This window comes from Stenotrophomonas sp. STEN054 (genome assembly GCF_056854535.1).
Genome location: NZ_JBXFWG010000015.1, coordinates 1 through 55,470, shown reverse-complemented (window position 1 = coordinate 55,470; position 55,470 = coordinate 1). Strand labels below are relative to the sequence as shown.

The 55,470-nt window shown below is 67.2% G+C and carries 52 protein-coding genes, 7 tRNA genes and 1 pseudogene (1 of these 60 only partly in view); 26 read left to right on the top strand and 34 right to left on the bottom strand.

The window, feature by feature from the left end; genetic code table 11:
- Positions 1–62 carry the beginning of a sterol desaturase family protein gene (locus AC1VXD_RS08205; protein WP_482991650.1) on the bottom strand. The gene continues 829 nt to the left of window position 1, outside the view, so only the first 62 of its 891 coding nucleotides appear in the window; it begins with the start codon at positions 60–62; the stop codon falls past the left edge of the window.
- Positions 63–381: 319 nt separating this feature from the next.
- Between AC1VXD_RS08205 and imuA the strand changes: the two genes are divergently transcribed.
- From imuA to AC1VXD_RS08185, 4 genes are all read left to right on the top strand, one after another.
- Complete coding sequence (imuA, locus tag AC1VXD_RS08200; RefSeq protein ID WP_482991649.1) at positions 382–1,002, top strand: translesion DNA synthesis-associated protein ImuA; 621 nt, start codon at positions 382–384, stop codon at positions 1,000–1,002.
- A 9-nt stretch (positions 1,003–1,011) separates the two neighbouring features.
- On the top strand, positions 1,012–2,421 hold the full coding sequence (locus tag AC1VXD_RS08195) for a Y-family DNA polymerase (protein ID WP_482991648.1): 1,410 nt from the start codon (positions 1,012–1,014) through the stop codon (positions 2,419–2,421).
- 6 nt (positions 2,422–2,427) lie between these two features.
- Complete coding sequence (locus AC1VXD_RS08190) at positions 2,428–5,538, top strand: error-prone DNA polymerase (protein ID WP_482991647.1); 3,111 nt, start codon at positions 2,428–2,430, stop codon at positions 5,536–5,538.
- Positions 5,539–5,603: 65 nt separating this feature from the next.
- The gene (locus AC1VXD_RS08185) at positions 5,604–6,110 is read left to right on the top strand and encodes a hypothetical protein (protein WP_482991646.1); all 507 of its coding nucleotides are present in this window, start codon (positions 5,604–5,606) and stop codon (positions 6,108–6,110) included.
- 34 nt (positions 6,111–6,144) lie between these two features.
- On the opposite strand, the gene ptsJ is transcribed toward AC1VXD_RS08185, so the two are convergent.
- A complete protein-coding gene (ptsJ, locus tag AC1VXD_RS08180) occupies positions 6,145–7,431 on the bottom strand; it encodes a MocR-like B6 salvage transcription factor PtsJ (protein ID WP_482991645.1) in 1,287 nt (428 codons plus the stop codon).
- A gap of 75 nt (positions 7,432–7,506) precedes the next feature.
- On the opposite strand from ptsJ, the gene AC1VXD_RS08175 reads away from it, so the two are divergent.
- From AC1VXD_RS08175 to AC1VXD_RS08165, 3 genes are read left to right on the top strand one after another with little or no spacing between them, the layout of a single operon-like run.
- On the top strand, positions 7,507–8,280 hold the full coding sequence (locus AC1VXD_RS08175) for a YggS family pyridoxal phosphate-dependent enzyme (protein ID WP_482991644.1): 774 nt from the start codon (positions 7,507–7,509) through the stop codon (positions 8,278–8,280).
- On the top strand, positions 8,277–8,990 hold the full coding sequence (locus AC1VXD_RS08170) for a glutamine amidotransferase (protein ID WP_482991643.1): 714 nt from the start codon (positions 8,277–8,279) through the stop codon (positions 8,988–8,990). The genes AC1VXD_RS08175 and AC1VXD_RS08170 overlap by 4 nt, the downstream gene beginning before the upstream one ends.
- Positions 8,990–9,214: a hypothetical protein gene (locus AC1VXD_RS08165; RefSeq protein ID WP_482991642.1), complete on the top strand. Its 225-nt coding sequence runs from the start codon at positions 8,990–8,992 to the stop codon at positions 9,212–9,214. Before AC1VXD_RS08170 ends, AC1VXD_RS08165 begins: the two co-directional genes overlap by 1 nt.
- 60 nt (positions 9,215–9,274) lie before the next feature.
- On the opposite strand, the gene AC1VXD_RS08160 is transcribed toward AC1VXD_RS08165, so the two are convergent.
- The 6 genes from AC1VXD_RS08160 to AC1VXD_RS08135 all read right to left on the bottom strand — a co-directional run bounded on the left by AC1VXD_RS08160 (position 9,275) and on the right by AC1VXD_RS08135 (position 17,792).
- Positions 9,275–11,563 (bottom strand): Orn/Lys/Arg family decarboxylase, encoded by a 2,289-nt coding sequence (locus AC1VXD_RS08160; RefSeq protein WP_482991641.1) that lies wholly within the window; start codon positions 11,561–11,563, stop codon positions 9,275–9,277.
- A 20-nt stretch (positions 11,564–11,583) separates the two neighbouring features.
- Positions 11,584–12,942, bottom strand: coding sequence for an arginine/agmatine antiporter (gene adiC, locus AC1VXD_RS08155; RefSeq protein WP_482991640.1), 1,359 nt, complete (start codon positions 12,940–12,942; stop codon positions 11,584–11,586).
- Positions 12,943–13,021: 79 nt separating this feature from the next.
- A complete protein-coding gene (locus AC1VXD_RS08150) occupies positions 13,022–14,452 on the bottom strand; it encodes a DcaP family trimeric outer membrane transporter (RefSeq protein WP_482991639.1) in 1,431 nt (476 codons plus the stop codon).
- Positions 14,453–14,966: 514 nt separating this feature from the next.
- Positions 14,967–15,806 carry a thiol:disulfide interchange protein DsbG gene (dsbG, locus tag AC1VXD_RS08145; protein ID WP_482991638.1) on the bottom strand — a complete coding sequence of 280 codons (840 nt, stop codon included), beginning with the start codon at positions 15,804–15,806 and terminating at the stop codon, positions 14,967–14,969.
- Between the two features lie 30 nt (positions 15,807–15,836).
- Complete coding sequence (locus tag AC1VXD_RS08140; protein ID WP_482991637.1) at positions 15,837–16,640, bottom strand: redoxin family protein; 804 nt, start codon at positions 16,638–16,640, stop codon at positions 15,837–15,839.
- Between the two features lie 84 nt (positions 16,641–16,724).
- A complete protein-coding gene (locus AC1VXD_RS08135) occupies positions 16,725–17,792 on the bottom strand; it encodes a GlxA family transcriptional regulator (protein WP_482991636.1) in 1,068 nt (355 codons plus the stop codon).
- Between the two features lie 180 nt (positions 17,793–17,972).
- On the opposite strand from AC1VXD_RS08135, the gene AC1VXD_RS08130 reads away from it, so the two are divergent.
- From AC1VXD_RS08130 to AC1VXD_RS08095, 8 genes are all read left to right on the top strand, one after another.
- A complete protein-coding gene (locus AC1VXD_RS08130; protein WP_482991635.1) occupies positions 17,973–18,371 on the top strand; it encodes a heavy metal-responsive transcriptional regulator in 399 nt (132 codons plus the stop codon).
- Positions 18,368–20,737: a heavy metal translocating P-type ATPase gene (locus AC1VXD_RS08125; protein WP_482991634.1), complete on the top strand. Its 2,370-nt coding sequence runs from the start codon at positions 18,368–18,370 to the stop codon at positions 20,735–20,737. The genes AC1VXD_RS08130 and AC1VXD_RS08125 overlap by 4 nt, the downstream gene beginning before the upstream one ends.
- A gap of 89 nt (positions 20,738–20,826) precedes the next feature.
- Positions 20,827–20,902 (top strand) — tRNA-Ala (locus AC1VXD_RS08120).
- A gap of 55 nt (positions 20,903–20,957) precedes the next feature.
- Positions 20,958–21,033, top strand: a tRNA-Glu gene (locus AC1VXD_RS08115).
- 184 nt (positions 21,034–21,217) lie between these two features.
- Positions 21,218–21,293: transfer RNA gene (locus tag AC1VXD_RS08110), tRNA-Ala, on the top strand.
- A gap of 49 nt (positions 21,294–21,342) precedes the next feature.
- Positions 21,343–21,418: transfer RNA gene (locus AC1VXD_RS08105), tRNA-Glu, on the top strand.
- 47 nt (positions 21,419–21,465) lie between these two features.
- Positions 21,466–21,541 (top strand) — tRNA-Ala (locus tag AC1VXD_RS08100).
- Between the two features lie 46 nt (positions 21,542–21,587).
- Positions 21,588–21,663: transfer RNA gene (locus tag AC1VXD_RS08095), tRNA-Glu, on the top strand.
- A gap of 94 nt (positions 21,664–21,757) precedes the next feature.
- Here AC1VXD_RS08095 and AC1VXD_RS08090 read toward each other — a convergent pair.
- A complete protein-coding gene (locus tag AC1VXD_RS08090) occupies positions 21,758–22,174 on the bottom strand; it encodes a GNAT family N-acetyltransferase (RefSeq protein WP_482991633.1) in 417 nt (138 codons plus the stop codon).
- A gap of 76 nt (positions 22,175–22,250) precedes the next feature.
- Between AC1VXD_RS08090 and AC1VXD_RS08085 the strand changes: the two genes are divergently transcribed.
- Positions 22,251–23,207 carry an SOS response-associated peptidase family protein gene (locus AC1VXD_RS08085; protein ID WP_482991632.1) on the top strand — a complete coding sequence of 319 codons (957 nt, stop codon included), beginning with the start codon at positions 22,251–22,253 and terminating at the stop codon, positions 23,205–23,207.
- 15 nt (positions 23,208–23,222) lie between these two features.
- Here the strand turns inward: AC1VXD_RS08085 and AC1VXD_RS08080 are convergent, their stop codons facing one another.
- The gene (locus AC1VXD_RS08080; RefSeq protein ID WP_482991631.1) at positions 23,223–23,603 is read right to left on the bottom strand and encodes a response regulator; all 381 of its coding nucleotides are present in this window, start codon (positions 23,601–23,603) and stop codon (positions 23,223–23,225) included.
- 136 nt (positions 23,604–23,739) lie between these two features.
- Between AC1VXD_RS08080 and AC1VXD_RS08075 the strand changes: the two genes are divergently transcribed.
- Positions 23,740–23,825, top strand: a tRNA-Leu gene (locus tag AC1VXD_RS08075).
- A 62-nt stretch (positions 23,826–23,887) separates the two neighbouring features.
- Here AC1VXD_RS08075 and AC1VXD_RS08070 read toward each other — a convergent pair.
- The 3 genes from AC1VXD_RS08070 to AC1VXD_RS08060 form a co-directional block, all read right to left on the bottom strand.
- Complete coding sequence (locus tag AC1VXD_RS08070; protein WP_482991630.1) at positions 23,888–25,726, bottom strand: methyl-accepting chemotaxis protein; 1,839 nt, start codon at positions 25,724–25,726, stop codon at positions 23,888–23,890.
- A 272-nt stretch (positions 25,727–25,998) separates the two neighbouring features.
- The gene (locus AC1VXD_RS08065; protein ID WP_482991629.1) at positions 25,999–26,406 is read right to left on the bottom strand and encodes a GNAT family N-acetyltransferase; all 408 of its coding nucleotides are present in this window, start codon (positions 26,404–26,406) and stop codon (positions 25,999–26,001) included.
- A 15-nt stretch (positions 26,407–26,421) separates the two neighbouring features.
- Positions 26,422–26,727, bottom strand: coding sequence for a hypothetical protein (locus AC1VXD_RS08060; protein WP_482991628.1), 306 nt, complete (start codon positions 26,725–26,727; stop codon positions 26,422–26,424).
- Between the two features lie 147 nt (positions 26,728–26,874).
- On the opposite strand from AC1VXD_RS08060, the pseudogene AC1VXD_RS08055 reads away from it, so the two are divergent.
- Positions 26,875–27,653, top strand: a pseudogene (locus AC1VXD_RS08055) (DUF5694 domain-containing protein); the annotation flags it as partial.
- Positions 27,654–27,675: 22 nt separating this feature from the next.
- Here AC1VXD_RS08055 and AC1VXD_RS08050 read toward each other — a convergent pair.
- The 10 genes from AC1VXD_RS08050 to AC1VXD_RS08005 all read right to left on the bottom strand — a co-directional run bounded on the left by AC1VXD_RS08050 (position 27,676) and on the right by AC1VXD_RS08005 (position 37,911).
- Complete coding sequence (locus AC1VXD_RS08050; protein WP_482991627.1) at positions 27,676–27,897, bottom strand: hypothetical protein; 222 nt, start codon at positions 27,895–27,897, stop codon at positions 27,676–27,678.
- Positions 27,898–27,991: 94 nt separating this feature from the next.
- The gene (locus AC1VXD_RS08045) at positions 27,992–30,175 is read right to left on the bottom strand and encodes a PAS domain S-box protein (protein ID WP_482991626.1); all 2,184 of its coding nucleotides are present in this window, start codon (positions 30,173–30,175) and stop codon (positions 27,992–27,994) included.
- A 207-nt stretch (positions 30,176–30,382) separates the two neighbouring features.
- Positions 30,383–32,770: a Tex family protein gene (locus AC1VXD_RS08040; protein ID WP_482991625.1), complete on the bottom strand. Its 2,388-nt coding sequence runs from the start codon at positions 32,768–32,770 to the stop codon at positions 30,383–30,385.
- 190 nt (positions 32,771–32,960) lie between these two features.
- Complete coding sequence (locus AC1VXD_RS08035; RefSeq protein WP_025879252.1) at positions 32,961–33,176, bottom strand: hypothetical protein; 216 nt, start codon at positions 33,174–33,176, stop codon at positions 32,961–32,963.
- An 835-nt stretch (positions 33,177–34,011) separates the two neighbouring features.
- Complete coding sequence (locus AC1VXD_RS08030) at positions 34,012–34,464, bottom strand: hypothetical protein (protein ID WP_406235831.1); 453 nt, start codon at positions 34,462–34,464, stop codon at positions 34,012–34,014.
- Positions 34,461–34,664 (bottom strand): PspC domain-containing protein, encoded by a 204-nt coding sequence (locus AC1VXD_RS08025; protein ID WP_200753493.1) that lies wholly within the window; start codon positions 34,662–34,664, stop codon positions 34,461–34,463. The genes AC1VXD_RS08030 and AC1VXD_RS08025 overlap by 4 nt, the downstream gene beginning before the upstream one ends.
- Before the next feature lie 66 nt (positions 34,665–34,730).
- Positions 34,731–35,099, bottom strand: a complete 369-nt coding sequence (locus AC1VXD_RS08020) for a YfeK family protein (RefSeq protein ID WP_482991624.1) — start codon at positions 35,097–35,099, stop codon at positions 34,731–34,733.
- A 33-nt stretch (positions 35,100–35,132) separates the two neighbouring features.
- Positions 35,133–36,200, bottom strand: a complete 1,068-nt coding sequence (gene phaC, locus AC1VXD_RS08015) for a class III poly(R)-hydroxyalkanoic acid synthase subunit PhaC (RefSeq protein WP_482991623.1) — start codon at positions 36,198–36,200, stop codon at positions 35,133–35,135.
- A gap of 6 nt (positions 36,201–36,206) precedes the next feature.
- Positions 36,207–37,274: a class III poly(R)-hydroxyalkanoic acid synthase subunit PhaE gene (phaE, locus tag AC1VXD_RS08010; protein WP_482991622.1), complete on the bottom strand. Its 1,068-nt coding sequence runs from the start codon at positions 37,272–37,274 to the stop codon at positions 36,207–36,209.
- Positions 37,275–37,296: 22 nt separating this feature from the next.
- Complete coding sequence (locus tag AC1VXD_RS08005) at positions 37,297–37,911, bottom strand: CDP-alcohol phosphatidyltransferase family protein (RefSeq protein WP_482991621.1); 615 nt, start codon at positions 37,909–37,911, stop codon at positions 37,297–37,299.
- A 343-nt stretch (positions 37,912–38,254) separates the two neighbouring features.
- Between AC1VXD_RS08005 and AC1VXD_RS08000 the strand changes: the two genes are divergently transcribed.
- Positions 38,255–38,905 (top strand): class I SAM-dependent methyltransferase, encoded by a 651-nt coding sequence (locus AC1VXD_RS08000; protein WP_482991620.1) that lies wholly within the window; start codon positions 38,255–38,257, stop codon positions 38,903–38,905.
- Positions 38,906–38,970: 65 nt separating this feature from the next.
- Here the strand turns inward: AC1VXD_RS08000 and AC1VXD_RS07995 are convergent, their stop codons facing one another.
- The 3 genes from AC1VXD_RS07995 to ppsR all read right to left on the bottom strand — a co-directional run bounded on the left by AC1VXD_RS07995 (position 38,971) and on the right by ppsR (position 41,029).
- Entirely contained in the window at positions 38,971–39,459 is a 489-nt protein-coding gene (locus AC1VXD_RS07995) for an NUDIX hydrolase (RefSeq protein ID WP_482991619.1), read from the bottom strand.
- 42 nt (positions 39,460–39,501) lie between these two features.
- Positions 39,502–40,014, bottom strand: coding sequence for a DUF1249 domain-containing protein (locus AC1VXD_RS07990; RefSeq protein WP_108769174.1), 513 nt, complete (start codon positions 40,012–40,014; stop codon positions 39,502–39,504).
- A gap of 193 nt (positions 40,015–40,207) precedes the next feature.
- The gene (ppsR, locus tag AC1VXD_RS07985) at positions 40,208–41,029 is read right to left on the bottom strand and encodes a posphoenolpyruvate synthetase regulatory kinase/phosphorylase PpsR (RefSeq protein ID WP_482991618.1); all 822 of its coding nucleotides are present in this window, start codon (positions 41,027–41,029) and stop codon (positions 40,208–40,210) included.
- Positions 41,030–41,172: 143 nt separating this feature from the next.
- On the opposite strand from ppsR, the gene ppsA reads away from it, so the two are divergent.
- Together ppsA and AC1VXD_RS07975 are read left to right on the top strand one after the other, a co-directional pair.
- Entirely contained in the window at positions 41,173–43,551 is a 2,379-nt protein-coding gene (ppsA, locus tag AC1VXD_RS07980; RefSeq protein ID WP_482991617.1) for a phosphoenolpyruvate synthase, read from the top strand.
- A gap of 131 nt (positions 43,552–43,682) precedes the next feature.
- A complete protein-coding gene (locus tag AC1VXD_RS07975) occupies positions 43,683–44,579 on the top strand; it encodes a mechanosensitive ion channel family protein (RefSeq protein WP_482991616.1) in 897 nt (298 codons plus the stop codon).
- Positions 44,580–44,682: 103 nt separating this feature from the next.
- Here AC1VXD_RS07975 and AC1VXD_RS07970 read toward each other — a convergent pair whose 3' ends face one another.
- The 4 genes from AC1VXD_RS07970 to tadA form a co-directional block, all read right to left on the bottom strand.
- Entirely contained in the window at positions 44,683–45,798 is a 1,116-nt protein-coding gene (locus AC1VXD_RS07970; protein ID WP_482991615.1) for an alkene reductase, read from the bottom strand.
- Between the two features lie 226 nt (positions 45,799–46,024).
- Positions 46,025–46,897 carry an EcsC family protein gene (locus tag AC1VXD_RS07965; RefSeq protein WP_482991614.1) on the bottom strand — a complete coding sequence of 291 codons (873 nt, stop codon included), beginning with the start codon at positions 46,895–46,897 and terminating at the stop codon, positions 46,025–46,027.
- Between the two features lie 93 nt (positions 46,898–46,990).
- The gene (gene orn, locus AC1VXD_RS07960; RefSeq protein WP_482991613.1) at positions 46,991–47,563 is read right to left on the bottom strand and encodes an oligoribonuclease; all 573 of its coding nucleotides are present in this window, start codon (positions 47,561–47,563) and stop codon (positions 46,991–46,993) included.
- 75 nt (positions 47,564–47,638) lie between these two features.
- Positions 47,639–48,163, bottom strand: coding sequence for a tRNA adenosine(34) deaminase TadA (gene tadA, locus AC1VXD_RS07955; RefSeq protein WP_482991612.1), 525 nt, complete (start codon positions 48,161–48,163; stop codon positions 47,639–47,641).
- A gap of 118 nt (positions 48,164–48,281) precedes the next feature.
- On the opposite strand from tadA, the gene AC1VXD_RS07950 reads away from it, so the two are divergent.
- Both AC1VXD_RS07950 and AC1VXD_RS07945 read left to right on the top strand, forming a co-directional pair.
- Entirely contained in the window at positions 48,282–48,719 is a 438-nt protein-coding gene (locus tag AC1VXD_RS07950) for an acetyltransferase (protein WP_482991611.1), read from the top strand.
- 63 nt (positions 48,720–48,782) lie between these two features.
- Positions 48,783–48,986, top strand: coding sequence for a hypothetical protein (locus tag AC1VXD_RS07945; RefSeq protein ID WP_482991610.1), 204 nt, complete (start codon positions 48,783–48,785; stop codon positions 48,984–48,986).
- Between the two features lie 30 nt (positions 48,987–49,016).
- Here AC1VXD_RS07945 and AC1VXD_RS07940 read toward each other — a convergent pair whose 3' ends face one another.
- Positions 49,017–49,529 carry a GNAT family N-acetyltransferase gene (locus AC1VXD_RS07940; RefSeq protein WP_482991609.1) on the bottom strand — a complete coding sequence of 171 codons (513 nt, stop codon included), beginning with the start codon at positions 49,527–49,529 and terminating at the stop codon, positions 49,017–49,019.
- Between the two features lie 399 nt (positions 49,530–49,928).
- Between AC1VXD_RS07940 and AC1VXD_RS07935 the strand changes: the two genes are divergently transcribed.
- A complete protein-coding gene (locus tag AC1VXD_RS07935) occupies positions 49,929–50,516 on the top strand; it encodes a hypothetical protein (protein ID WP_482991608.1) in 588 nt (195 codons plus the stop codon).
- The gene (locus tag AC1VXD_RS07930) at positions 50,513–51,820 is read left to right on the top strand and encodes an XVIPCD domain-containing protein (RefSeq protein ID WP_482991607.1); all 1,308 of its coding nucleotides are present in this window, start codon (positions 50,513–50,515) and stop codon (positions 51,818–51,820) included. The genes AC1VXD_RS07935 and AC1VXD_RS07930 overlap by 4 nt, the downstream gene beginning before the upstream one ends.
- A gap of 39 nt (positions 51,821–51,859) precedes the next feature.
- Here the strand turns inward: AC1VXD_RS07930 and AC1VXD_RS07925 are convergent, their stop codons facing one another.
- Together AC1VXD_RS07925 and AC1VXD_RS07920 are read right to left on the bottom strand one after the other, a co-directional pair.
- Positions 51,860–52,864, bottom strand: a complete 1,005-nt coding sequence (locus AC1VXD_RS07925; RefSeq protein WP_482991606.1) for an XVIPCD domain-containing protein — start codon at positions 52,862–52,864, stop codon at positions 51,860–51,862.
- Between the two features lie 57 nt (positions 52,865–52,921).
- On the bottom strand, positions 52,922–53,458 hold the full coding sequence (locus tag AC1VXD_RS07920) for a hypothetical protein (protein ID WP_482991676.1): 537 nt from the start codon (positions 53,456–53,458) through the stop codon (positions 52,922–52,924).
- A 744-nt stretch (positions 53,459–54,202) separates the two neighbouring features.
- Here AC1VXD_RS07920 and AC1VXD_RS07915 point away from each other — a divergent pair.
- The gene (locus AC1VXD_RS07915; RefSeq protein WP_482991605.1) at positions 54,203–54,550 is read left to right on the top strand and encodes a hypothetical protein; all 348 of its coding nucleotides are present in this window, start codon (positions 54,203–54,205) and stop codon (positions 54,548–54,550) included.
- A gap of 32 nt (positions 54,551–54,582) precedes the next feature.
- On the opposite strand, the gene AC1VXD_RS07910 is transcribed toward AC1VXD_RS07915, so the two are convergent.
- Positions 54,583–55,131 (bottom strand): DUF4189 domain-containing protein, encoded by a 549-nt coding sequence (locus AC1VXD_RS07910; RefSeq protein WP_482991604.1) that lies wholly within the window; start codon positions 55,129–55,131, stop codon positions 54,583–54,585.
- Between the last annotated feature and the right edge of the window lie 339 nt (positions 55,132–55,470).

Here is a 55,470-nt window from a genome sequence, read left to right as displayed (position 1 = left end):
GCGGCGGCAACGAAGCCGGACAGGAACAACGGGGCGTACAGGCGGAGAATCCAGCGTTTCATCGGCAGGCCGTGAGCAAGGGGCCTGCAGGGTGGTCGCCATGCCCCCGGCCGGGATTGAACAAACGGCGCAAGGCGCAGGCGGAGGGGGCGGATCCCCTTCGCAGAAAGGGCTCTGACCCCATTCACGATGACCCCATCCACGCATGGCATGGATCTACCGGCCAGCCCGCCAATTTCATTAGTAATTCTACTCACAAGGCGAGTAGCATGTCGGTCTCAGCCCCTGATCCCGGCCCGTCGATACTCGCTCCATGCCAGCCGTTCCCGCCCATTCCTGCCGCTTCCCGCCTGGCCGGCGCCTCCTCTGGAGGACCGGCTGATGGGTGCCGTCGTCGCGCTCGACCGTCTGCTGGACGGCCGCCAGCTGTGGCGTGGCGCGGCGCGCACCGGGCCGGCCAGCGACCACCTGGCCAGTGGCCACCCGGCGCTGGATGCCCGCCTGCCCGGCGGCGGCTGGCCGGCCAGCGGCCTGTGCGAGGTGCTGCAGGACGCCCCCGGGGTGGGGGAGCTGGCCTTGGTCTGGCCGGCGCTGGCCAGGCTGAGCCAGCGCGACCGGCCGATCGTGCTGGTCGCCCCGCCCTATCGCCCGCACGCCCCGGCCTGGGCCGCGGCCGGCCTCGACCTGGCCCAGCTGCAGATCATCCAGGCCGCGCCGAAGCAGGCCCTGTGGGCGGCCGAACAATGCCTGCGCTCGGCGGCCTGTGCCGCGGTGCTGTGCTGGCCGCAGCCGCAGCAGGCCGATGACCGTTCGCTGCGCCGCCTGCAGGTCGCTGCCGACAGCGGCCAGTGCCTGGGCTTCGTGTTCCGCGACGTGCGCGCCGCGCGCAATCCCTCCCCGGCCAGCCTGCGCCTGCAGCTCGACCACGGCCAGGTACGGGTGCTGAAGTGCCGCGGCGGCCTGCCACCGGCGCAACCGCTGCCGCTGGCCCTCGCCCACTGAGGCCGCGCCATGCATTGGGCCTGCCTGTTGTTGCCGCAGCTGGCGCTGGACAGCGTGCTGCGCCTGCAGCCGGACCCGCAGCGGCCGCTGGTGCTGCTGCAGGGCCCGGCGCAGCGCCGCGTGCTGCGTGCGGTCAGTCCGGCGGCGCGCGCGGCCGGCCTGCGCCCGGGCATGCTGCTGTCTGCCGCGCAGGTGCTGGTGCAGGACATGCAGCTGCACGACTACGATCCCAGCGCCGAACAGCACACCCGCCAGCTGCTCGCCAGCTGGGCCTATGCCTACAGCTCGCAGGTCAGCCTCGATTTCCCGCATGCGCTGGTGCTGGAAATCGGCGCCAGCCGTGCCCTGTTCGGTGACTGGCTGAAGATCGAGAAACGCCTGCGCGATGGCCTGCACGAGCTGGGCTTCCGCCACCGCCTGGTGGCCGCACCCACCCCGCATGCCGCACGCGTGCTGGCCAACGTGCACGATGGCCTCGGCGTCGACAGGCTGCAGCTGCCGGCGCTGCTCGCGCAGCTGCCCTTGTCGCGCTGCGGCCTGCCCGCCGAAGCGGTCACCGTGCTCGGCCGCTCCGGCCTGCGCACGCTGGGCGCCGCCCTCGACCTGCCACGCGACAGCCTGGCCCGGCGCTTCGCCCCCGATGTGCTGCAGCAGCTGGACGCGCTGCGTGGCCTGCCAGTGCCGCCACTGCGCTATTACCAGCCCCCGGACCGCTTCGATGCGCGCATCGAATTCGAGTACGAGATCGAATCCAGCCAGGCCCTGTTGTTCCCGCTGCGCCGCCTGCTGCTGGACCTGGCCGCCTTCCTCTGTTCGCGCGATGGCGGCGTGCAGCGCTTCGACCTGTATTTCGAACATGACCTGCTGCCGGCCAGCGTGCTGACCGTCGGCCTGCTGGCACCCGAGCGCGATGCCGCGCTGCTGTTCGAGATCGCCCGCAACCGCATGGAAGCCTTCGCCCTGCCCGCCGGCAGCCGGGCGCTGCGCCTGCAGGCCGAACACCTGCCGCCGTTCGTGCCGGCCGCGCGCGATCTGTTCGACACCCGACCGGCACAGGCGATGCCGTGGACCCAGCTGCGCGAGCGCCTGCGCGCACGCCTCGGCGATGACGCCGTGCAGCCGCTGGCGGTGCAGGCCGACCATCGCCCCGAATGTGCCAGCGGCACCCAGCCGGCGGCCAAGCCCCCGGCGTACTGGCCGCTGCGCCCCGGCTGGCTGCTGGACACGCCGCAACCGCTGCGTGACCCACGCCTGCGCATCGTCGCCGGGCCGGAGCGGATCGAATCGGGCTGGTGGGACCAGGCCGACGCGCGCCGCGATTACTACGTGGTGGAAACCGCCCACGGCCAGCGCGGCTGGGCCTTCCGCCCGCGCAACGATCCGCATGCGCCGTGGATGCTGCACGGCTGGTTCGGTTGAACCGCCATGACCACCATCGCCCCTGCATATGCCGAACTGCACTGCTTGTCGGCCTTCAGTTTCCAACGCGGCGCGTCCACCGCCGATGAGCTGTTCGCGCGCGCCGCCGGCCAGGGTTACCGCGCCCTGGCGATCACCGATGAGTGCTCGCTGGCCGGCATCGTGCGTGCCTGGCAGGCGGCGAAAACGCACGGCGTGGCGCTGGTCATCGGTGCCGAATTCCAGGTCGAGGATGGGCCGAAGATCGTCCTGCTGTGCACCGACCAGAACGCCTATGCCAGCCTGTGCCAGCTGATCACCACCTGCCGGCGGCGCGCGGGCAAGGGCGAGTATCGCTGCGTGCGCGAGGATCTGCACGGCCTGGCCGAGGGCCTGCTGTGCCTGTGGCTGGACCGCCAGCCCGATGCCAGCCACCTGCAGCTGCTGCGCAGCGGCTTCAACGACCGCCTGTGGCTGGCGGTGGAACTGCACCACGAACACGACGACGTGCGCCGCCTGCAGCAGCTGCAGGCCTTCGGTGAACGCCACGCGTTGCCGCTGGTGGCCTGCGGTGACGTGCACATGCATGTGCGCCGCCGCCGCGCCCTGCAGGACACGCTGACCGCGATCCGCCACCGCTGCAGCGTGGCCGAAGCCGGTTGGCGCCTGTTCCCCAACGGCGAGCGCCACCTGCGCCCGCGCAGCGCGCTCGCCCAGCTGTATCCCCCCGGGTTGCTGGCCGAGACCCTGTGCATCGCCGAACGCTGCCACTTCACCCTGGACCAGCTGCAGTACACCTATCCACGCGAGCTGGTGCCCGACGGGCAGACCCCGGACAGCTGGCTGCGCGCACTGGTGGAAGAAGGCATTCCCGAGCGCTGGCCCAGAGGCATCCAGCCGGCGCAGCGCGCGCAGATCGAACACGAGCTGGCGTTGATCGCCAAGAAGAACTACGCCTCCTACTTCCTCACCGTGCAGGACATCGTGCGCTTCGCCCGCAGCCAGCAGATCCTCTGCCAGGGGCGTGGCTCGGCGGCCAATTCGGCGGTGTGCTTCGTGCTCGGCGTCACAGAGATCGACCCGGCGCGCAGCAACCTGCTGTTCGAGCGTTTCATTTCCGATGAGCGCGACGAGCCACCGGATATCGACATCGATTTCGAGCACGAGCGTCGCGAGGAAGTGCTGCAGTACGTGTTCAACCGCTACGGCCGCGAGCGCGCCGCGCTCACCGCCGTGGCGATCAGCTACCGCGGCCGCAGCGCGATCCGTGATGTCGCCCGCGCGCTCGGCCTGCCGATGGACCAGGTCAATGAGCTGGGTGCGGCGATGGACCACTGGGGCGGCAACATCCCGCTGCCGGACACCCTGCGCGAACGCGGCTTCGATCCGGACACGCCGCTGATGCGGCGCCTGCTGTCACTCACCGAAGAGCTGATCGACTTTCCCCGCCACCTGTCGCAGCACCCGGGTGGTTTCGTGATTTCCGAACACCCGCTGTCCACCCTGGTCCCGGTGGAGAACGCAGCCATGGCCGGGCGCACCGTCATCCAGTGGGACAAGGACGACCTCGATGCCACCGGCCTGATGAAGGTCGACTGCCTGGCGCTGGGCATGCTCACCGCCATCCGCAAGTGCCTGGCCATGCTGCAGCAGCACGGCCTGCACGAAGGGCGCATGGATGCGATTCCAGACGAGGATGGCCCGACCTACGACATGATCTGCGCCGCCGAAACCATTGGCGTGTTCCAGATCGAATCGCGCGCGCAGATGGCGATGCTGCCACGCATGCAGCCGCGCACCTTCTACGACCTGGTGATCGAAGTGGCGATCGTGCGCCCGGGTCCGATCCAGGGCGACATGGTGCACCCCTACCTGGAGCGCCGGCGGATCCTGCGCGAACAGGGCCCCGAGGCACTGAACGATCCGGACAACCCGCTCTATCCACCCCAGCTGGAGCGCGTGTTCGCGCGCACCCTGGGCGTGCCGCTGTTCCAGGAACAGGTGATGCAGCTGGCGGTAGATGCCGCCGGCTACAGTGCCGGCGAAGCCGATGCACTGCGTCGCTCGATGGCCGCGTGGAAACGCCATGGCGGGCTGGAGCCACATCGCGAGAAGCTGTTGACCGGCATGCTCGACCGCGGCTACAGCCTGGAATTCGGCGAACGCCTGTTCGAGCAGATCAAGGGCTTCGGCAGCTATGGCTTTCCCGAGAGCCATGCCGCCAGCTTCGCCCTGCTCACCTATGCCAGCTGCTGGCTGAAGTGCCACTACCCGGCCGCGTTCACCGCCAGCCTGATCAACAGCCAGCCGCTGGGTTTCTACAGCCCCGACCAGCTGCTGCAGGATGCACGCCGTCATGGCATCACGGTATTGCCGGTAGACGTGCGCCACAGCGACTGGGACTGCACCCTGGATTTCAGCAAGGGAACAGCGGCAATCCGGCTCGGCCTGCGCCTGATCGATGGCTGCAGCGAAACGGCAGTGCAGGCACTGATGCGCGAACGCGCGCGCCGCCCGTTCGATGATGTCGGCGATCTCTGCCAGCGCACCGGGCTGGACCGGCGCCAGCAGGGCCTGCTGGCCGATGCAGGTGCGCTGCGTGGGCTCAGCGGCCACCGCCATCGTGCACGCTGGGATATTTCCGGCGTGGAAAACCGGCTGCCGCTGTTCGACCAGGCCCGCGCCACTACCGAAGCCCGCGTGGCCCTGCCGCTGCCCAGCGCGTGGGAGGACATGCAGGCCGATTACCGCAGCACCGGCACTACGCTCGGCCGCCATCCGATCAGTTTCCTCCGCGCGCAGTTGCGCAGCCGTGGCTGCCTCGACGCCGCGCAGCTGGCAGGCCACGGGCATGGACGCCGCGTGCGCATCGCCGGCCTGGTGCGCATGCGCCAGCGCCCGCAGACCGCCAGCGGCGTCACCTTCCTCACCCTGGAAGACGAGACCGGCATGGTCAATGCCGTGATCTGGCGGCACGTGGCCGACCGCCAGCACCGCGTGCTGGTCGATACCCAGCTGATGCAGATCGACGGCCGCCTGGAACGCGTCGATGGCGTGCAGCATGTAATCGTGCAGCGCATGCTGTGCCTGGATGAACTGCTGCAGGGCCTGCGCAGCCACAGCCGCGATTTCCATTGACCGCGCGGCCCTACCCTTCCGCTTTTGCATCCGCTATCGTCGGCACATCCAAGGAAGGACGAACGATGGCCCGCGCACTGATGCTGACCACCCTGGGGGTGTCGACCCTCGCCCTGCTCGTTTCCGGCTGGACCGCCTGGAACCTGCACCACAGCCAATCACCGCAACGGGTGATCGAAGCCCGCGGCCTGGTCATCCACGATGACAAGGGCCAGGCCCGCGTCATCCTCGGCGCTCCCGTGCCCGATCCGCTCAGCAAGGGCAGACCGCAGGGCCCGCGTGCCACCGCACTCTCAGGCATGATCCTGCTCGGACCCGATGGCTCCGAACGCGGCGGCTACGGCACCAGCGACCGCGGTGGCGAAGCCCTGCTCACCTTGGACGATGCCAGTGGCACCACCGAAGTGTTCAAGGTCGTGGCCAACCCCGATCGCGGCGCGAGCCTGATGGTGCGGCACCAGAACAACACCGGCGCCATGCTCACCTCATGGCAGGGCAAGCCGGAACTGGTGTTCCTGGATGACACCGGCCAGACCTACTACGTGCGACCGGGCGCCAACGCCGCGCCCTGAGCGCCCGCCCTTGCAGAGTCGAGCTTGCTCGACTCTACCCACCGCACACGGCCGCCAGGTCATCGGCCAGCCTGCGCAGCTCCGCCGCCCCCAGCGCCGCACAGGTGATGCGCACGCCATGCGCTGGCGCCGCCACCGCAAACACTTCACCACCACGCACATGCCAACCACGTGCCGCCAGCGCAAGTACCTGCGCGTGGCTGTCACCCGGCAGCGGCAGCCACAGGTTCAAGCCTTCCATCGGCAGCGGCGTCTGCAATCCGCGCGCGCGCAGCAGTTCCTGCAATGACTGCAGGCGCTGCTGGTAACGCTCACCCGCAGCGGTGATCTTCGTCCGTTGCGGCGTCGATTCCAGCACCGCGCTGGCCGCATCCTGCAGGAGGTGGCTGACCCAGCCGGTGCCGGCCGCCAGACGCAGGCGCAGCACGCTGGCAGTGGCAGCATCACAGCCCAGCCACGCCAGCCGCAGATCCGGCCCCAGCGCCTTGGACAGCGAACGCAGCAGCGCCCAGCGCCGGCCATCATCCGGAAGCACGGAATGGTAGGGCTGCTGCGAAAGCAGCGCGTAGTGATCGTCGATCAACACGGCCACCTGCGGGTAACCGGCCAGCAGCTGCCGCAGCGCCCGCGCCCGCTTCGCATCCAGGCTGGCGCCGGTGGGGTTGTGCGCACGCGGGGTCAGCAGCACCGCACGCGCACCGGCCTCCAGCGCCGCACGCAGCGCCTCCACCTGCATGCCATGCGCGTCCACCGCCACCGGCAGCGCCGCATGCCCGCCCGCGGCCAGCACGTTCAGACTGCCGAGGAAGCACGGATCCTCGATCGCGATGCGGTCACCCGCCAGTAGCCACGCCGCCAGCAGGCGCTCGATGCCATCCACCGCCCCATGGGTCAGTTCCAGCGCATAGCCGGCCGGGCAATGCGGGTCCAGCGAGGCGCGCGCCAGCCGCTGCATGCGCACATCCACCGTCTCCGCCCCGTACAGCCGCGGGGCCGCGGCCTGAACGCGCAGCGTGGGAAGAAGCCGCGGGTCCGGGTTGCCCCCGGCCAGGTCGTGCAGGGCCAGCCCCGGCGCGCTGCCCTCGCGAGCCATGGCCTGTGCCGGCCCACGCACCACCGTGCCACGGCGGCCCCCGGTGCTGGCCAGGCCAGCACCGTCCAGGCGCTTGTAGGCGGCCGCCACGGTATTCCGGTTCACCCCCAGCTGCTCGGCCAGCTCCCGCACCGGCGGCAGCACGCTGCCCGCGGCCAACTGGCCGTTGCCAATGCCCTCACGGATGCTGTCGAAAATGGCCTCGGCGCTACGCCCGGTGATTTTCATTTTGTCCTATGCCAAACTAAGCCTTGTCCTGTGCCAGTGTATCCCACCCTGGCCATCCCGCACCGGAGGTCCCCCATGCCCCTAGCCGCCGCCGACTGGCCCGTCGCCCAGTCGGTCGAACAGATCGCTGCCAACCTGGTCACCGTGCGCCAGCGCATCGCCGATGCCTGCATGCGCGCCGGCCGCGACCCGGCCAGCGTGCGCCTGCTGCCGGTCAGCAAAACCGTCGACGAGGCGCGCATCCGCATGGCCGTGGCCGCCGGTTGCCACGAGCTGGGCGAGAACAAGGTGCAGGAAGCCCAGCGCAAGGCCGAAGCCATGACCGACCTCGGCGTGCACTGGTCGGTCATCGGCCACCTGCAGACCAACAAGGCCCGCCATGTCGCCCGCTTCGCCAGCGAATTCCAGGCCCTGGACAGCCTGCGCGTGGCCGAGGCCCTGCAGCAGCGGCTGCAGCTGGAAGACCGCACGCTGGAGGTGTTCGTGCAGGTCAACACCTCGGCCGAACCCAGCAAATACGGCCTGGAACCGGACGCCGTCGCCGCCTTCGTGCAGCAGCTGCCCGCCTTCGACCGCCTGCGCGTGCGCGGCCTGATGACCCTGGCGATCTTCACCACCGACGTCGAACGCGTGCGCGCCTGCTTCGTGCGCCTGCGCGAACTGCGCGACCAGCTGCAGCACAGCGCACCGGCGGGCATCGAACTGTCAGAACTGTCGATGGGCATGTCCGGCGATTTCGAGGTCGCCATCGAAGAAGGCGCCACCGTGGTCCGCGTCGGCCAGGCGATCTTCGGCGCGCGCACGACACCGGACAGTTTCTACTGGCCCAGCGCAGGGGAACCCGCATGACGCCCGCTGCCGGCAAGCATGCCGTGGTGCTGCAGCACGTTGCCTTCGAAGATCTGGGTACGCTGCAGCCGCTGCTGCTCGCGCAGGGCTGGACTGTGCAGGTCCTGCAGGCCGGCGTCGATCCGCTGCAGGCCGCCGAAGCGGCCGACCTGCTGGTGGTACTCGGCGGCCCGATCAGCGTCAATGACACGGCCCTCTACCCATTCCTGGCCGACAGCATCGCCCTGCTGCAATGCCGCCTGCAGCAGCAGCGTCCGACGCTGGGCATCTGCCTGGGCGCGCAGCTGATGGCGCGCGCCCTGGGCGCCACCGTCGCGGCCAGTGGCGGCAAGGAGATCGGCTTCGCGCCGCTGCTGCTCAACGAAGACGGCCAGCGCTCGCCGTTGCAGGCCCTGCAGGGCATCCCGGTGCTGCACTGGCATGGCGAAGCCTTCGAACTGCCCGACGGTGCGCAGCGCCTGGCCAGCACGCCGGCCTGCCGCCACCAGGCCTTCGCCGTCGGCCACCATGCCCTCGGCCTGCAATGCCATCCGGAACTGGATGCGCACCTGTTCGAGCGCTGGCTGATCGGCCACGCCCTCGAGCTGGCACAGGCCGGCATCGATCCCAACGACCTGCGTGCGCAGGCCCGTCGCTACGGCGCGCCGCTGGCCGCTGCAGCCAACGCCATGTTCGCGCAGTGGCTGCAGCACCTGCCGGAGACCCACTGATGCATTACCGTCTGACCATACATCGCCACGGTCACTACTGGGGGCAGTTCGACTGCGAGGGCCCCGGTGCTCTGCACCATCTGGACGCCCTCGCCGCACGCCTGCCCGCCGAAGAGGGCTTCCAGCTGCAGCGCCTGAAGGGCGTGGGCGAGGAACGCATCCTGTCCAGCGGCACCGACGGCCTGCGCGTGCTGGCGGCGCAGATCCAGTACAAGCCGCTCTGAGGCCGGAGGCCTGCTCTCACCGCAGCTGTAGAGTCGAGCTTGCCCGACTCTACCTCCGGATCAGGCTTTCAGCACCTCCACCCGATACGAGACGCCATCGCCGTCGTGCTCGATGATCAACCCGTGCACGTCCGATTCGAAGCCCGGGAAACGCGCATTCTGCTCACGGGCGATCCGCAGCGACTGGATGATCGGCTCATCGCTGGCACCGAACCGCTCACCCGGCATGATGGTCGGGATGCCCGGTGGGTACGGCACCAGCATCGTGGCGGCAATGCGGCCGCTGACCTGCTCGATGTCGACCCGCTCGATCTCGCCCTTGACCAGGTGGTTGTAGGCATCGGCCGGTGTCATCACCGGGGTCGGCAGATCCACGTACATCCCACGCATCACCTTGGCCACCGCGAATTCCTGGTTGAACGCGTGCAGCGCATCGCACAGGTCACGCAGGCCCCAGCCGGCGTAGGCAACCGGATAGTCGGCAGCCAGCGTCGGCAAGGCCTGGCTCAGGGGCGCATTGCGGTCATACAGTTCCTTGAACGCCATCAGCTCGGTCACCAAAGTGCTCCACTTGCCCTTGGTGATGCCCATCGAGAACAGGAACAGCACCGAGTACAGGTTGGTCTTCTCCACCGTGATTCCGCGGCTCCACAGGAACTTGCTCAGCACCGCCGCCGGAATGCCCAGCCTGCCCATGCCGCCGTCCATCGACAGACCCGGGGTCAGTAGGGTCACCTTGATCGGGTCGATCAGCACGTAGTCGTCGACCAGGTTCTCGAAGCCGTGCCAATGACCATCGGGCTGCAGGTACCACTCCTCGCGCTTGGCCACCATCGGCGCCGGCGTATCGCCCTTGTCCAGGCTGCGTTCGACCTGGGTGGGTTGCCACACGCTGAACCACCAGTCCTCGCGCCCGAGGTCGTCGCGCACGTGCAGCATGGCGCGACGGAAGGCGATCGCCTCGTCATGCATCTCCTGCACCAGCGAACGGCCGGCATCGCCCTCCATCATCTTGGACGCCACGTCGCAGGCCGCGATCACCCCGTAATGCGGGCTGGTCGAGGTGTGCATCATGAACGACTCGTTGAAACGCTCGGCGTCCAGGTTGCGCTGCGCCGAGTTGCGTACATGGATCATCGACGCCTGCGAGAACGCGGCCAGCAGCTTGTGGGTCGAATGGGTGGTGAAAATGATCGCGTCCTGCTCGCGCGGCTTGCCCTTGGCCATGCCATAGTGGTTCTCGTAGAACGGATGGAACGCGGCGTAGGCGTACCAGGCCTCGTCGAAGTGCAGGAAATCGACCGCACTGCCGATCTCATCGGCGATCTTCTCGGCGTTGTAGCACAGGCCGTCGTAGGTTGAATTGGTGACCACCGCGATGCGCGGTTTGGAACCGGCCTTGTACGCCTGGCTGGCCAGGGGATTGGCGGCGATGCGCTGCTGCAGTGATTCCGGCGTGAACTGGTCCAGGCTGATCGGGCCAATGATGCCGTGCGCATTGCGGCTGGGGGTGAAGTACACCGGCACCGCGCCGGTCATGATCAGCGCATGCAGCAGCGACTTGTGGCAGTTGCGGTCGACGAACACCACGTCGCCGCGCGCCACCGTGCCGTGCCAGACAATCTTGTTGGCGGTGGAGGTGCCGTTGGTGACGAAGAAGGTGTGGTCGGCACCGAAGTTGCGCGCGGCCTCTTCCTCGGCATCCTTGATCGGGCCGGTATGGTCTAGCAGCGAGCCCAGTTCCGGCACCGAGATCGACAGGTCGCTGCGCAGGGTGTTCTCGCCGTAGAACTGGTGGAAGGCGCGCCCCACCGGCGATTTGGTGAAGGCCACGCCACCGGCATGGCCCGGCGTATGCCAGGAATAGTTCGATTCGGCGGCGTGGTGGATCAGCGCCTTGAAGAACGGCGGGAGCAGGTTCTTCATGTAGTCTTCGGCCGCGCGCATCACCTGCCGCGCGATGAAGCTCTTGGTGTCCTCGAACAGGAAGATGAAGCCATGGATGTGCTTGAGCAGCTTGCTCGGCACCTTCTCGATGGTGCGCCGCTCGCCGTACAGGAACACCGGCAGGTTGGCCCGGCGCGCGCTCTGTTCGCGCAGGAATGCAGTCAGCCGCTGGAACTCGCCGTCCACTTCCTCGCTGCCATCGATGGAGATCAGCACCGCCGAGGCGGCCACGTAGGTGCGGGCACCGGCACGCGCATCATCCAGGTTCAGCCCGCACAGCACGCGCTGGTCGTTGCCACGCAGTTCCTCCACCAGCGCGCGGATCAGGATGCCGCCGATGCGCGGCGACTCGTAGTCGTTGTCGATGACAATGACCGGGTAATCCAGGGACTTGAAGTACACGTTGATTCTCCTTGTCGAACTCAGGAACGCTGGGCGCCGGCGCCGGCGCCGATGGCTGATGCCTCGCGGGCGCGCTGCCGCTGCTGGCGGCGCTCCTCGCTGAAGAAGGGATAGAACACGGTGATGAACAGCACGAACAGGAAGGCGTACTGCACGATGCTTCCCGACGAACCGTAGATCGCCCACAGGCAGTACACGACGGTCAGGCTGGTCAGGGTCCAGAACGCACCGGTGTGCACCAGGGTGTGCGAGCGCTCGACCACGAAGTAGCAGGCCACGCACGAATAGATGTACGGCAGCAGGGTCAGCACCACGGCTGCCGAGGTGATCACATCGAACTGCGCCGATGCGGTTTCCGAGGTCGAGGTGACCAGCACCGCCAGGGTCATCAGCACCGCCACGATCAGCACGCCCTTGACCGGCACGTCGTCCTTGTTGGTCTTGCTGAAGATGCTCGGGAACAGTCCGTCATCGGATGCCGCCTTGGCGCTCTGCGCCGTCAGCAGGATCCAGCCGCCCAGCGAACCAGCGGCACCGACGAAGGCGCACAGGCTGACCAGGGCCCCGCCCCAGCCACCGACAGCCTTGGCCGCGGCCAGCGCGAACGGCGCGTCGGACACCTGCAGTTCCGCATTCGGCACCATGCCCATGATCACCGAGGAACTGGCGATGTAGGCAATGGCGGCCAGGAACACGCCGGCCAGGGTGGCGCGGGCCACGTTTTTTTCCGGATTCTCGACCACGCCCGCGGTCACCGAGGCCGACTCGACACCGATGAAAGCCCACAGCGTCAGTGCCGCCGCGCTGGAGATCGCACCGAAGTTCGACTCACCCGACACGTTGTAGGCACCCTTGAAGATATCGGCGTCGAAGAAGAACCAGCCGAAGATGGCGATGCCCAGGATGGGTACCAGTGCGAAGCTGGTGGTGACTGTCTGCACCCGGCTGACGAAGGCCGGCCCGATCATGTTGGCGAAGCTGAGCGCCCACACCAGCACCAGCACCGCGATGCAGCGCACCAGCGGTTCGGACAGGATAGGGAAGAAGTAGCTGAAGTAACCCACCGCCGCGATCGGAATGGCGACATTGCCGATCCAGTTGGCGAACCAGTAGATGGTGTTGGTCTGGAAGCCCATGTAGGGCCCGAACCAGTCACGCGCATACGCATACGGGCCGCCTGCCTTGGGCGCCAGCTTGCCCAGCTTGGCAAACACGAAGGCCAGCAGCAGCGCGCCAGCCGTGGTGATCAGCCAGCCCCAGATGGAGGCGGTGCCGATCTTGGCCAGGCTGGAGGGCAACAGGAATACACCGGAGCCCATCATGTTGCCGGCGACGAGGAAGGTGGCTCCGACCACCCCGATTTTCTTTGCTTCTGCCATGACACTCTCCTGAAGCTGGCATTGGCCCGGCAACACCGGGCATGGGGACTGGCTGCGCCGGCGTTAACCGCGCTGGCGGCTATCTGATGAAGTTGTATTGCAGGCTGCCCTGTACGCGGACGGTGTCGCCGCGCGCGCCGCCCTGCTGTTCCAGGCGTCCGTACAGCAGCTCCATGCCCATCGTCCACGACGGTGCCGGGCTCCAGATCAGATTGAACACGCCGTAGCGGCTTTCGCGGAACGCCTCAGCGGCCAGTGCGCTGTTCCGCTCCAGGGTCAGCTGGCCGAAGATCAGGTTCGAGCGCCACAGCTGCGACCAGTAATGGGTGTAGCCGATGAAGCCGCCGTGCAGGTCCAGCGCATCGAGTCGCCCATTGGCATCGACCACCGCATCCAGCCCGGAACCGGTGAGGTCGGCGGTGTAGCGGCTCAGGCCACGCCCGCCCAACGCACCGAACAGCAGCAGATCGCGTTCGCCTGCCGCCGCCGAGCCGCTGAGCTGCAGGCCTCCGCCCGTGCGGCGGTCGCGCTCGCCCTCGCCGTCATAGGCCAGGCTGCGGGCCACCGCACCCAGCTGCAGATGACCCCAGTCGCGTTCCATGCGGGCGGTAACGCTGACGTCGGGCACACGGTTGACGGCCGCCCGTGTCTCGCTGGCCCCGGCCAGTTCAGTGTCCGGATCCTCGGCGGCCAAGGTCAGCGTATTGCCCTTGCCCATCGTGAAGCTGTGGTGGATGCCGGCCACCAGCAGATAGCCCGCGCCGCCCGGCCCGGCAAAGTCGAGGGAGTCGGGCAGGCTGTCGGCGTCCATGAAGCTGGAATAGCCGTAACCGGCATAGGTATTGCCGAGCTGGCCATAGGCATGGCGCAGGCGGAACTGGTAGCCGTCGCTGCTGCCGAAGAAGTCGTTTTCCAGGTAGAAGCGCAGGTTGCCGTGCGTCGTGGGCCGGCGCGCCTCGAAGCTGAAGCGGGTCTGCTTGGCGTGGATGTTGAAGTTGGACACATCGCGGTGGCTGCCGCCCACGGGTATCGACGAAGGGATGAACTGGTCCTCGTCGCCGGCCGCGCGTGAATCGGCGATGGCATCGAGCTTGGCGTAGCCACCGATGCGGATGACGGTGTCCGTGCCGGGAATGGCGAAGAAGCCTTTCAGGTCAGGATCGGTCGGGCCTGCAGCGCTGTCCGGGCGCGACGCTGCAGTGGAGGGATCGGCCACCGATTCACGCTGTGGCAGGACTGGCGATGCCACGCCGGGTACCTGGGTGGGATGCAGCACAGCGGTCGCGGCTGGCGTGACGGGCGCAGCGGCTGGCGGGGCAGCGGAGGCCGTCGCCGCGCCGGCAAGGGCTCCGCGCTGTTCGAGACGGTCCAGGCGCTGCTGCATGCTTTCCAGTGCCTGGCGCAGGGCCACGATCTCGCGCCGCAGAGCCTGCGCGTCCTCCTCTTCGGCATGGGCCGGCGTTGCCGCCATCGCCGCCATGCACGCCAGACTCAGTCCTGCCAAGCGCATTGCATCCTCCATGGACGAACACCTGCCAGACACTGCCGGGCGGGACGCCTGCGCGTTCCCGACAGCGACCTGCCGTTGCTGGGTTGCGGAGTACTGCGTCGATACCCGCAGGCAGCCTGCATGCTGCAGGCAACAGGACGATGACATCGCCCTGTTGTTGCCGTGGGCAGTTCGACTGCGGCTGCGCTGCCAGCGGGGTGGCGACCGCAGGCGTCTGGGTAGCAAGCCCGAAGTGAGGGTGTCGTGAATGACCCGGCACGAATCACCTGCTCCTGGCAGATCCGCGACGCTGTCCCTGTCGTGTTGACGCTGGAATCCATGCATCAAGGCTAGCGAGCCTGTCGCTTTAAGCCTTGATTGCGATCAAGTCACGATGTTTGATCTCAGTCACTATTCATACGTGATACCGCACCGCCCACTGCGCAGCCGTATCCAGCCGCACGGTCGCAGAACGCAACAGGCCCGCACGTCGCCATGCGGGCCTGCTGTTGTTGATCACGGGTGAGCGGCGCGGTCAGCGCGGACCCAGCACCTTCAGCAGGTCGTCGCCCTGCGGCAGGCCAGCACGACGCTCGACGCTGCCCTCTGCATTCTGGAACAGGATGCCCGGCGTACCCTGGAAGCCCATTTCCACCATCAGCACCTGGTTGGCGTCGAGCTTGCCAGCGACGTCGCGGCTGATGCTCGGCAGCGGCTTGATGCCACCGCGGTCGAACTGGTGCTCGTTCTCCAGCAGCGCGGCACTGGGGTCGCGGGCGGACAGGATGGCCGCGGCCTTGGCCGGGCTGTCTTCACGGATCACGCCGACCATGATGTGACGCAGCTGCACCTTGCCTGCATCCACCCAGGGACGGGCCGCGTCCCAGAACTTGTGGCAATACGGGCAATTTGCGTCACTGAAGGTGTAGACGATCCGCGGGGCGTCAGCCTTGCCGTCACGCACCCACGCGCTGGCTTCCAGCTTGGACCAAATCTTGGCCGACATCGGCGCGGACACCAGCTTCTCCACCGCCTCGGCGGCCACGTCGTTGCCCTCGGCATCGAACAGGCTGCCGACCAGCACATGCTTGCCATCCGCGGTGACATACGCCGCCGCCGGCTGCTGGCCACCGACCACGCCGGCAAAGCCGCGCAGGCCGCCCGGCGCATCAAATTCGGAAACCACCTCGAAGCCGTGCTTCTCGATGCCCTTCAGGACCGCGGGGCGCTCACCCTTACCTGCCGCAGGGGCCGACGCAGCGGTGCCGGCGGGCGTCTTGGCCGGCGGCGTCTGTGCCTGGCTGCAGGCGGTCATGGCCAGCAGCATCGGCAGGATCAGGACCGCAGGCGCGGCGCGCAGGGAAATCGACAGCATGGGGACTCCAAAAGGAAATGCCCGCGCAGGCTACCGCAGCCTGCGCAGTTTGTGTTCAAGACCGGCCTGGGTCAGTTCACCGAGGTGCAGATCCTGCAGGCGCCCCTGCGCATCGAAGAACAGGGTCGAGGGATAGGCGCGCACGCCCAGCGCGGTGGAGGCCGACGCAGGCTCGTCGAGCAGGACATCGCGCAGCGCAAGCTGCTCCGTGACCAGGAACTGCTGCACTTCATCCTGGCCTTCGCCCTGGTTGAGGAAGACGAACTGCAGTTCGGGGCGGGACTGCTGCGCACGGGCCAGAACCGGCATTTCGCGCCGGCATGGGCCACACCAGCTGGCCCAGAGATTCAGCACCACGGGCTTGCCACGGAATCGTTCGAGGTCCAGCGGCTGCCCCTGCAGATCCACCACCTGCACCGCCGGCAGGGAAAGCGTGTTGGCCTGCCACTGCGACAGACCATGACTGCCCACGCCCCACAGCAGCGCACCGGCGAGTGCACTGCACAGCACCGGAACACGCAGCGAAGGATTGCGACGCAGGCGCCAGACCCCCCACCCCAGCGCGGCAGCCAGCACGACGGCCACGTGATAGCCGCCATCGGCAATCTGCAACATGCTCCACGGCGCGTCACGATAGAAGGCGAAGTTGGCGGCGATGAAGGACACACGACCGCAGAGCAGGCCGATAAGCAGCATGTCCAGCACCTGGCCCGCACCCGAAGGCCGCGGCGGCACGGGCTGGCGCGCCGGCCAGAGCCGCGCGACTCCCATCGCCAGCAGCAGACAGATCAGGATTACCACTACCGGCATCGGCACCGGCCCCACACTTGCCATTACATCACCTGCACCACATTCCAGAGTCCTGCATGGTCGGAGCGCCGCGCCCGTGTTGCAAGCGCGGCATCCCGCCCGCGGTCGTCAGGCCGCGTCCAGCCGCGAGTCCGCAACCGGTACCACCGGCACGGCCCGCGATGCCATCGCCGCCGGAGCCGGCAACGCGCGCTCACGCCGCTTGCAGTTCACGTGCCGCCGGTAGTTGGCCGGCGTCATGCCGACGATACGCAGGAACAGGCGACGGAACGCGCTCTGGTCCGCATAACCCACGCCCCAGGCCACCTCGTCGATGCTGGCGCCCTGCTGCAGCAGGGTCTGCGCCTTGGCCACGCGCAGCCGCTGGCAGTACTCGATGGGGCGCAGCCCGGTGGCTTTCAGGAAGCGCCGCTGCAGCGTCCGCGGCTCTAGACCGGAGACCTCGCAGATGGCCGGCAGCGTCGCCCCGCGTGCGGACGTGGTGTGCAGCCAGCGCTGGGCCTTGAGCACATCACGGTCGCCGTGGGCGAAGTTGGCACTGAACCGCTCCAGGTCCTGCTGCACGCCCGCCGGTACGACGATGCCCAGCTGCTGAGCGACCGCGCTGGCCACGCCCTGCCCGTGCAGGCGATACAGCAGGCGCAGGCCCAGGTAACGCCATGCCTGCGGGCCGGCCACGGTGAGCAGGTCGCCATCATCGACCAGCGCACGTTCGCTGGGGGCCCAGCTGGCGGACTGGCCCTGCAGGCCCGGATGGCGCCGCAGATCGGGGCCCGATACGGTGCGCCCGGCCAGCAGGCCCGCCCGTGCCAGCACGCCGACGCCGTCGGCCGCCGCGGCCAACAGGCTGCCGCCGTCGTAATGCGCACGCAGCCAGTCCAGCAGGACCTCCTCGGCGCGCACTGAAACCACCGGGCTGACCTGGCCCGGCAGCGCGATCACGGCAGGAATCGCCGCATCCAGCATTTCCGCGCCGGCGATGCGGTTCACACCCCGGTTACTGGCCGGCACGATCCAGCGGGTAACCAGCACGCGGGCAGTGGGGCGCCGCTGCTGCTGGGCCAGGCGATTGGCCACATGGGCCATTTCAGCCAATACCGAAGCTGCAGACGGATCTCCCCCCGGATACTCGACCACGGCAACCTCGACGAAACCCTCGTTGTTCAGTCCCTCCACACTCCCCTCCTCCGTTCGTTCAGGCCGTCGAGCGGCCGGTTCAGGCGAAGGGTAGGAAGTGCCGCAACGGCAGGGCTATGAAGAAAGTTGCAAAGTGCGCTGAATGGGGGAAACCCACAAACCCTTGACTCTTGACCAGACTCCAGGGTTGACAATGGCGGCATCCACCAGGAGTGCGCCATGAATATTGGACAGCTGGCCCGCGAGGCCGGGGTGCCGATCGACACCGTCCGCTACTACGAACGCCAGCAGCTGCTGCCCACCGCGGCACGCTCTGCCGGCGGCTACCGCATCTTCGGCAAGCAGGACCTGCGCCGGCTGCGGTTCATCCGCCGGGCCAAGGCGCTGGGCTTCAGCCTGGAGGAGATCGCCGAGCTGCTGGCACTGAGCGACCGCCAGAAGCAGGACATGGCCAGCGTGCGCGATACGGCACAGGCCCGTCTGCTCGACATCGAACAGCGGATGGCCGAACTGCAGCGCATGCACGCCGCGCTGGCGCAGCTGGTGGACGCCTGCCCCGGCCATGGTGCGCTGGAACAGTGCCCCATCCTCGCCGCGCTGACCGAGGACAACGCATGAACAGCGGACACTCCCATCACGGCCACGGCCAATCGCCCACCGCAGGTGGCTGCTGTGGCGGTGCGAAGCAGGCCCCTGCAACGGTAAAGGACCCGGTCTGCGGCATGGACATGGACCCGGCCAGCACCGCGCATCACACCCATCACCAGGGCCACGACTACCACTTCTGCAGTGGCGGCTGCCGGCAGAAATTCATCGCCGATCCCCAGCGTTACCTTGATCCGTCGTCCTACGTCGCCCCCGAGGTTCCCGCAGGCACGCTCTACACCTGCCCGATGGACCCGGAAATCGTGCAGGAGGGCCCCGGCACCTGCCCGATCTGCGGCATGGCGCTGGAGCCGATGATGCCCAGCCTGGACGAAGGCGAGAATCCGGAACTGACCGACTTCCGCCGCCGCTTCTGGGTGTCGCTGCCGCTGAGCGTGGCGACGATGGCGCTGGCGATGCTGGCGATGACGCCACTGCTGCATGCGCTGTCGCCGACGCTGCGGGTGTGGATCGAGGGCGCGCTGGCGACGCCGGTGGTGCTGTGGGCAGGCTGGCCGTTCCTCGAACGCTGGGCGCAGTCGATCCGCAACCGCAGCCCCAACATGTGGACGCTGATCGGCACCGGCGTCATCGCCGCCTACGGCTACAGCGTGATGGCCACGGTCGCACCGGGCGTGTTCCCGCCCTCGTTCCAGCAGCACGGCCACGTCGGCGTGTACTTCGAAGCGGCGGCGGTGATCATCTCGCTCACCCTGCTCGGCCAGCTGATGGAACTGCGCGCGCGGGCCAAGACTTCGGCAGCGATCAAGGCCCTGCTGGGCCTGGCACCAAAGACCGCGCGGCGCATCGATGCCGATGGAAGCGAGCATGATGTCCAACTGGCACTGGTGAAGGCCGGCGACCGCCTGCGCGTGCGTCCCGGCGAGAAGGTGCCGGTGGATGGCCGCGTGCTGGAGGGCCGTTCTTCATTGGACGAATCGATGCTGACCGGCGAACCGGTGCCGGTGACCAAGCAGGCTGGCGACAGCGTGATCGGCGCGACCCTGAATGGTTCCGGCGCATTGGTGATCGAAGCCGAACGCGTTGGCGACGACAGCACGCTGGCGCAGATCGTGCAGCTGGTGGCGAAGGCGCAGCGTTCGCGCGCACCGATGCAGCGCATGGCCGACAAGGTAGCGTACTGGTTCGTGCTGGCGGTGCTGGCCGTCGCCGCGCTGGCGCTGTTCGGCTGGGGCCTGTTCGGACCGGAGCCGTCATGGACGCATGGCGTGCTGAGCGCGGTGGCGGTGCTGATCATCGCCTGCCCGTGTGCGCTGGGGTTGGCCACGCCGATGTCGATCATGGTCGCCACCGGCCGCGCCGCGCAGCATGGCGTGCTGTTCCGCGATGCCGAAGCCATCGAAGCACTCGGCAAGGTCGATACGCTGGTGATCGACAAGACCGGCACGCTCACCGAGGGCCGCCCGGCGTTCGACGCCGTGCATGCCTGCGCGGATTTGGAAGACACGCAGGTGCTGCAATGGGCGGCCAGCCTGGACCAGGGCAGCGAGCATCCGCTGGCTGAAGCCATCGTCACCGCTGCGCGCACGCGTGGCCTACCGTTGCTGGCGGTGGAGGATTTCGATTCGATCACCGGCCTGGGCGTGCGTGGCCGCGTGGACGGGCGCGCGATGTGGCTGGGCAACACGGCGCTGATGGCCGGGCAATCGGTGCCGGTGGGCGCCGTGCAGGAACAGGCCGATGCGCTGCGCCGTCGTGGTGCCAGCGTGATGTACCTGGCGGTGGAGGGGCAGCTTGCAGGCCTGTTGTCGGTGGCCGATCCGATCAAGTCGACCACCGCCGAAGCCATCGCCGCGCTGCACCGCGATGGGCTGCGCATCTTCATGGCCACCGGCGATGGCCTGCTGACCGCGCAGGCCGTGGCGTCCACCCTGGGCCTGGATGAAGTGCATGGCGAGAGCCGCCCCGCCGACAAGGCCGCACTGGTGCAGCAGTTGCAGGCACAAGGTCACGTCGTGGCGATGGCCGGCGACGGCATCAACGATGCCCCTGCGCTGGCCAGCGCCAACGTCGGCATCGCCATGGGCACCGGCACCGACGTGGCGATGTCCAGCGCACAGGTCACGCTGGTGAAGGGCGATCTGCGCGGGATCCTGCGTGCGCGCCAGTTGTCGCGTGCAGCCGTGCGCAACATGCGGCAGAACCTCGGCTTCGCCTTCCTCTACAACGGGCTGGGCATTCCGGTCGCGGCCGGCGTGCTGGTGCCATGGGGCATTACGTTGTCGCCGATGCTCGCTGCGGTGGCGATGAGCCTGAGTTCGGTATCGGTCATCAGCAACGCGTTGCGCCTGCGCGCGCAGCGTCTTCTGGGCGGCTGACATCGAGCTCGCAACGGACGTGAAGAAAAGTGCAACAAACGCTTGCCAACCCCCGGGGTCACAGCTATTATTTCGCTCCTCAGCGACGTGGGGCCATAGCTCAGCTGGGAGAGCGCCTGCATGGCATGCAGGAGGTCAGCGGTTCGATCCCGCTTGGCTCCACCAATCTTTCGGCATTAGGCCGTCGGAAGAGTCGCGAAAGAACATTGATGAGATCTGCGTCCCCATCGTCTAGAGGCCTAGGACATCACCCTTTCACGGTGGCGACCGGGGTTCGAATCCCCGTGGGGACGCCAACTCATCACGAACAACGAGGACCCGGCCGATAACCGGGTCTTTTTTGTTCACCGCCTACCGGCGTTCAGGTTGTGGCGTTGCGGTTCCCCTGCCCTTGTGGCCCTGGTGAACCACAACGAAGAAAGCGAAAAAAAAGCTTCCACAAAGGTGAATACGTTGGTAAGATAGGCGGCTCGGTAACACGGGGCCATAGCTCAGCTGGGAGAGCGCCTGCATGGCATGCAGGAGGTCAGCGGTTCGATCCCGCTTGGCTCCACCACTTTCGACATTAGGCCGTCGAAGGTTCTACAACGTGAAGTTTTTCGTGCGTCCCCATCGTCTAGAGGCCTAGGACATCACCCTTTCACGGTGGCGACCGGGGTTCGAATCCCCGTGGGGACGCCAGTTTCAAAACGGACCCTGCTCCCATGCAGGACAATCCGGAGTTTCATGGGGCCATAGCTCAGCTGGGAGAGCGCCTGCATGGCATGCAGGAGGTCAGCGGTTCGATCCCGCTTGGCTCCACCACTTCGACATTAGGCCGTCGAAGATCTACAACTTGAAGTTTTCGTGCGTCCCCATCGTCTAGAGGCCTAGGACATCACCCTTTCACGGTGGCGACCGGGGTTCGAATCCCCGTGGGGACGCCAATTCTTGAGGACCCCGGCCCCGGCCGGGGTTTTTCTTTGCCTGTCATTCCCGTAGATCCACGCCCTGCGTGGATGAATGCCTGATGCCACAGACTCAGAACCGCCGGTACATCCCGATCGAGGCCGGCGCGGTCGGTGCAAACCCGAACTGCGCGTACAGGCGGTGCGCCTCACCATCGGCCAGCAGGCTTACATAGGCCGAAGGCGGCAGCGTTGCCTGCATCCAGGCATCCAGCCGGCGCATCACCTCCTTGCCCAGGCCCTGCCCCTGCAACCTAGGCACGACAGCGATATCGCAGACCTGCAGGTGGCAGCCACCATCGCCGACGATCCGGCCCATCGCCACCAGTTCGCTGCCCTGGTACGCGCAGACCCCGAACAGGGTATTGGGCAGCGCGCGGCTGGCGGCCTCGGCAGTCTTGGCGCTCAGCCCCGCCAGCAGGCGCAGCTGGCAGTAGTCCTCAACAATCGGCACGCCATCGCGGAACTGGCAGCTCGTCGAATCGTTCATGCGTCATCTCCCGGGTGTCGGGCTATCCTGCCGCAGTCTCGTCGCAGCCGCTGCGACCCCCACCCATGGAACGCCCATGTGCTATTCCGCCCTGATCCGCGCCGACTACGCCAAGCTCGTCCGTGAGTACGGCGCGGTGCTGTCGTTGGAAGAATTCGCCGAGCTGTACGCACACGATCCCGGCAAGAAGCGGCCGAAGACGCCCAAGGCCATGGACGATGGTTTTGCCGGTGCACGCACCGAACAGGGCCGCGACATCGTGGCGAAGATCCAGCAATGGCATGCCGAGGAGCAGCAGACGCTGCAGGCCGAATTGCTGAAGCAGGGCGAACGGCGCGACATCGCCAACGCCATCCTCGCCACGCGGCCCACACAGAAGGCACGCAACGACCTGCGCGTGGCCAGCAACCGCATCGAGCGTGCACAGGCCCGCCTGGACGATCTGCACCGTGTGCAGCTGCTGCCGCGCGACAACCGCATCTTCCCCGGCACCTACGCACCGGTGATGGTCAGCGAGAACGGGCAGCGGGTGATCAAGCCGATGCGCTACCAGTGCCGCCTGCCGGACAAGCCCGCACGCAACGACGTGCTCTATCCGGGCACCTACAACGCGCGCCGTGACAGCCTGGAAGGCTACTGGCGCGGCGCCTTCGGCCTGCGCCATGGCGTGGTCGTGGTCAGCGCGTTCTACGAGCATGTCCCGCGCCATGCCATCGCCGGTCGCAGCCTGGGTGCCGATGAGAAGGAACAGGACGTGGTGCTGGAATTCCGCCCCGACCCACCGCGCGACCTGTTGCTGGCCTGCCTGTGGGCCGAATGGGAAGGACCGGAGGGGCGGCTGCTGTCCTTCGCCGCGATCACCGACGTACCGCCGGCCGACGTGGCTGCCGCTGGCCATGACCGCGGCGTGGTGCCGATCCGTCGCGAACACCTGGACGCCTGGCTCAATCCCGATCCGGCCCAGCTGGCCACGCAGCACGCCATCCTCGATGACCGCGAGGATCTGCGTTACGTCTACGAAGAAGCGGCCTGAGCCGGAAGACTGCGCTCAGGCCCGCGCGCTGGTACGGCCGACCGCGCGCAGCAGGGCCTGCGACAGATCCACCGACAGATAGGGTTTCACCAGCAGCACGCCGCCGCGCATCGATGCGGGCAGCTGATCGGTGGTCATGCCGGTGGCCAGCACGAAGGGCACGCCCGCTGCAGTGAGCGCCGCGGCGACCGGTTCACTGGTTTCGTTTCGGGCCAGCCGGTAGTCCAGCAGTGCCACGTCCGGCGAGGTTTCCTGCAGCAGGCGCAGCGAATCAGCAACCGTCGCCGCCAGGCCGACGACCACGGCGCCGGCCTGCACCAGCTGCATCTGCAGCAAGGCCGCACTCATTTCGTCGTTTTCGACCACCAACACGCGCAGATCCTGCAACGCTGCCATGGGGCCTCCCCCCACCTGTTAAGCCGATCCAGTATAGCCATCAGCCAGCCATTGCCGACAGGACGGCGGGCTTCCGGCCCTGTCCGAACGGGCCTCTATGAAGGCCCGCCGGGCTCGGTTACACTAGCCCGCTGCTGCCGGTGTGGCGGAATGGTATACGCAGCTGACTCAAAATCAGCCGGGGGTGACCCCATGAAGGTTCGAGTCCTTTCACCGGCACCATCGAACAAAAGGCCAGGTCATCGACCTGGCCTTTTGCGTTTCGGGAGGCTCATCCCCCGGCTTCAGGGCACCACCCGCAGCATCGGCGTGCGCTGTGCCGTCGAACTGCCCTGCCCCGCATCCACCCGGAATCCGGCCACGGTCTGCAGCAGCTGCGCGGACTGCTCCTCCATGCTGCGTGCCGCCGCCGAGGCCTCTTCCACCAGTGCCGCGTTCTGCTGCGTGCCCTGGTCGATCAGGTCCACGGCCTGGTTCATCTGCTGGATGTCATCGCTCTGCTGCTGGGCGGCCGTGCTGATCTGGGTCATCAGGTCACTGACACGGCGTACGTCGCGCACGATCTCATCCATGGTGCGCCCGGCACTTTCCACCTGCGCGGTGCCGGCGCCGACATTGGCCACCGATGCGTCGATAAGCTGCTTGATCTCCTTGGCCGCGCTGGCCGAACGCTGCGACAGCTCACGGATCTCGGTGGCCACCACGGCGAAACCACGACCATGCTGGCCGGCGCGCGCCGCCTCCACCGCCGCGTTCAACGCGAGGATGTTGGTCTGGAACGCAATGCCGTCGATCACCCCGATGATGTCGACGATGCGGCGCGAGGAGGCGTTGATCATCGCCATGGTCGAGACCACTTCATGCACCACGGTGCCACCGCGCGCAGCCACGTCCGCCGCGCCGCCGGCGAGTTCGCTGGCCTGGCGTGCGTTGGTGGCGGTGCGCTGCACGGTGTCGGCCAGACCCTTCATCGACACCGCCGTTTCCTCCAGCGAGGCCGCCTGCTGCTCGGTGCGCTGGGACAGATCGCTGTTGCCCTGCGCGATCTCGGTTGCGCCCACCGCAATGGTGTCGGCGGCGAACTTGATCTGGCCGAGGATGCCGGCCATCGCCTCCACCAGCGCATTGACGCCCTCGCACAGCTCGGCGATCGGGCCGCGCTTGTCGGTCATGTCCACGTGGTGGGTCAGATCGCCCTGTTTTGCCGCCGCCACCACTTCGCGGGTCTGCGCAACGGCGCGCTGGGTGGCCTGGTTCTCGTGCACCTGGGCAGTGATGTCGGTCGCGTACTTCACCACCTTGAACGGGCGGCCGTTCATGTCGAGGATCGGGTTGTAAGACGCCTGGATCCAGACCTCGCGCCCGCCCTTGCCCAGCCGCCGGTACTGGCCGGCGTCGTACTCGCCACGGCCCAGTTTTTCCCAGAACTGCCGGTATTCGGCACTCCTGCGATCGTCGGGTTCGACGAACAGGGAATGGTGCTGGCCGCGGACCTCGTCCAGCGTGTAGCCGGTGGCAGCCAGGAAGTTGGCGTTGGCCGACAGGACGCGTCCATCCAGGCAGAACTCGATGACTGCCTGCGACTTGTCGATCGCCGCCAGCTGGCCCGCGGAATCGGCGGCCTGCAGCTTCTGCGCGGTGATGTCGGTGGCGAACTTCACCACCTTGTACGGCCGCCCCTGGCGATCCAGCACCGGGTTGTACGAGGCCTGGATCCAGATCTCGCGCCCGCCCTTGCCGAAGCGCCGGTACTGGCCGGCGTCGAACTCGCCGCGCGCCAGCCGCGCCCAGAACTCGCGGTACTCGGCGCTGCGGGCATGCTCGGGATCGACGAACAGGGAATGATGCTGGCCCTGGATCTCGTCCAGGCGGTAGCCCACCGCCTGCAGGAAGTTGTCGTTGGCCTGCAGGATGGTGCCATCCAGGGCGAACTCGATCACCGCCTGCACGCGATGCAGCGCGGCCACCTGCGCGGCCAGCTCATCCTGGCGGCGGTCCTGCGCGGACAGTTCGGTGGTGGTGCGGTGGCCGCCCAGCGCGCCCAGCAACACGCGCCAGGGCGAAAAACGGGAGTGCGGGTCGGCCGGTGTCTGCTCACCCGCCGTGAATCCTGGCATCAGCATCGTGGGTTCCTCGGAGTCCAATGAAATGCAATCCGGCGGGCGGGTGCCCGGCGGGGCCATCAATTGCCTGGACTTGCAGACGCGCGGGGGAAGCGTCCTTGTTCGTTGTGCGCGTAGAGCTCTGGACTGCGGACTGCGGAAGGCGGTACACACAGCACGGACCGCCCGTCGGGGGCAGCCTGGAGTCCAGCCGCGAGGGACAGGAGCGGGATCCAGTCAGGTTATCGGCGGGCGGGTCGCGGCCTTTAGGGGCATTTGCAGCCCCCGCGTCTTCACAGAACCCGGCGATACCGCAGCTTGCCCTCGGCCTCGCCCCGGGGCTGGTAACCGTTGCGCTCCAGCAGGGCCACGATCTGCGGGAAGGCCTGCGAGGTCTTCACCTCGATGCTGTCGTAGCCCTGCGCGGCACAGCGCTGCTGGGTTTCCAGCACGGCCTGGGCGATACCCTGGCGGCGATGTGCCGGATGGATGCCGCCAACCCAGCCGTAGAAGCGCCGGCGGTCCAGCGCGTAGCCCACCTTGAAGCCGACCAGTTCGCCGCCCTGCTCGGCCACCAGCACCAGGTGGCGACGGCCAGCCAGGTGCTGCATGTAGGTGGCGTGCGTGCGCCCCTGGCCCAGCTCGCCCACGCCCCGCAGCACCTGCAGGGCTTCGTCCAGAGTGCCTACCCTTACCAGCATCGTGTTCCTCCGCGGTCAGCGTTGCCGCCACATCATCCAGCGCAGCACGGCGATGGCCAGCACCGCCGGCAGATAACCGAGACTGCCTACCCAGACCAGCAACGCCGCAGTCACCCAGTTACTGCCGCCGCCAAAGATCCACGGCGTGGTCTGCAGCACATGCAGGGCCAGCGGCAGCAGCAGTACCGGCGACAGCCGCAGAAGCTGCCAGCGCCAGCCAGCGGCCCGACAAAGCCGATGATCGCACCGAGCAGTGCGGCGATCGTCACGATGGGGAGTGCAGCGTCCATGTCGTCGTTCGTTCCAGCCTGCAGCGTCCATTGTGGCCCATGCCCCGCCTGGCTGCGATGCAGGCAGCGGCCGGATGGTTGTAATGACCAACGGAGGATTACATCGCACGGCGTCGCGTGCAGGATCGTCGTCATCACGGATGCATCCATTGCAGGGAGAAGCTCATGTTCAAACGTCATGCGCCGCAATCCGCTGCGCTACGCGGAAACCGCGCAGACCTACTGCTTCGATACCACGGCGGCACAGGCGGCCACCGGCATGGATGTCCCGGTCGCAAGCGGCGAAGCAGAGCGTTTGCTGGCGGGGTTGCCAAAGGATGCAACGCCCTCGCAACGGCGCCATCTTGCTGCCGTCCTGCTTGCAGCGGGCGAACCAGGCTCTGCACAAGTGCAGTGGCTTCGCCTGCAGGTTCCGGAGCGGCATGCTGGCGACGGGCTGACGCCTGCCCTGGTACAGACCCTTGAAGCGCATAGGGTACGTCGACAGGAAACGTTCCAGGTTGCTGCCGTGCTTGCGGCGCGGTTGGGACACGACCGCCTCTGGCCGGTGGATGACCACACGGCCGATTCACCCACGCCGCCGGAACAGGCCGAAGCCGGTCGCAAAGCGCTGGAAGCCGTCTGGGACAACCCCTATGTGCAGGCGATGAAGGACGCTGACACGCCGCTGTATGCGGCGCTTGCTGCGCCAGATGGCGTTCTTGCCCTGTATCGCGCTTACAACCGCCCCGAATGGGCTGAACTTGCCTACCGTGCAGACTTCGGCGCTGCGCTGCAGGACCCCTCCCCCGAGGCATTCGGGCGCAATTACCTCGGCTACTGGGAAACCCGCAACCTGCGCATGGTTGCCAACATCCGCTCGCCATTGTCGGTGCTTCGCATAAAGGCTACTACGAGGCCTACCTCGACCAGATGCATGACGTGCGGCTGGTGGATACAGCGTCTGTTCTGCGCTAGAGGACTGCGTAGCTCGGCCCGGTCAGCGGCGCCCATTGCGCCACAGCACGGCGCTGGCGCCGATGATGCAGCCCAGGGTCGCCAGCAGTGCACTGGCGACCCCCCACTGCAATACGGGCACCAGCGACTGCGCCAACGGATCGAGGCGAAGCTGCTCCAGGCGCAGGCCGCCGGCCAGCGCCAGCAGCCAGCCAATGCAGGCGGGGGCGTAGGCACCGACGATAGGTGTGTTCCAACGGTTCATGGCAACTCCCTGCTGAAATGGCGATGGAAAGATTGTTCCGCCCCGCCCTCTCACAGATTGAGATCGCATCAACGCGCTTGTGATACGTACTGGTTCAGCCCGCTTCGTTGTCCTCGCCGCGCAGTTCACCCAGCTCGCCCTGCACCTGCACGTTGTTGCGGCCCATGGCCTTGGCCCGGTAGCACTGGGCATCGGCCGACGCCACTGCCTCGTCCACGGTCATGCCCGCCTCCAGCGGCGCGATGCCGATGCTGGCGCCGATCCGCAGCCGGGCCGTGTCCCACGGGATGGACAGCGCGGTCAGGGTGTGCAGCAGTTCACGGCCGATGCGCGCGGCCCGGCGCGGACCACAGCCGGGCAGGATCACCGCGAACTCGTCGCCCCCCAGCCGCGCCACGATGTCCGAATCGCGCACGCCATGGCGCAGCACGCTGGCCACCGCCCACAGCACGGCATCACCAGCCAGATGACCCCAGGTATCGTTGATTGGCTTGAAGCGATCCAGATCGATGAACATCAGCGAGGCCGCCTGGCCGGTCCGCTCGACGCGGGTGATCGCCTGCTGCAGGTGAGCCTCGAAACCCCGGCGGTTGCCCAGTTCGGTCAAGGGATCGATCTCGGCCAGATGGCGTGCCTCGCGCTCGCGGGCGCGTTGCTGGGTATCGTCGCGCAGCACCCACACCGCGCCACGCACCTGGCCGTCGTCATCGCGCAGCCAGGCGCGGGTCAGGTCCACCGGCACCGTGGCCGCGCCCAGCCGCATCAGCAGGTCAGCATGCAGGTCCACCGCGTTGCTGTCCGGATCCAGCAGCACGGCGACATCCAGCACCGAGCCCGGCGCGTACTCGGTGGTCAGCGACAGCACGTCCTGCACGTTGTGCCCGGCCAGGGCCAGCGCGTTGTCACCCGCCAGGATGCGCACGGCCGCAGCGTTGGCGTACTCGATACGTCCTTCTAGGGTCACGCTCAGCACCAGGTCGGCCACCGCATCCAGGGTGATGCGGCTGCGCTGCTCGGTTTCGTAGAGGCGCTGCTCGCTGCTGCGCTGGGCGGTGACATCCTGGATCTGCGACACGAAATGCAGCGGCTCGCCGCGCTCGTTGCGCACCAGCGAGACCGACAGGCGCGCCCAGATGGTGTTGCCATCGCGGTTGAGGTAGCGCTTTTCCAGATGGTAGTAATTGCGCCGGCCGGCCAGCAGGTCCTGCACCAGCGCCAGGTCGGTCTGCAGGTCGGCCGGATGGGTGAGGCGCTGGAAATCCACCTGCAGCAGCTCTTCGCGCGGGTAGCCCAGGATCCGGCACAGCGCATTGTTGACGTCCAGCCAGCGCCCTTCCAGCGAGACCAGGGCCATGCCCAGCGCCGCCGAGGTGAACGCACCGGCAAACTTGTCCGCGGCCAGCCGCGCATCGGCACGCGCCTGCTGCATCTCGGTGATGTCGATGGCCATGCCGACGTAGCCGATGCGCTGGCCGTCGGCACCGTCCATGCGGCTGATCGACAGCCGCACCTGGCGGCGCTGGCCATCCTTGTGCAGGAAGGTCCACTGCCGTGAGAACGTGCCGTCCTGGGCCTGCGCGGCCAGTGCCTGGAAGACAGTCGGCAAGCGCCCTTCGGCATCGGCCAGCGGCGCCAGGAACGCGGCGATCTCGTCAGGCGCGAGGAAAACGCCCGGGTCGACCCGGCCAATCACGTCATCGGCCGTATAACCCAGCAGGCGCTCGGCGCCGCTGTTGAACAGGGTGATCACGCCCTGCGGGTCGGTGGCCATCACCGCCACTTCGTCGGATGCATCGAGCAGCGCCTGCAGCCGCTGGCGCATTTCCGCCGCGTCCTGCCGGGCCTGCTGCAGTTCGGTCACATCATCGTGGGCGCCGGCCATCCACACCGGGCGCCCCTGCCCGTCCCGCTCGAACACGCGCCCGCGGTCGTGGATCCAGATCCAGTGGCCGTCCTTGTGGCGCATGCGCAGCAGGCACGCATAGTGGTCGGTGTGCCCGCGGAAGTGCTCCTCCAGCGCGGCATCGGAACGGGCCAGGTCATCGGGATGGACCAGCGCCTGGAACGTATCCTGGTTCACCGGCTCCAGCTCTTCCTGGCGATAGCCGACGATCTCGGCCCAGCGCGCGTTGATGCGCATCTGGCCGGTCTGCACGTTCCATTCCCAGGTGCCCGCTGCGGTGCCTTCAATGATCATGGCCAGGCGGCGGCGGTCTTCGGCCAGCTCCATCAGGCGCCGCTCTACCAGGTTGCCTTCGTTGTTGCCGGGGCCGCCCATCAGCGCTCCCTGCCCCGCGCGCAGGCGCGCGCGGGCCGCAGCGCAAGGCTGCAACCCTCATGGATGCTGGCGGGAACGATTGGCGCCACGGCCCTCCCCGGCGACGACGGGACGGCCCGATGGCCCCCCTTGGGCGCAAGTGTGCGCACTGCGGGGGAACCTCGACAAGTCCCCCCTCGCAAGCGACTGCCTGGAGGGGCGCCGGACTCAGCTGCGCTTGGCGCGGGCGAAGGCGTCGGCCAGGGCGTTGTTGGCCGGTGGCGCCGACTGCGCTGGGCGGCCGCCATTGCCCTGCCCGCGGTTCTGGCCACGGTTCGGACCGCCGGCATCGCGGCGCGGCCCCTGCCCCTGGCCACGCTCCTCGCGCTGGCCGGGCCGGCTGGTGGCCTGGCCGGGGGTGTCGTCCAGTCGACGGGTCAGGGCGATGCGCTTTCGCGGCACGTCCACTTCCAGCACCTTCACCTTGACGATGTCGCCGGCCTTGACCACGTCGCGCGGGTCCTTGACGAAGGTGTCCGACAGCGCCGAGATGTGGATGAGCCCGTCCTGGTGCACGCCGATATCGACGAACGCACCGAAGGCCGCCACGTTGCTGACCACGCCTTCCAGCACCATGCCTTCGCGCAGGTCCTTGATGTCCTCGACGCCCTCGGCGAAGCGCGCCGCCCTGAACTCCGGGCGCGGATCGCGGCCCGGCTTTTCCAGTTCCTTGAGGATGTCGCGCACGGTCGGCACGCCGAAGGTCGCATCGGTGAACTGTTCGGCCTTCAGGCCACGCAGGAAGCCGCCATCACCGATCAGCGCCTTGATCGGGCGCGCGGTGCTGGCGACGATGCGCTCGACCACCGGATAGGCTTCCGGGTGCACGGCCGAGGCATCCAGCGGCTGGTCACCATCGGCGATGCGCAGGAAGCCGGCACACTGCTCGAAGGTCTTCTCGCCCAGCCGCGCCACCTTCAGCAGGTCCTTGCGGCGCTTGAAAGGGCCGTTGTCATCGCGGTGGCGCACGATGTTCTCGGCCACCGTCGACGACAGGCCGGACACGCGCGACAGCAACGCGGCCGAGGCGGTGTTCACGTACACGCCGACGGCATTCACGCAGTCTTCCACGCGCGCATCCAGTGCCCGCGCCAGGCGGTACTGGTCCACGTCGTGCTGGTACTGGCCGACACCGATCGCCTTGGGTTCGATCTTCACCAGTTCGGCCAGCGGGTCCTGCAGGCGGCGGGCGATTGAAACCGCGCCGCGCAGCGACACGTCCAGGCCGGGGAACTCCTTGGCGGCGAATTCAGATGCCGAGTACACCGAGGCACCGGCTTCGCTGACCACCACCTTCTGCAGCTTCGGGTTGCCGGCAGCATTGATGGCCTCGCCGGCCAGCTTGTCTGTCTCGCGGCTGGCGGTGCCGTTGCCGATCGCGATCAGTTCGACGTTGTGCTTCGCACACAGCTGCTTGATCGTCTGCAGCGACTGATCCCACTGGCGGCGCGGTTCGTGCGGGTAGATGGTCTCGGTCGCCACCAGCTTGCCGGTGGCATCGACCACGGCGATCTTGCAGCCGGTGCGGATGCCCGGATCGAGGCCGAGCACGGTCTTCGGGCCGGCAGGCGCGGCCAGCAACAGGTCCTTGAGGTTGTCGCCGAACACCGCAATCGCATCGGCCTCGGCCTTCTCGCGGGCCTGGTTGAACAGGTCCAGCAGCAGGTGCGTGTGCAGCTTCGCGCGCCAGGTCAGGCGGCAGGCATCGAGCAGCCAGCGGTCGGCGGCGCGGCCCTGGTCGGCGATCCCGGCCTTGCGCGCCACGCGCCCTTCGGCGTACTGATGGCCAGCCTCGGCATCGCTGCCCGGGTCCAGTTCCAGGAACAGGATCTCTTCGCGGCGCGCACGGAACAGTGCCAGCAGGCGGTGCGAGGGAATCTTCGCCAGCGGCTCGGCGTGTTCGAAGTAATCGCGGTACTTGGCGCCTTCGTTTTCCTTGCCCTCGGCCACGCGGGCGCGGATCACGCCGGTTTCGCCCAGCCAGGTGCGCAGTTCGCCGACCAGCGCGGCATCCTCGCCCCAGCGCTCCATCAGGATCGCGCGGGCACCTTCCAGCGCGGCCTTGGTATCGGCCACGCCCTTGTCGGTGTCGACGAAAGTGGCCGCGAGCGCCTGCGGATCCTGCGTCGGGTCACCCAGCAGGCCATCGGCCAACGGTTCCAGCCCGGCCTCGCGGGCGATCTGGGCGCGGGTGCGGCGCTTGGGCTTGTACGGCAGGTACAGATCTTCCAGGCGGCTCTTGGTATCGGCGGCGAGGATGTCGTTGCGGAGTTCGTCGCTCAGCTTGCCCTGTTCGCCGATGCTGGCCAACACGGCGGCGCGGCGGTCTTCCAGCTCGCGCAGGTAGGTCAGGCGGGTTTCCAGGTTGCGCAGCTGGGTGTCGTCCAGGCCGCCGGTCACTTCCTTGCGGTAGCGGGCGATGAACGGAACGCTGGCGCCCTCGTCGAGGAGGCCGACGGCGGCACGTACCTGGGCGGACTGGGCACCGATTTCCTCGGCAATGGTCTGGGCGATCTGCTGGGCGAGCGCGCTCTGGGCGTTCTTGGCGTCGTGCATTGCTTCAGGTCTTGGCCGCATTACGGGAAGCCCCCATTCTGGCAACCCACGACCAAGCGGGACAAGGCGTTGACAGGGGGCGGGATTCAGCCTCCGGCGGCCGGTCGGGACGCCGGCATCCTGGCGAGGTGGGGCTGGGATGCCGGCGCGGGCGCGCGATGATGGGCGCGCCCTGCCGCGTGTTTCGGGGTCAACGGTAGTGGCGGGCGGCGCGCTGCATGACGATGTCGTCGCGCAGGCTTTCCAGGGCCATCAGACGGACCTTGCCGACACCCTGCAGTTCCATGAACCGCTCGGTGTAGAACTCCGGCCCCAGCGCGGTGTCGGCGCGGGATTTGCTGAAGCCGTAGGGCACCACGCCCTTCTCGCCATCCTTGCTACCACCGACATAGAGAACAATTGCCATGTGATGTCTTCCTCCAAATTGCTACTGCGTACTGCACACGATGAGCGGTACTTGCGAGCTCATCCGGGTAGAGCTTACCGCGACCAAGCTGACTGGAACGTCACGAAGGCTAATGACGATCGGTTGCATGCAGATGACTGCCCGATCACTGCAGAACGCTTACGGATCTTTAACCTCCGCCTAACAAACGTGGCTTTCCAGCCAACGGCGCAGCCCCTCGTGGGTAGCCTAGCCGGATCGCCTAAAGCGAATTTCCTGGGGCGGGCCGGGTGGGTAGGCAGTGAGGGGACGCCGTGAACCCATCCATGGGGGCTTGTCCGCGGCATCCATGCCGCAGACACCCCGCCCCACCTACCCACCCGGCCGCTGACAGATTTCTGCCTCGTCCGCCACCCACGGAAAAGAAATAGAAGATCAAAAGCAGCGCAGCCTCGCCGGCCGCTCTTTGTAGAGCCGAGCCCATGCTCGGCTGCTTCTCGCGGGGTAACGGCAAGCCGAGCGCAGGCTCGGCTCTACACGAGCAAGCGCAGCGCGCGATCCGCTTCTGCTGTTCTTTTTCTTTTCCGTGGCTGGACGCGCACGGAAACTGTCAGGGGCCGGGGGGGGGGGGGGGGGGGGGGGGGGGGGGGGGGGGGGGGGGGGGCGACGCGCCCCCGCGCGGCGGGGGGGGGGGGGGGGGGGGCGGGCGCCCGCCCGCCCCCCGCGCCCCCCCCGCGGGGGGTTCGGCGGCCGCCCCCCCCCCCCCCCCCCCCCCCGGGCCCAACTCGCAATGCCAGTCGACTGACAGTCGACTCTACCGGCCCCAGCCACGAGGGGCTGCGCCGTTGGCTGGAAACTACGGCCACCAGCCATGGCCGAACCGGGCGTAATGATCCGCCGCCCGCTCGAACGGATTACGCGCACTCACGCCCCCGCACAGCAGGTACACCGGCAGGTACAGCGGCCCCAGCACCAGGTACTGGTAAACATGCGCCCGCTCATGGTCATCCAGCCGGATCAACGGCTCCACGCCCCACCCCGCCTGGTGCGCGTAGGTCCGGCAGGACATGCCCAGGTCGTGGCCGGTATGCAGGATCACATTGCCCAGGGTGATCGCCCCGCCCGGCCCCCACGGCCAGTGGTCGAAGATGAGCGCACAGTCGCGGCCGCTCCAGCGCAGCTTCGCCCCGCCCAGCAGGCCGACCAGCCCGCCGATCACGCCGATCAGCGTATTGGGCAGGGTCCAGGCCGCGCCCAGCACCTGCAGCGCGCGCAGCCAGACCGGCCAGGGCCGCGAGGCGGCGTTCAATCGGCCTCGTTCGGGATCAGCAGCCACAGGAGCAGGTAGACCAGGATGCCGGGGAAAGCAGCCGAACCGATCGAGACCAGCACGAACACGATCCGCACCAGGGTGGGGTTCCAGCCGAAGCGATGGGCAATGCCGCCCATCACGCCGGCGATCATCCGATCGTTCAACGAACGCGACAGCGTGCGTGGCGTGGTGTTCATGGTGGCACCTCCTCGGGAACCAGAAAGAGCAGTCGAGCGTGGCCCGACTCTACACCGCCGGTATGTCTACGGCGTGCGTTGACGCAGCGCCTGCAGGCGGGCACCGAACCAAGCGGCAGCAGTCTGTTCAGCCTGTCCCGGGCACTGGATGCGGTAGGCCTTGCCGCTCATGCTGCTCTGGCTGGCGGCGCGCTCGATGAACTGCTCGGCGCTGTCCACCTTGTTGTTTTTCAGCAGGTAATCGTACTTGCGCTGAAGGTGCGCACGCGCCTCGGCCGCGTCGTGCCAGCTGCCATTGCGCTGGAACCGGCACTGCGAGCCATCGAGGCTGGCGATCAACTGCGCGATCTCGCTCTTTGCCTGCGGCCCGGGGGCGGCGTGGGCAGGCGGCGCCGCCAGCAGCGCGGCGAGGATCAGCGGAATACGGTACGTCATCATTCCCCCAAAGCAGTCGAGCATGGCTCGACTCTACAGGTCGCGGGCCTTCAGCCAGCCATCGATCGTCGTCGGCACTTCGCGCTGCGCGCGGCCGGACACGTAGATGCCGATATGCCCGCCACGGAAACTGGACTCGGTGTAATCGTTGGTGCCCAGACGGCCGCGCATCGCGCGCGAGGCATCCGGCGGCACAAGGTGGTCCTGCTCGGCGTAGATGTTCAGCACCGGCAGCGTCACCTGCGACAGATCCACCGCTTCCTCGCCGATCCGCACCGTGCCGTTCACCAGCCCGTTGCCCTGGTAGAACTGCTTGGTGAAGCCACGGAAAGCCTCGCCCGCCAGGTCCGGCGAATCGAAGATCCACTTTTCCATCCGCAGGAAATCCTCCAGCGCTGCCTTGTCATCGAGGATGTCGAGCAGGCCCACGTACTTCTGCACGTTCAAACGGAACGGCTTGAGCATCAGGTAGCTGGCATTCATCAGGTCGGCCGGGATGTTGCCCAGCGTGTCCACCAGCAGGTCCACGTCCAGCTGTCGCGCCCAGTGCGAGAGCATGTTGTCGGCAGTGTGGAAATCGACCGGCGTGACCATGGTGATCAGGCGGCCCAGCTTCTGCCGGCGCAGCGCGGCATAGCACAGTGCGAACACGCCGCCCTGGCAGATGCCCAGCATGTCCACCGGCCCACCGCTGCGCGCACGCAGCGCATCCACCGCGCCATCGATGTAGCGCAGCAGGTAGTCCTCCAGGGTCTGGAAGCGCTCGGAGCGGTCCGGGTAGCCCCAGTCCAGCACGTACACGTCCTGGCCCAGCGCCAGCAGCTTCTGCACCAGCGAACGGTCGGCCTGCAGGTCGACCATGTACGGCCGGTTCACCAGCGCGTAGACGATCAGCAGCGGCGGCCTGCGGGTCGGCGCCTGCTCCCCCACGAAGCGGTACAGCACCACCTTGCCGTCGCGCCAGACTTCCTCGCGCGCGGTGGCGCCATAGTCCACGTCCTCCACCTGCGGCAGCAGCTTCAGCCCTTCCATCAGCTTGCGCTGCATGGCCAGGGTTTCCTGCATCAGGTCATCGGCGTTGAAGCCCAGCGGTCCTTTCATCGGTCGTTATTTCCGCGCAGTGGTGCGGCGTGCGGCGGGCTTCGCCGGTGCTTTTCTGGTTGCGGCCTTTTTGGCAGCCGGCTTCGGCGTGGCGGATTTCTTCGCCGGCTTGCGTGCGGCCGGCTTCACCTTGGCCGGCGCGGGCTGTGCCACCGGGTCAACCTCGGCGGTCCCGGCCAGCACGGCCACCTGCGCCTGCAGGCGGCGCAGGCTGCGCTCCAGCTCGGCAATGCGGCGGTGAGCGGCATCCATCTCGCTGCGCGTGGGCAGGCCGATGCGCTCGCTCACCTGCTCAACCTCGCGCTGCAGGCCGGCACGCAGGCGCATCTGTGCGTTGCCCAGCGAGGCGTAGACCTGCTGGAACGCCTCGGACAGGGCGACCTTGGCGTACGCCTCTTCGGCCACCTCGATCCACAGATCGAACATCGCCCGCGCACTGGTCAGCTGGCTGCCCGGCTGTTCGTGCTCGGCCAAGCGCCTTTCGAACAGATCGAAGGCCTCCTCCAGCGCCTGCTTGATCTGGTCCACGTAGGCGCGCGAATGCTGCTGGTATTCCTCCTGCGCGCGCAGCAGGGTCTGCCAGCGCGCCTGGTGCTCACGGCCGGGGCCGAAGGCCGGGCTCTGCAGCCAGGGGCCAGCCTGCACCTGCCACTGCTGCAGCCACGCGGCGAATTCGGGCAGCGCGGCACCTGCCTGGGTGCTGCCGCGTGCGCCCTGCAGCATCCACTGCAGCATGCCATCGCCCTGCCCCTGCACGGCTTCGCGCCAGGCCTGGGCCACGTCGGCGCTGCTGGCATCGCGGCCGGCGAAGCGCGCGGCCACTTCCTGCATGGTGCCGTACCAGCTGCCGGCCTGTTCGCGGAAGCGGCGCAGCGCATCTTCCGACGCGCCCTGCCCTTGTTCGGGCAGCAGCTGGCCCCACCAGTCGAACAACCGCTGCCAGCTGCCCGGGTCGTCGCCGGCCGGGGCCCCCGGCATAGCGGCATGGCGCAGGGCCTCGCCCCAGGCGCCGAAGTACTGGCGGGACAGGTTCTCGAAATCGCTGCTGCCGGCGTCGTGGGCCGAGCTGGTCATCGCGCGCCTCCGCTGGGCTGGGTCATGGCTTGGGAATGTGCAGGGTCTTGCTGATCATCAGCGAGCCGGACAGGGCGAACAGCAGCACCATCGGGTGCAGCTGCCACGGGCCCAGCTGCCACTGGCCGAACCAGAGATCGTGGCCGATGGCATCGGTGCCGGCGGCAATGGCCAGCACGATCACCAGCGCCAGGCTGGTCGGGATGGGCGTGCCCTCGAAGTACTTGACCTTGCCCTCGTCGCCGGACATCGCCTCGGCGGTGACGTTGTAGCGGGCCAGGCGGCTGACGCCGCAGCAGACGAAGTAGCTCAGCACCAGCCAGTCCCAGCCGCCCTGCATGCCGCAGGCATAGGCCAGCGCCGCCGGGGCCACGCCGAAGGAGATCACATCCGACAGCGAATCGAGCTCACGGCCCAGGGTGGAACTGGACTTGCGCCAGCGCGCGATGCGGCCGTCGAGGGCATCGAAGATGAAGGCCAGCGGGATCAGCGCCATGCCGAACATCAGATAGCCGCGCTCGCCGTCCTGCAGGAAGCGCAGGGCGGCAAACACCGCCCCGGTGCCGCAGAAGGCGTTGGCCAGAGTGAACCAGTCCGCCAGTTGGAACTCACGCAGCATCGAGAAATGACGTTTCATGGGGTCTCACGGGGCATCAAGGGGGACAGGGTACCGCGAGCGCCGCTGCCGGTGACAGCGTTGGCATCGCCCGCCCTTCACCCGTCCGCCCCCCCATCACCCGCGGTGAATTTTTCGCCACCCATCTTGACAGCCTAGGGGGGTGGAGCCTGTCGCGGCTTATCCACAAAGTTGCCCACGCGTAATCCACACCCCCTGTGGACAACCAGGTCTCAGGGACTGCGACGCTGGCCATTTGCTGATCACCCCGATGCGGGGTTTTCCTACTTCCCAATCCACGGACCTGGCGCTATGGTCACCGGCGGACCCGCCGACGCCACGTCCGATTCCTTCTTCATGGACGTTGTCGATGCTGGACGCACGCACCCTGGCCGCGCAGTTGCGGCACCCCCACGGCGAGGCCGCACTGGCCGTGGGCGAATCGATGAACCGCAGCAACGGCGAGCTCAACCGGGCCGCCATCACTCTGCTGGCGGTGTCGCCAGGCGAACAGGTGCTGGAGATCGGCCCGGGCAATGCGGCGTTCGCGCCGCTGCTGCTGCAGGCGGACGGCAGCCGCTACCTGGGCATCGAGCTGTCCACGGCGATGGTCGACGCCGGCAACCAGCACCTGGCCGGTGCCGGCCTGGCCGATCGCGCCGCGCTGCGCCACGGCGATGCCCACGCGCTGCCGGTGGCCGATGCCTCGGTGGACGCCGCACTGGCGGTCAACACGCTGTATTTCTGGCCGAACCTGGCCCCGGTGCTGGACGAACTGGCGCGCGTCCTCTGCCGCGGCGGCCGCCTGTGCCTGGCCTTCGGCGATGCCGGCTTCATGCGCAGCCTGCCGTTCGCGGCCGATTTCCAGCTGCATGAGCTCGATGCCGTGGAGCTGGCGCTGCGGGTGTCCGGCTTCAACGTCTCGGCATGGCGCAGCCACCGGGAGACAGCCACCGGCAACGACGGGCAGTCGCGCGACAAGCATTTCCACCTAGTGCTGGCGCACCGGCGCTGAGCGCCCCCGCCGCGCCGACAATCCGCCGGGCCATGCCCGGCGAGCGCAGCGGCGCCCCAGTGGCCTCAAAGCCGGCTGAACGCCCAGCTCTGCATGCGCCCATCCCGGTACGGCATCACCCCGTGGAACGGCCGCGGGTCGGCGTCGAACACCAGCGGCAGGAAGTTGCGGTCGCCCTCCCACATCGGCAGCGTGTCCAGCTTGTCCACGTCCACCCACTCCAGAGTGCCCTCGTGGTTGCCGCCGTGCGGGCTGCCCTCGAAGCTGTCGATCACGAACACGAAGCCGAACCAGTCCTCGCCATGCTTGCCGAAGCCCGGCCAGCTGATGGTGCCGCGCAGCCGCATGGCCGTGCAGTCGATGCCGGCTTCCTCGGCGATCTCGCGGCGCATGCCGGTGGCCACGTCCTCGGTCGGTTCAACCTTGCCGCCCAGACCATTGTACTTGCCCAGGTGGTGGTCACCGGGGCGGGTGTTGCGGTGGATCATCAGCACCTGGCGACGATCGGGCGAGAGCACATAGCCCAGGGTGGCGACGATCGGGGTATACGGCATGGGCGTGCATCCAGCGGCAGGTCAGCCCCGGATTATGGCCGATCAGCGCACCAGCGACAGGCGGCGCTCGGCCGGCAGCGCGACACTGCCTTCCGGGTCGCGGCGCAGGGTGGCCACGCCGTGGCCGCGCTCGGCCAGGTATTCCAGCCACTTGCCGAGGAAGGTGTTCATCCGCATGCGGTGGCTGATCAGCTCGGCCGGCGGCGGGTACAGGCCCATCGTGTCCTGCCAGCGGCGGCCCACGTAGCAGTGGGTCGTCTCGGCCTGGCGGGCGTCACGGTACAGGCGCACATAGGCCGAGGGATCCGGCTCGCCGGTCACCGGGTCGGCCAGATCGTAGGTCAGGCGCAGCTCCACCGTGTAGCGGTGGCACTCGATGACGTCCAGACGCACATCCAGGCCGTCACCCACCGAGGAGACGTAGCTGCCGGCGGTCAATTCGGCCGGGGCGAACAAGCGCACCAGATGCCGGTAATTCTCGGCATACAGGCCCATCAGCCAGCTGAGCCGGCTCAAGCGGGGAATGCGTTCGGTGCGGGGCGAGGCGTGGGCCATGGGTCGATCCTACACGTTGGCCCTACAACGTGGGGGCTGCATGGCCCCGGCCAAAGGGGGGGGGGCGTTCACCCGCCGCCAACCCGCAGACTGGCCTCACGCCTGTAAAGCCGAGCCCTCGCTCGGCTGCTCTCCGGCCAGACCCCGGTGGCCCAGCCGAGCGTGGGCTCGGCTCTACAGGGGGCAGTACCGGTCAATACATCTCGCGCTGCAGCCCCAGCGTGCCCAGCACCTTGCTGGAAATCTCCTCGATCGAGGTGTGGGTGGTGCTCAGCGTCGGGATCCGCTCCATCTGGAACATCACCTCGGCCGCGGCCACCTCGCGCTTGCAGGTGTCCAGGTTGGCGTAACGCGAATTCGGGCGGCGCTCCTGGCGGATCTGCTGCAGGCGGTCCGGATCGATGGTCAGGCCGAACAGTTTCCGACGGTAGTTCCTCAACCGCGGCGGCAGGCGGTCGCTCTCCAGATCCTCGTCGGTCAGCGGGTAATTGGCCGCGCGAACCCCGTAATGCAGGGCCAGGTAGATGCAGGTGGGCGTCTTGCCGGCGCGCGACACCGCGACCAGGATCACGTCCGCATCGTCGTAATTCACCGCGATGCCGTCATCGTGGGTCAAGGCGAAGTTCATCGCGTTGATACGGCGGTGGTAGGTCTCGAAGTCCACCATGCCGTGGGCCTGGCCGACCCGGGCAAGGCGCGGGCTGGATAATTCGCGCTCAAGCGGCTCGATGAACGGGGCGAACACGTCCAGCATCAGGGCCCCGCTTTCGGCCAGGATCAAGCTCAGGCTCTGGTCCACGCAGGAGTTCACTACGATGGGCCGGACCTCGTACCGCTCGCCCGCCGCCTGGATCCGGACACACGCTTCCCGGGCTTTTTCGGGGTCGTCGATGAACGACATTCGATCGGTGATGAAGCTGAACCCGGTGAACTGGGTGAGCAGGCTATGCCCAATGGTTTCAGCGGTGATACCGGTTCCATCGGAAACGTAGAACACCGGACGGATGGTCGACATACGCGGTTTTCACCCCTCTGAAGCTGAAAATGGTTGCAGCACAAGCTTGTGCCAACAGTACTGCGACCTGCATCATATCGGCTTCTTCCTACGGACGCGGCCATTCAGCCCGCCTCGGGCGATGGCCAAACGGAGCATCGCGCTTGAACGAGAACATCCTGTGGTTGCACGAACTGCGTCTGGGCGATCTGGCCCGCGTAGGCGGCAAGAATTCGTCGCTGGGCGAAATGATCGGCAACCTTGCCGGTCTGGGGGTCTCCGTCCCCGGCGGTTACGCCACGACCGCTGAAGCCTTCAAGGACTTCATTGCCCACAACGACCTGTCCAAGCGCATCTTCGACAAGCTGGCCACGCTCGACGTCGAAGACGTCAACGCACTGACCCTTGCCGGCAAGGAAATCCGCACCTGGGTGATCGATGCCCCGCTGCAGCCGCAGCTGGACCAGGACATCCGCAGCGCCTACACGCAGCTGTGCGACGAGAACGGCGGCGGCGAAGTGGCCGTTGCGGTGCGCTCCTCGGCCACCGCCGAAGATCTGCCCGATGCGTCCTTCGCCGGCCAGCAGGAAACCTTCCTCAACGTCACCGGTGCCGACGATGTCGTGCACAAGGTCAAGGAAGTGTTCGCCTCGCTGTACAACGACCGTGCCATCGCCTACCGCGTGCACCACGGCTTCAAGCACGAAGACGTGTTCCTGTCCGCCGGCGTGCAGCTGATGGTACGTTCGGGCGTCGGTTCCTCCGGCGTGCTGTTCACCCTGGACACCGAGTCCGGCTTCCGTGACGTGGTCTTCGTCACCTCGTCCTTCGGCCTGGGCGAAATGGTCGTGCAGGGCGCGGTCAACCCGGACGAGTACTACGTCTACAAGCCCACCCTGCAGGCCGGCAAGCCGGCGATCCTGCGCCGCTCGCTCGGCAGCAAGGCGATCCGCATGGTGTATTCCGATGTCCCCGGCGAGCGCGTCAGGATCGAGGACACCCCGGTCGAACTGCGCAGCACCTTCTCCATCAGCGACGAGGACGTGCAGGAACTGTCCAAGCAGGCGCTGGTCATCGAAAAGCACTACGGCCGCCCGATGGACATCGAGTGGGCCAAGGACGGTGTCAGCGGCAAGCTGTTCATCGTGCAGGCCCGCCCGGAAACGGTGAAGTCGCGTAGCCACGCCACACAGATCGAGCGCTTCGCGCTGACTGAAAAGGGCGGCAACGTGCTGGCCGAAGGCCGTGCCGTCGGCGCCAAGATCGGCTCGGGCACCGCCCGCGTGGTCAAGACGCTGGAAGACATGAACCGCGTGCAGCCGGGCGACGTGCTGATCGCCGACATGACCGACCCCGATTGGGAGCCGGTGATGAAGCGTGCTTCGGCCATCGTCACCAACCGTGGTGGCCGCACCTGCCACGCCGCGATCATCGCGCGCGAGCTGGGCGTGCCGGCCGTGGTCGGTTCGGGCAACGCCACCAAGGTCATCGAAGATGGCCAGCAGGTCACCGTCAGCTGCGCTGAAGGCGATACCGGCTTCATCTACGAAGGCAAGCTCGATTTCGAGCGCACCACCACCGATCTGGGCAACATGCCGCCGGCACCGCTGAAGATCATGATGAACGTGGCCAACCCGGAACGTGCCTTCGACTTCGGCCAGCTGCCGAACGCCGGCATCGGCCTGGCCCGCCTGGAAATGATCATCGCCAGCCACATCGGCATCCACCCGAACGCGCTGCTGGAATACGACCGCCAGGATGCGGCAACGAAGAAGAAGATCGACGAGAAGATCGCCGGCTACGGTGATCCGGTCAGCTTCTACGTGGACCGCCTGGCCGAAGGCATCGCCACCCTCACCGCCTCGGTCGCACCGAACCCGGTGATCGTGCGCCTGTCGGACTTCAAGTCCAACGAGTACGCCAACCTGGTCGGCGGCAGCAACTACGAGCCGCACGAAGAGAACCCGATGATCGGCTTCCGCGGCGCCAGCCGTTACGTCGATCCGAGCTTCTCGGCCGCCTTCGCGCTGGAATGCAAGGCCGTGCTGCGCGTGCGCAACGAGATGGGCCTGGACAACCTGTGGGTCATGATTCCGTTCGTGCGCACCCTCGAAGAAGGCCGCAAGGTCGTCGAGGTGCTGGAACAGAACGGCCTGAAGCAGGGCGAGAACGGCCTGAAGATCATCATGATGTGCGAAGTGCCGTCCAACGCACTGCTCGCGGATGAGTTCCTGGAGATCTTCGACGGCTTCTCGATCGGCTCCAACGACCTGACCCAGCTCAGCCTCGGCCTGGATCGCGATTCGTCCATCGTCGCGCACCTGTTCGACGAGCGTAACCCGGCGGTGAAGAAGCTGCTGTCGATGGCCATCAAGGCCGCGCGCGCCAAGGGCAAGTACGTCGGCATCTGCGGCCAGGGCCCGTCCGATCACCCGGATCTGGCCGAGTGGCTGATGCAGGAAGGCATCGAGTCGCTGTCGCTGAATCCGGATACCGTGGTCGACACCTGGCTGCGCCTGGCCAAGCACAAGGCCAATGGCTGATGCGTTGATGGGCTGACGTCGTTTTCATTGGCGTCCGCCCATACTGCAGCTGCATGCACGCCCCGCCTCTGCGGGGCGTGCCTGTTTCTGGCGTCCGCACACGCCATGACCATCGCTGCAAAGGAGTCCGCATGATCGCCGCTGCCGTCCCGTCCGCCCCGGCCACCACGTCCTGGTTCCATTCGCTCGACTGGGAACGCCTGCTGGAAACCTACGGCGTACCGTTGCTGGCGGCCATCGTCGTCCTGCTGGTCGGCATGTGGGTGGCACGACGCCTGTCCAATGCGCTGCCGCGCGCGACCTCGCGCATGGGCATGGACCCGATGCTGGGCAGCTTCCTGCGCAACGTGGTCTATGCCGCCTCGCTGGTGATCGTGGTGGTGCTGGCCATCGGCACGCTGGGCGTGCAGATCACCCCGCTGCTGGCCGTACTCGGCACCGCCGGCCTGGCCATCGGCCTGGCACTGAAAGACTCGCTGTCCAACATCGCCTCCGGGGTGATGCTGGTGACCCTGCGCCCGTTCCGCGTGGGCGATGTGGTGACCGTGGCCGGGCAGACCGGCACCGTGCGCGAAGTGCGCATCTTCCAGACCGTCATCACCGGTGCCGACAACCAGCACACCACCATTCCCAACACGCTGATCACCGCCGCGCCGATCATCAACCTCACCGCCGAGCCGACCCGCCGCGTCGAACTGGTGATCGGCATCGGCTACGAAGACAACATCCAGCTGGCACGCGAAACCGCCATCGCCCTGATGAAGGCCGACAGCCGCGTGCTGCCCTCGCCCGAGCCGGACGTGGTGGTGTACGAACTGGGCGACCACGCGATCAAGCTGGGCATCCGCTGCTTCACGAAATCGGCCGACCAGTTCGGCACCAAGGTCACCCTGCTGGAACAGATCAAGCTGGGCTACGACAAGGCCGGCATCAACATCCCCTACCCGCAGCAGGACATGCATTTGTACCTGCACGGCAAGGATGGCGGCGTGGTCGAGGCCGAAGCGCTGGTGCGGGACAAGCCCTGACCATCAAGGTGGCGCCGGGCCGTGCCCGGCGGCGTTCCCTCGCACCGCGCGGTGCGCTCGCCGGGCATGGCCCGTCGCTACCGACATCCACCACCCATCGGTGTCAGGCCTCGACGGCCTCTTGCAACGCCGGGTAATCGATGAACCCGGCGGCACCGCCACCGAAATACGTCGCGCGATCCGGCGCATTCAATTCCGCACCCACCCGCAGTCGTTCCGGCAGGTCCGGATTGGCGATGAACGGCCGACCGAACCCGATCAGATCCGCCCAGCCCTCGGCCAACGCCTGCTCGGCACGCTCGGCGGTGTACTTGCCGGCGTAGATCAACGTGCCCGGATAGATCATGCGCAACGCCTGCTTGAACGCCACCGGCATCAGCGGCGCATCCTCCCAGTCGGCCTCGGCGATGTGCAGGTAGCCCACACCCAGTTCGCCCAGCAGGTGCGCGACGGCCAGGTAGGTTGCTTGCGGCGTGTCATCGACCGCGCCCTGCAGCGTGGTCAGCGGCGCCAGGCGCACGCCGACGCGCTCGCCACCGGCCACGGCCACCACCGCCTGCGCCACCTCGCGCAGGAATCGCAGGCGGTTCTGCAGCGCGCCGCCGTAACCGTCGGTGCGCTGGTTGGCCTGCGAATCGATGAACTGGTTGATCAGGTAGCCATTGGCGCCGTGCAGCTCCACGCCATCAAAGCCTGCAGCCAGCGCTTTGCGGGTGGCCCGCGCGTAGTCGGCGATGATGCCCGGAATCTCGCTCTCGGCCAGCGCGTGCGGCATCGAGTGCTGGATCATCTCGCCCACGCCCGCCTCGGGGCCGGCGCCGGTCGGGTCGACGAACACCTTCACCCCCTCGGCCAGCAGCGCCGAGGACGAGACCGGCGCCGCGCCATCGGGCTGCAGGGCGACATGGGAGATGCGACCGACGTGCCACAGCTGCGCATAGATGCGGCCACCGGCGGCATGCACCGCATCGGTCACCTGCCGCCAGCCCTGCACCTGTTCCTCGCTGTGGATGCCCGGGGTCCAGGCATAGCCCTGCCCCTGCGGGCTGATCTGGGTGCCTTCGCTGACGATCAGGCCGGCACCGGCGCGCTGCGCGTAGTACTCCGCCATCTGTGCGGTGGCGACGTTGCCGGCGGCGGCCCGCGAACGGGTCATCGGCGGCATCACGATGCGGTTGGGCAGCGACAGCGGGCCCAGGGTGTGGGGGGTGAACAACATGGCGCGTTCTCTTGCGGGGGGACTGACCGCAAGGATGGGGACCGGCCGTGGCCCGCAACAGGCGCGGATGGGCAAAACAGTTGTGCCGTGCAGGCAAGGGTCAAAGCCCGTCACCGCCTGACGCTAGAGTCGACCGTTGGTCGACTGCCTTCCCGACAGCCAGCGAAAGCCTCCGCGCTGCGCGCGATAGTCGACTGCCAGTCGACTCTACCGCCCCCCCCCCCGGTTACAGCGTCGGCTCGATCTTCAGCGCACCATGCGCCACCCGGTCATAGCAGGTGCGCACCACATCCTCGCCGTACTTCAGCTCCAGCCGCCGCACGATGAAATGACCGCGCGCCATGTCCTGGTAGTAGTCGGTGAACATCGTGTTGAGGGTGGCGCCAGCCGCAGCACCCACGATTGGCACCGCCTGCGCAGCAAACTTCTCGGTCACCACCACGCCGAAGCGCGCGGCCACCTTCTCCACCAGCTTGGCCAGCAGCTTGCCGGCCTCCTTCGGCGCCACGCCCAGGGTCAGGTCGCGGCCGGTCACCACGCGCCCGGCCAGCTCGGCCGACAGGTGGCGCATCACGTCGGTGGTGAAGCCACGCGCCAGGTAGTAGCCGGTTTCGCTGGCATCGTCGCGCGGCGAGTTGCCACCCAGCGCGAACACCTCCAGACAGGCCTGGCGGGTGCTGAAGTGGGCCAGGTCGAAGCCCTCGCTGCGGGCCACGTCGGCCACCGCGCGCATCATGATGGTGGTCGACACCGGCAGCTCGATGAACAGCGCGGCGAAGCCGAACGCACCGCCCACCGCACCCGATGTGGCCGCCGCCAGCTTGTGCCAGCGGGTCGATGCCGACTTGCCCGGCGTGTTGCCCATGCTCCACAGCGCGGCCTGCGCGGACTTCGACAGCGCCGCCTCGACCGCACCATGGATGCGCCCGGAAATGGCCTTGGGCAGGGCCTTCACCGCGAACTCCAGCGGCGTGCCGACGAAATTGGCCATGCGTGCAGTGATCGTGGGCGCCTCCAGCAGGGCGACCGCCCGCTGCAGGTCGGCCCAGTCCTGAGCATCGTGGGCGATATCGCGCGGCAGCAGGATGGGATCGTTCATGGGGCCGATAGTAGCGCCATGAAGTTGAACGGATCGTCGCGGGGTCGGAGCCCTTTCCGCTGGAAAGGGATCCGCCCCCACCGGGCGGCAACCTCAGCCGGTCGGCAGGCCCGACAACGCGCCCATGAACTGGCGGTAGTGGCGCAGCTCGGCGATCGAGTCGTGCACGTCGCTCAGCGCGGTGTGGTTGCTGTTCTTGGCCAGGCCGGCAGCCACGGTCGGCGCCCAGCGCTTGGCCAGTTCCTTCACCGTGGATACGTCCAAATTGCGGTAGTGGAAGTACTTTTCCAGGCGCGGCATCTGCCGGTGCAGGAAGCGGCGGTCCTGGCAGATCGAGTTGCCGCTCATCGGGGAAACGCCGGCCGGAATCCACTGGGCGAGGAAGTTCACGGTCTGCGCTTCGGCCTGGGCCAGGGTGGTGGTGCTGTCCAGCACGCGCTGCCACAGACCGGAACGACGGTGCTGGTTGCGGTTCCACTCGTCCATCGCTTCCAGCGTTTCCAGCGGGTGGTGGATGGCGAATTCCGGGCCTTCGGCCAGCACGTTCAGCTGGGCATCGGTGACCACGGTGGCGATCTCGATGATCGAATCGTTGTCGGTATCCAACCCGGTCATTTCCAGGTCGATCCAGATCAGTCGTTCGTTGGCCGCGCCGTTCTCCACCATCGTGTCGCCTCGTTGCTGGGCAGGCAGGGCGCCCACCGGTAAAGGAAAGAGGCGCCCATCATACCCTTTCGCTGCTCAGGCCTCGCCCGCATGATCTTCCAGTAGCAGCGGCGGCTTGCCGCGCTTGGCCCGGAAGTAATTGGTCAGGCGCAGGCTGGCCTCCTTGGCCAGCACGCCGCCGTGGATCTCCACCCGGTGGTTGTGGCGGCCATCGCCCAGCAGGTTGAACACGCTGCCGCAGGCGCCGGTCTTGGGGTCGCTGGCGCCGTAGACCAGCCGCGCCACCCGCGCGTGCACGATGGCCATGGCGCACATCGCACACGGCTCCAGGGACACGTACAGGGTGCTGCCGATCAGCCGGTGGTTGGCCAGTACCTTCCCCCCCTCGCGCATCGCCACGATCTCGGCATGCGCGCTGGGATCGTGCGAGGCGATGTTGAGGTTCCAGCCCTCGCCCAGCAGCTGGCCATCGGCGCCCACCAGCACCGCGCCGACCGGGATCTCGTCGAACTCGTGCTGCGCGCGTTCGGCCAGGGCCAGCGCGTGGCGCATCCAGTGTTCGTCGGCGTCGTGCATGGGCACGCCCAGGGTATTGGTCATGAGGGTTCTCGGCGTCAGGCAGTTCACGCGGCGGCAGTGTAGCGCGCTTCGACCAATGCCGACCCGCAGGGGCCCGGGCCGCTAGAATGGCGTTTACCGCAGCACCGTGAGCACGTTCTTGAACACACTCCGTCCCTCGCGCGCCTCCGACGGCGGTGCCGTTGTCGATCTCTGGCGCCGCGCCGTCGATGCCACCCACGATTTCCTCAGCGCCGAGGATCGCCGCGCCATCGATGCCGAAGTCGCCGGTTTCCTGCCGCAGGCGCCGCTGCTGCTGGCCGTCGACAGCCAGGATCGACCGCAGGGCTTCATGCTGCTCGATGGCAGCCATATGGAAGCACTGTTCATTGATCCGGAGGTGCACGGCCAGGGCATCGGCCGGCAGCTGGTCGAGCACGCACTGGCCCAGCACCGCCCGTTGACCACTGACGTCAACGCACAGAACGCGCAGGCGCTGGGCTTCTACCTGCGCATGGGTTTTGTCGAAACCGGGCGTTCGGAGGTCGATTCGCAGGGCCGCCCCTACCCGCTCATCCATCTGCGCCACGGCGGCTGACGCCAGCGTGGGCGCACCGGCATGCTAGTGTCGATGCCCCTTCACTGCAGGAAGCAACACCTCATGGATGGAAGCACATTTGCAACGCTGGCGACGCTGGCACTCACGATCATCTGGATCCTGGTGCCATTCGCGATCTTCGGCGTGCGCCGCCTGCTGGGCGAACTGCTGGCCGAACAGCGCCGCACCAACACCCTGCTGGAACACATCGGCGGCGACCGCATTCCGCCGCCGGAACCGGAACCCACGCCCTGGCGCGCGCCCTGACAGCAGCCCCCCCCCTCGCCCGCCCGCGTGCTAGCCGGGCGGGCCGGCCTCGAACGCGGGTGAGTAACTGACCTCGCCGCGCGGCATCGGCGCCTGCAGCAGCAGCGCCTGGAAGTACTCCGCTGGCACGCCCGGCAGCACCACACCCGGCACGCAGTGGAAGCCGAAGCGGCCGTAAAAGGCAGGCGCGCCCAGCAGCACGCAGCCATGTGCACCGATGGCCTGCAACGCATCCAGTGCAGCCCGCATCAGCGCAGCGCCCACACCCAGCCCCTGATGTGGCGGGTCCACTGAAATCGGCCCCAGGCCGAACCACCCCTCGCTGCCATCGCTGATCGCCACCGGCGACACCGCCACGTGGCCGATCACCTGCCCGTCCTGCACGGCCACCTGCGAGACCACCAGTTCGCCGCGCTCGCGCAGTGCATCGACGATGTACTGCTCGGTGTGGCTGCTGTGCGCCGCATCCTTGAAGGCTGCCGCCGTCACCGCATGGATGGCCGCGATGTCGGCCGGCGTTTCAGCACGGATGGCGTAGATCATGGCACGTTCGAACGTGGAGTGAGGGGTGGTGACAAGCATGCCTGCAATGCGCGCGCGCGGCACGCAGCGGCCTGAGTTACCAATGTGAATTGACCAACCCCATCACGATTCGGCTGATCCATCGACGGAAAATGCCAATCTCCCGGCATATTCAGCGGAGAAGCGGTGGAATATCGTCAAGAAGCCGTCCCATAATCAAGACGTCCTGCTGCCAAGGAACGGAAACCTATCGTGTTTTCCCGTCGCACCGGCCATTACCAGGAACGTTCTTCGACAGGTCGGCCGATGACCTGTCATCCGCGCTTTCCACCCACCGCTTCCAGCGCCCGATGGCGCAGCACCCTGCTGCTGCCAAGCACGCTGCTGCTGATGCTGGTTGCCTGCCGAACGGAGATCGCCATGACCCAGGAACTCGACCCCGCCGCCGCCGATGTCGCCAAGGGAGGGCGTGGCCTGGCCAAGCTCAACCCCTCGCCCAGCCGGGCCTACGAACTGGTGCTGCGGCTGCAGAACGCACCGGGCGATTTCGCCTTCATCGAAGGCGTCGCCCAGTACGACGTCAGCAACGAGGACCAGTGTGGCTACATCGAACCGGAAACCGGCGTGGCTGCGCGCATCACCAGCCAGGAGCCGGTGATCCTGCGCAAGGTGGCCGATGACGAATACCGCGGCACCGTCTACCTGGACCGCATGCTCGACGAGGACTACTACGGTCGCGGCGTCTGCAACTGGGTGTTCAGCGGAGCCGGGGCGATGCTCAAGGCGACCGGCGCTGACGGTGAGACACGCTTCCTGTCCTTCCTCGGCGCCGAGCCATTCGTGCAGGGGCAGACCGAAACCCGGCACTACCCGCGTGGCGATTATCCACGCGTGGCCGAACTGCCCGACTACGGCGCTACCGGCCAGCAGGATCCCAGCCGCTTCCGCGCCGAGCTGCGCGACCAGCTGTTCTCCGCCTCGTTGACCGCCAACGAGGTGCGCCCGTGACCCTTACCAGCCAGGACTACGCTGCGCTCTCCAGGGATGCCTACCGCGATGAACGCGTGGGCCGCCACGCGCCCGGCCAGGAGCAACCTGTCCCGCTCAATGGCCACCCGTACCGCGTGCTGGAGCACGTCAACAACCGCCTGACCGGCTACCAGGGCACGATCTACCAGCGCGTGGACACCGACGAGATCGTGGTGGCGCACCGCGGCACCGACCAGATCGTGCGCGATGGCCTGCTGACCGATGCCGGCATGGTGGTGATGCGCCGCAACCTGCAGGCCGACGACGCGCTGGAGCTGACCCGGCGCGCGCTCGAGTACGCCAACAAGCAGGGCCGCGATCTCGGCCACACGCCCGAGGTGACCGTCACCGGCCACTCGCTGGGCGGCACCCTGGCGCAGGTCTCCGCGCATCACTTCAACCTCAAGGGCGAGACCTTCAACGCCTATGGCGCGGTCAGCCTGACGTACCGCGTTCCTGAAGGCGGCGACAACCTGATCAACCACGTCATGGCGGCCGATCCGGTGAGCTCGGCCTCCCAGCATTTCGGCCAGGTGCGCATGTACGCCACCGAAAAGGAGATCGACACGCTGGGCAACTGGGGCTTCAGCAACAGCCGCTTCCGCATGCTCATCCCCGACAGCGCGGTGGGCGCGGCGGCGTCCTCGCTGAGCTCGCACCAGCTGGACAACTTCCTCGGCAACAATTCGGTGTTGAACACGCCGGAAAGCCAGGCGCTTGCGCGGCAGAACGCGAACATGATCAACGAGTACCGTGACGACGTCATCCGCATACGCCGCGGCATCACCATCGGCGCGCGCGGCATCACCGGCAACCTCTACGACCTGTACGACACTGCGCGCGGGCCGCTGCAGGCCGGCGAACCCGAAGCGCGCGATGCGGCGAAGGAAGGCCGCGCCAGCCTGGCCCATCCCGACCATGTCGGCAACCCGCTGTACACCGATGCGCTGCGCGGCGTGCACGCGCAGGACGCGCGCGTGGGCCGTACACCGGATGCCGGCAGCGAGCGCCTTGCCGGCTCGTTGGCGGCGGAAATGCGTGCCGCCGGCGGCCAGCGCATTGATGAGGTGGTGATGAGCAACGACGCGTCGCGCAGCTTCGCGGTGCAGGGCCAGGGGGGTAATCCCGGTCACCTGCGTGTATCGGTTGATACTGCTGCGGCGATGAACACGCCACTGGAGCAGAGCAGCCAGCGCGTGGAGCAGCTGGCCGCGCAGCAGCGCCAGGCACAGGACGCAGCGCTGGAGCAGTCGCAGCAGCACGCGCGCACCCTGCACGCCTGAGCACCCCGACCCGGCCGACATACGGCGGCCGGGCCGGCCTCACATCGAACGGGAGCGCTGCTGCTGCTCCTGGTCGCGGCTGACCGCTTGTTCCTGCTGGCGGTCCTGCGCAGCAGCCAGCTGCTGGCTGCTCTGTTCCAACGGCTGCTGCGCGGCCTGCGCGCGATCGACCGAGGCACGCAGCATCGCCGGGTCGCCCATCGTGCCCTGCACCGCAAACAGCATGCGGCCATCGTTACCGGCCACCACGTGATCGATCTGCTGCAGGCCGGCCCTCTGCGCGCTCACAGCCAGCGCACCGGCGGCATTGTCCAGCTCCCGGTCCGACTGCAGGCCACTGCGCGGCCCCAGCTGCTGCAGCTGCGTGCGCGCGTCATCGAACAGCCGGTTACCGGCAACACCAGGCTGACCCGCCGCCTGGCCCAAGGACGCCTGCTCGCCCACGTCCCCATGTGCCAGCCGATGCATCACGTCCGGGGTCAGCTTCTGCTGCCACGCATCGAAGCGGCGCAGCCGATCCTCAACCCCGTTCATCGCACCGTTGATGGCATACGTCGCCTCACGAACGTTCTCACGCGCATGCTCCGGCACACGGGTCTGCCATTGCCAGACGGCGATACGGGCGGCGTGTTCGGGCTGAGCGGCCAGTTCCGGCTGGTTCACCAGATCAAGGTCGAGTGCCTGCCCCGCGCGCTCGTAGTTTTCCTTCCCGGTCAGCGGCAGGTAGCCGCGCCCGTGATACTTCAGCGCATCGCCGGGCGCATCATTGCCAAGGCGGCCGCCATACATCAGCTCGGCCAGGTCATTCGGGCGCCCGCGCAATGCTTCCTGGCGCGCCGATTCCAACGCGTCGTTGCCATTGCGCCACGCCGCTTCGACCGGAATCTGGGAGGTCGCCCGGGTGTAGTTGAAACTCTCGTTGAGGCGGCTCAGGCCACGCGACTCGTGCCCCGCCTGCGCCATGAAGTTGGCCAGCTCGCGGGGGGAATCAATGCCGGAATCCGTCGCCTGCCGCAGCAGTTGCGACTCTCTATCCGTCGACACGGTGCAACTCCTGGATCGTCATCAGCGCGGATTCCATTCCGCCGGTTGGAGCCTGGTTCATGGCAGCGACACCTCGGCGACCGTAGCCGGGTCGAAATCCTCGAACCGCACGCGCCCCAGTTCCGTTGCCGAGAATTCGCGGATGTTGGTCGCCTCGGTCTCGATGTCCACGACCTTGCGGCGCACCGCATCGACCCAGCACGCGCTCTCCGCCGGGGCAAAGCGGAAGGTGTACGTACTGCTCCAGCGCTGGCGGCTGCCACCGTTGGTGATCACGCTGAACGTGTCTTCCTCTACCATTGCATACGCAAAAGGGTCCCCCGACAGGCCACCGCGGGTGGAACACGGCACCAGCGTGTCGTTGCGAGCGGCCAGTTGCCAGCGCCCATCGCCATTACCGCGCAGCAACAGCAGCACCCGATTGGGGCCATGCTGGCCGGGCGACAGCCCTTCCGGCGACGGCTGGTCGATTACCAGCAACTGGTACTCGATACCCTCGCCATTGCGCTCGCCGCGCACGGCTTCCAGCAGGTTCGCGCCGGAGGGAACAAATGCCAGGGCATCGTCCATGTGCGCACCGTTCCCTGTTTCCATCCCGAGCCACTCCTTCGAATACGCCGCGTCGACCGCCATGGCGGATCATAGCGCCGGGTGTGGCGCATCGGGGAAGCTGGCAAGCGTCACCCGTCGGGCGGGCGGGCACAGTCCTCATGGACGGGAAAGCTCCTGCAGTCGGCAGTACTGGCGCGTCATTTTTCTGACGCACAGTGAGCTTACCGCGAGCAGGTTCGATGCGTCTAAGGGGGCGCGATATGAAAAGCGCTCTTGATCACAAAAAGAGCGCTCCCATCGTGAACGCAGGCCAACTCGTACGAGAAATTCATTGGTCCGACGCGCTGCATATGGCATGCAACGTGGCACGAGTTCGCCTGGCGTCTTCGGATTGGCATCAATCAAAGCTTCTCAAAGCTTTTGAAAACTAACTGCGCAGGAAGGGTTCAGCGACCGCCAAGCACCTTTTCGGCTTAGGGTGTCTGACCGCAGGCGCTGGGCACCGGTCGTGGAAGGCCAAAAGCGCTTGGCAGTAGTTTCGTTCGGGCTGCGCGCATCGGTATACGAGGCAAAGTTAGACGTGCGACTTGCACTCAAAATCAATTTGAGATGCGCTTGGCGCAGTCGGCATAAACCTCATCACAGGCGCAAGGCACACCACATTTATATGTTTTGGGCGAACATCCTGGCGGACTCGGTAGTTGCATCAGTTCCGATCGCCCCTTGCGCGTAAGAAGAGCCATCAACGAGACGATTAGAGAAGCGAGCTGTCGGAGGTTTCTATGAATGCCAACAAAAAAGTGCGGTCTATCGCAAATCCCCAATCAACCAAATCACCGGCACTGGATCAACCGTTCAACTGCCGTCAATCGCCGCCCGTCGGATGCAGATGTCTGCGGAACGACCCGCGACTCTAAATTCCTCGAACATGGGCTTGGTGCAATTGGCATAGACTTCTTCGCAAGGTCGCGCGACGTGTTCTTGCACCATCACTCTGCGAACATGCGCGCCAACTTCGGCTTGCACGCCCTGCCCGCGCATGTGGTACCCGCCGAGCTGACAACTGCCAGCTTCTGCAAAACACCGCATCGCTTCAGCAAGAATACGAGCGAAGCAAAGAACCCAGAGCACTAAATGGCACTTCGTACCATGATCCCATCCTTGGCTCAAAACTCCTCAAATATCGGCTTGGTGCAATTGGCATACACCTCATCACAGGGACCAGGCACACTATTTTTGCAAACGCTTTGCGCGAACATCCTGGCGAACTCGGGAGTTGCACCAGTGCCGATCGCACCTTGCCCATTTGGATTGCGATCCCTCGGCACCAGCCAAGATACGCATTGATTATGGTAGGTCTTGCTGACTACACAGTCTTTGGCGCCAGTCGAACCACAGCGCTCGACCGCCAATTTTTCAGCTTCCGCCTTCGTGCGCTTTCCATCAGAAACGCCGGCATCGTCGGAGGACATGGAAGTGGCGATAGCTCCCCAAGTCTTCACCCACCGGCCGGTTGGCGTGCTCAGCTGGATTTCCTGGGAGCCAGATCCTGCACTCCCGCCGCTAGTCGGTATAGGTGCGCAACCCTGTACACCTTGCCCGCCGATGGGGTAGTAACCGGGCGGACAACTGCCCCCCTCTGCGAGAGCACGACCACTGGAAACGCCGAGCGGTACGAGCAAAATCCACGCAATCCAAGCAGCAACCCGCTTCATGACAATACCTCCTCCAATTCATCTCAGCAGAACATGATCATGCGGTACTAGCATTGGCGTTGCCTCGCGTTCCCAACTGCCCCTGCGAGCTCTCGTTACCAATATGAAGCCGCGGGGTAGTCGCTCGGAATGGATCAGTCGTGCAATGCACACTGCTCTCTGGAGCATTAGGTCTATATTGCCCGCCTCCACCACCCATGGAACCCGGAGGCTGGCCGTTCGGGCCAGGTGAATCGCCCAGGGTTCCGTAGACACCTCGCAGCCATAAACTATGGCTTAGGCGGAGGTGATTATGAGCACGAAGCGGTACACCGATGAGTTCAAGATCGAGGCGGTCCG

Coding starts and splice junctions, on each gene's coding strand:
- imuA (WP_482991649.1), top strand. CDS start 382: ATGGGTGCCGTCGTCGCGCTCGACCGTCTGCTGGACGGCCGCCAGCTG.
- AC1VXD_RS08195 (WP_482991648.1), top strand. CDS start 1,012: ATGCATTGGGCCTGCCTGTTGTTGCCGCAGCTGGCGCTGGACAGCGTG.
- AC1VXD_RS08190 (WP_482991647.1), top strand. CDS start 2,428: ATGACCACCATCGCCCCTGCATATGCCGAACTGCACTGCTTGTCGGCC.
- AC1VXD_RS08185 (WP_482991646.1), top strand. CDS start 5,604: ATGGCCCGCGCACTGATGCTGACCACCCTGGGGGTGTCGACCCTCGCC.
- ptsJ (WP_482991645.1), bottom strand. CDS start 7,431: ATGAAAATCACCGGGCGTAGCGCCGAGGCCATTTTCGACAGCATCCGT.
- AC1VXD_RS08175 (WP_482991644.1), top strand. CDS start 7,507: ATGCCCCTAGCCGCCGCCGACTGGCCCGTCGCCCAGTCGGTCGAACAG.
- AC1VXD_RS08170 (WP_482991643.1), top strand. CDS start 8,277: ATGACGCCCGCTGCCGGCAAGCATGCCGTGGTGCTGCAGCACGTTGCC.
- AC1VXD_RS08165 (WP_482991642.1), top strand. CDS start 8,990: ATGCATTACCGTCTGACCATACATCGCCACGGTCACTACTGGGGGCAG.
- adiC (WP_482991640.1), bottom strand. CDS start 12,942: ATGGCAGAAGCAAAGAAAATCGGGGTGGTCGGAGCCACCTTCCTCGTC.
- AC1VXD_RS08150 (WP_482991639.1), bottom strand. CDS start 14,452: ATGCGCTTGGCAGGACTGAGTCTGGCGTGCATGGCGGCGATGGCGGCA.
- dsbG (WP_482991638.1), bottom strand. CDS start 15,806: ATGCTGTCGATTTCCCTGCGCGCCGCGCCTGCGGTCCTGATCCTGCCG.
- AC1VXD_RS08140 (WP_482991637.1), bottom strand. CDS start 16,640: ATGGCAAGTGTGGGGCCGGTGCCGATGCCGGTAGTGGTAATCCTGATC.
- AC1VXD_RS08130 (WP_482991635.1), top strand. CDS start 17,973: ATGAATATTGGACAGCTGGCCCGCGAGGCCGGGGTGCCGATCGACACC.
- AC1VXD_RS08125 (WP_482991634.1), top strand. CDS start 18,368: ATGAACAGCGGACACTCCCATCACGGCCACGGCCAATCGCCCACCGCA.
- AC1VXD_RS08090 (WP_482991633.1), bottom strand. CDS start 22,174: ATGAACGATTCGACGAGCTGCCAGTTCCGCGATGGCGTGCCGATTGTT.
- AC1VXD_RS08085 (WP_482991632.1), top strand. CDS start 22,251: ATGTGCTATTCCGCCCTGATCCGCGCCGACTACGCCAAGCTCGTCCGT.
- AC1VXD_RS08080 (WP_482991631.1), bottom strand. CDS start 23,603: ATGGCAGCGTTGCAGGATCTGCGCGTGTTGGTGGTCGAAAACGACGAA.
- AC1VXD_RS08070 (WP_482991630.1), bottom strand. CDS start 25,726: ATGCTGATGCCAGGATTCACGGCGGGTGAGCAGACACCGGCCGACCCG.
- AC1VXD_RS08065 (WP_482991629.1), bottom strand. CDS start 26,406: ATGCTGGTAAGGGTAGGCACTCTGGACGAAGCCCTGCAGGTGCTGCGG.
- AC1VXD_RS08060 (WP_482991628.1), bottom strand. CDS start 26,727: ATGGACGCTGCAGGCTGGAACGAACGACGACATGGACGCTGCACTCCC.
- AC1VXD_RS08050 (WP_482991627.1), bottom strand. CDS start 27,897: ATGAACCGTTGGAACACACCTATCGTCGGTGCCTACGCCCCCGCCTGC.
- AC1VXD_RS08045 (WP_482991626.1), bottom strand. CDS start 30,175: ATGGGCGGCCCCGGCAACAACGAAGGCAACCTGGTAGAGCGGCGCCTG.
- AC1VXD_RS08040 (WP_482991625.1), bottom strand. CDS start 32,770: ATGCACGACGCCAAGAACGCCCAGAGCGCGCTCGCCCAGCAGATCGCC.
- AC1VXD_RS08035 (WP_025879252.1), bottom strand. CDS start 33,176: ATGGCAATTGTTCTCTATGTCGGTGGTAGCAAGGATGGCGAGAAGGGC.
- AC1VXD_RS08025 (WP_200753493.1), bottom strand. CDS start 34,664: ATGAACACCACGCCACGCACGCTGTCGCGTTCGTTGAACGATCGGATG.
- AC1VXD_RS08020 (WP_482991624.1), bottom strand. CDS start 35,099: ATGACGTACCGTATTCCGCTGATCCTCGCCGCGCTGCTGGCGGCGCCG.
- phaC (WP_482991623.1), bottom strand. CDS start 36,200: ATGAAAGGACCGCTGGGCTTCAACGCCGATGACCTGATGCAGGAAACC.
- phaE (WP_482991622.1), bottom strand. CDS start 37,274: ATGACCAGCTCGGCCCACGACGCCGGCAGCAGCGATTTCGAGAACCTG.
- AC1VXD_RS08005 (WP_482991621.1), bottom strand. CDS start 37,911: ATGAAACGTCATTTCTCGATGCTGCGTGAGTTCCAACTGGCGGACTGG.
- AC1VXD_RS07995 (WP_482991619.1), bottom strand. CDS start 39,459: ATGCCGTATACCCCGATCGTCGCCACCCTGGGCTATGTGCTCTCGCCC.
- AC1VXD_RS07990 (WP_108769174.1), bottom strand. CDS start 40,014: ATGGCCCACGCCTCGCCCCGCACCGAACGCATTCCCCGCTTGAGCCGG.
- ppsR (WP_482991618.1), bottom strand. CDS start 41,029: ATGTCGACCATCCGTCCGGTGTTCTACGTTTCCGATGGAACCGGTATC.
- AC1VXD_RS07975 (WP_482991616.1), top strand. CDS start 43,683: ATGATCGCCGCTGCCGTCCCGTCCGCCCCGGCCACCACGTCCTGGTTC.
- AC1VXD_RS07970 (WP_482991615.1), bottom strand. CDS start 45,798: ATGTTGTTCACCCCCCACACCCTGGGCCCGCTGTCGCTGCCCAACCGC.
- AC1VXD_RS07965 (WP_482991614.1), bottom strand. CDS start 46,897: ATGAACGATCCCATCCTGCTGCCGCGCGATATCGCCCACGATGCTCAG.
- orn (WP_482991613.1), bottom strand. CDS start 47,563: ATGGTGGAGAACGGCGCGGCCAACGAACGACTGATCTGGATCGACCTG.
- tadA (WP_482991612.1), bottom strand. CDS start 48,163: ATGACCAATACCCTGGGCGTGCCCATGCACGACGCCGACGAACACTGG.
- AC1VXD_RS07945 (WP_482991610.1), top strand. CDS start 48,783: ATGGATGGAAGCACATTTGCAACGCTGGCGACGCTGGCACTCACGATC.
- AC1VXD_RS07940 (WP_482991609.1), bottom strand. CDS start 49,529: ATGATCTACGCCATCCGTGCTGAAACGCCGGCCGACATCGCGGCCATC.
- AC1VXD_RS07935 (WP_482991608.1), top strand. CDS start 49,929: ATGACCCAGGAACTCGACCCCGCCGCCGCCGATGTCGCCAAGGGAGGG.
- AC1VXD_RS07920 (WP_482991676.1), bottom strand. CDS start 53,458: ATGGAAACAGGGAACGGTGCGCACATGGACGATGCCCTGGCATTTGTT.
- AC1VXD_RS07915 (WP_482991605.1), top strand. CDS start 54,203: ATGCCAACAAAAAAGTGCGGTCTATCGCAAATCCCCAATCAACCAAAT.
- AC1VXD_RS07910 (WP_482991604.1), bottom strand. CDS start 55,131: ATGAAGCGGGTTGCTGCTTGGATTGCGTGGATTTTGCTCGTACCGCTC.